This is a genomic window from Roseomonas sp. GC11 (genome assembly GCF_024437745.1).
Lineage (GTDB): Bacteria > Pseudomonadota > Alphaproteobacteria > Acetobacterales > Acetobacteraceae > Pseudoroseomonas.
The window spans coordinates 1-41,924 of sequence record NZ_JANFNY010000043.1; the positions used below are offsets into that span (position 1 = coordinate 1).

Annotated in this window: 37 protein-coding genes; 17 read left to right on the forward strand and 20 right to left on the reverse strand. The window is 72.4% G+C overall.

What is annotated here, in order from left to right; all coding sequences use genetic code 11:
• From NON00_RS14270 to NON00_RS14290, 5 genes are all read left to right on the forward strand, one after another.
• Positions 1–1,349: RsmB/NOP family class I SAM-dependent RNA methyltransferase (locus NON00_RS14270; RefSeq protein ID WP_370688721.1), on the forward strand; the 1,349-nt coding region annotated here is incomplete at its 5' end.
• 284 nt (positions 1,350–1,633) lie between these two features.
• Positions 1,634–2,296, forward strand: coding sequence for a ribulose-phosphate 3-epimerase (gene rpe / locus NON00_RS14275; RefSeq protein ID WP_256022280.1), 663 nt, complete (start codon positions 1,634–1,636; stop codon positions 2,294–2,296).
• Positions 2,296–3,939, forward strand: a complete 1,644-nt coding sequence (locus tag NON00_RS14280; RefSeq protein WP_256022281.1) for a heparinase II/III family protein — start codon at positions 2,296–2,298, stop codon at positions 3,937–3,939. Before rpe ends, NON00_RS14280 begins: the two co-directional genes overlap by 1 nt.
• Before the next feature lie 201 nt (positions 3,940–4,140).
• The gene (locus tag NON00_RS14285; protein WP_256022282.1) at positions 4,141–5,250 is read left to right on the forward strand and encodes a glycosyltransferase family 4 protein; all 1,110 of its coding nucleotides are present in this window, start codon (positions 4,141–4,143) and stop codon (positions 5,248–5,250) included.
• Between the two features lie 226 nt (positions 5,251–5,476).
• Positions 5,477–5,707, forward strand: coding sequence for a hypothetical protein (locus tag NON00_RS14290; RefSeq protein ID WP_256022283.1), 231 nt, complete (start codon positions 5,477–5,479; stop codon positions 5,705–5,707).
• 15 nt (positions 5,708–5,722) lie between these two features.
• On the opposite strand, the gene NON00_RS14295 is transcribed toward NON00_RS14290, so the two are convergent.
• On the reverse strand, positions 5,723–7,216 hold the full coding sequence (locus NON00_RS14295) for a PLP-dependent aminotransferase family protein (protein WP_256022284.1): 1,494 nt from the start codon (positions 7,214–7,216) through the stop codon (positions 5,723–5,725).
• A 91-nt stretch (positions 7,217–7,307) separates the two neighbouring features.
• On the opposite strand from NON00_RS14295, the gene NON00_RS14300 reads away from it, so the two are divergent.
• Together NON00_RS14300 and NON00_RS14305 are read left to right on the forward strand one after the other, a co-directional pair.
• A complete protein-coding gene (locus tag NON00_RS14300; RefSeq protein ID WP_256022285.1) occupies positions 7,308–7,514 on the forward strand; it encodes a DUF1127 domain-containing protein in 207 nt (68 codons plus the stop codon).
• Positions 7,515–7,526: 12 nt separating this feature from the next.
• Positions 7,527–8,393 carry a PhzF family phenazine biosynthesis protein gene (locus NON00_RS14305; RefSeq protein WP_256022287.1) on the forward strand — a complete coding sequence of 289 codons (867 nt, stop codon included), beginning with the start codon at positions 7,527–7,529 and terminating at the stop codon, positions 8,391–8,393.
• 42 nt (positions 8,394–8,435) lie between these two features.
• On the opposite strand, the gene NON00_RS14310 is transcribed toward NON00_RS14305, so the two are convergent.
• Positions 8,436–9,770: an aspartate aminotransferase family protein gene (locus NON00_RS14310; protein ID WP_256022288.1), complete on the reverse strand. Its 1,335-nt coding sequence runs from the start codon at positions 9,768–9,770 to the stop codon at positions 8,436–8,438.
• 136 nt (positions 9,771–9,906) lie between these two features.
• A complete protein-coding gene (locus tag NON00_RS14315; protein ID WP_256022290.1) occupies positions 9,907–10,542 on the reverse strand; it encodes a DUF4189 domain-containing protein in 636 nt (211 codons plus the stop codon).
• Positions 10,543–10,644: 102 nt separating this feature from the next.
• Here NON00_RS14315 and NON00_RS14320 point away from each other — a divergent pair, with 102 nt between their 5' ends.
• On the forward strand, positions 10,645–12,525 hold the full coding sequence (locus tag NON00_RS14320) for a transglycosylase domain-containing protein (RefSeq protein WP_256022291.1): 1,881 nt from the start codon (positions 10,645–10,647) through the stop codon (positions 12,523–12,525).
• Positions 12,522–13,085, forward strand: coding sequence for a hypothetical protein (locus tag NON00_RS14325; RefSeq protein WP_256022292.1), 564 nt, complete (start codon positions 12,522–12,524; stop codon positions 13,083–13,085). The genes NON00_RS14320 and NON00_RS14325 overlap by 4 nt, the downstream gene beginning before the upstream one ends.
• Before the next feature lie 199 nt (positions 13,086–13,284).
• Here NON00_RS14325 and NON00_RS14330 read toward each other — a convergent pair whose 3' ends face one another.
• From NON00_RS14330 to NON00_RS14385, 12 genes are all read right to left on the reverse strand, one after another.
• Positions 13,285–13,986: a class I SAM-dependent methyltransferase gene (locus NON00_RS14330; RefSeq protein WP_256022294.1), complete on the reverse strand. Its 702-nt coding sequence runs from the start codon at positions 13,984–13,986 to the stop codon at positions 13,285–13,287.
• 56 nt (positions 13,987–14,042) lie between these two features.
• Positions 14,043–14,924, reverse strand: a complete 882-nt coding sequence (locus NON00_RS14335) for an alpha/beta hydrolase (RefSeq protein WP_256022296.1) — start codon at positions 14,922–14,924, stop codon at positions 14,043–14,045.
• A 201-nt stretch (positions 14,925–15,125) separates the two neighbouring features.
• The gene (locus NON00_RS14340) at positions 15,126–15,827 is read right to left on the reverse strand and encodes an ABC transporter ATP-binding protein (RefSeq protein WP_256022297.1); all 702 of its coding nucleotides are present in this window, start codon (positions 15,825–15,827) and stop codon (positions 15,126–15,128) included.
• Positions 15,827–16,582 (reverse strand): ABC transporter ATP-binding protein, encoded by a 756-nt coding sequence (locus NON00_RS14345; RefSeq protein ID WP_256022298.1) that lies wholly within the window; start codon positions 16,580–16,582, stop codon positions 15,827–15,829. Before NON00_RS14345 ends, NON00_RS14340 begins: the two co-directional genes overlap by 1 nt.
• A complete protein-coding gene (locus NON00_RS14350; RefSeq protein ID WP_256022299.1) occupies positions 16,579–17,574 on the reverse strand; it encodes a branched-chain amino acid ABC transporter permease in 996 nt (331 codons plus the stop codon). The genes NON00_RS14345 and NON00_RS14350 overlap by 4 nt, the downstream gene beginning before the upstream one ends.
• Positions 17,567–18,481, reverse strand: coding sequence for a branched-chain amino acid ABC transporter permease (locus NON00_RS14355; RefSeq protein ID WP_256022300.1), 915 nt, complete (start codon positions 18,479–18,481; stop codon positions 17,567–17,569). Before NON00_RS14355 ends, NON00_RS14350 begins: the two co-directional genes overlap by 8 nt.
• Positions 18,482–18,606: 125 nt before the next feature.
• On the reverse strand, positions 18,607–19,791 hold the full coding sequence (locus tag NON00_RS14360) for an ABC transporter substrate-binding protein (RefSeq protein ID WP_256022301.1): 1,185 nt from the start codon (positions 19,789–19,791) through the stop codon (positions 18,607–18,609).
• Positions 19,792–20,174: 383 nt separating this feature from the next.
• Positions 20,175–21,125 (reverse strand): glycosyltransferase family A protein, encoded by a 951-nt coding sequence (locus NON00_RS14365; RefSeq protein WP_256022302.1) that lies wholly within the window; start codon positions 21,123–21,125, stop codon positions 20,175–20,177.
• Positions 21,122–22,390, reverse strand: coding sequence for a lipopolysaccharide biosynthesis protein (locus NON00_RS14370; protein ID WP_256022303.1), 1,269 nt, complete (start codon positions 22,388–22,390; stop codon positions 21,122–21,124). Before NON00_RS14370 ends, NON00_RS14365 begins: the two co-directional genes overlap by 4 nt.
• A 175-nt stretch (positions 22,391–22,565) precedes the next feature.
• On the reverse strand, positions 22,566–24,083 hold the full coding sequence (gene gpmI, locus NON00_RS14375; protein WP_256022304.1) for a 2,3-bisphosphoglycerate-independent phosphoglycerate mutase: 1,518 nt from the start codon (positions 24,081–24,083) through the stop codon (positions 22,566–22,568).
• Between the two features lie 169 nt (positions 24,084–24,252).
• Positions 24,253–25,278: an ABC transporter substrate-binding protein gene (locus tag NON00_RS14380; protein ID WP_256022305.1), complete on the reverse strand. Its 1,026-nt coding sequence runs from the start codon at positions 25,276–25,278 to the stop codon at positions 24,253–24,255.
• A 232-nt stretch (positions 25,279–25,510) separates the two neighbouring features.
• A complete protein-coding gene (locus tag NON00_RS14385; RefSeq protein WP_256022306.1) occupies positions 25,511–26,452 on the reverse strand; it encodes a TIM44-like domain-containing protein in 942 nt (313 codons plus the stop codon).
• A 159-nt stretch (positions 26,453–26,611) separates the two neighbouring features.
• Here NON00_RS14385 and NON00_RS14390 point away from each other — a divergent pair, with 159 nt between their 5' ends.
• A complete protein-coding gene (locus NON00_RS14390; protein WP_256022307.1) occupies positions 26,612–27,526 on the forward strand; it encodes a lauroyl acyltransferase in 915 nt (304 codons plus the stop codon).
• 146 nt (positions 27,527–27,672) lie between these two features.
• On the opposite strand, the gene NON00_RS14395 is transcribed toward NON00_RS14390, so the two are convergent.
• From NON00_RS14395 to xseA, 3 genes are all read right to left on the reverse strand, one after another.
• The gene (locus NON00_RS14395; protein WP_256022308.1) at positions 27,673–27,912 is read right to left on the reverse strand and encodes a hypothetical protein; all 240 of its coding nucleotides are present in this window, start codon (positions 27,910–27,912) and stop codon (positions 27,673–27,675) included.
• Positions 27,913–27,996: 84 nt separating this feature from the next.
• The gene (locus NON00_RS14400) at positions 27,997–28,857 is read right to left on the reverse strand and encodes a M23 family metallopeptidase (RefSeq protein ID WP_256022309.1); all 861 of its coding nucleotides are present in this window, start codon (positions 28,855–28,857) and stop codon (positions 27,997–27,999) included.
• Entirely contained in the window at positions 28,854–30,356 is a 1,503-nt protein-coding gene (gene xseA / locus NON00_RS14405) for an exodeoxyribonuclease VII large subunit (RefSeq protein WP_256022310.1), read from the reverse strand. The genes NON00_RS14400 and xseA overlap by 4 nt, the downstream gene beginning before the upstream one ends.
• Before the next feature lie 264 nt (positions 30,357–30,620).
• Here xseA and purD point away from each other — a divergent pair, with 264 nt between their 5' ends.
• Both purD and NON00_RS14415 read left to right on the forward strand, forming a co-directional pair.
• The gene (gene purD / locus NON00_RS14410; protein WP_256022312.1) at positions 30,621–31,895 is read left to right on the forward strand and encodes a phosphoribosylamine--glycine ligase; all 1,275 of its coding nucleotides are present in this window, start codon (positions 30,621–30,623) and stop codon (positions 31,893–31,895) included.
• 185 nt (positions 31,896–32,080) lie between these two features.
• Positions 32,081–33,613, forward strand: a complete 1,533-nt coding sequence (locus NON00_RS14415; protein ID WP_256022313.1) for an EAL domain-containing protein — start codon at positions 32,081–32,083, stop codon at positions 33,611–33,613.
• Between the two features lie 209 nt (positions 33,614–33,822).
• On the opposite strand, the gene NON00_RS14420 is transcribed toward NON00_RS14415, so the two are convergent.
• A complete protein-coding gene (locus NON00_RS14420) occupies positions 33,823–36,417 on the reverse strand; it encodes an HWE histidine kinase domain-containing protein (protein ID WP_256022314.1) in 2,595 nt (864 codons plus the stop codon).
• Positions 36,410–37,063, reverse strand: coding sequence for a biliverdin-producing heme oxygenase (locus NON00_RS14425; protein WP_256022315.1), 654 nt, complete (start codon positions 37,061–37,063; stop codon positions 36,410–36,412). The genes NON00_RS14420 and NON00_RS14425 overlap by 8 nt, the downstream gene beginning before the upstream one ends.
• A gap of 225 nt (positions 37,064–37,288) precedes the next feature.
• On the opposite strand from NON00_RS14425, the gene NON00_RS14430 reads away from it, so the two are divergent.
• The 5 genes from NON00_RS14430 to NON00_RS14450 form a co-directional block, all read left to right on the forward strand.
• Entirely contained in the window at positions 37,289–38,272 is a 984-nt protein-coding gene (locus NON00_RS14430) for a tripartite tricarboxylate transporter substrate binding protein (protein WP_256022316.1), read from the forward strand.
• Between the two features lie 264 nt (positions 38,273–38,536).
• Positions 38,537–39,688 carry a patatin-like phospholipase family protein gene (locus NON00_RS14435; protein ID WP_256022317.1) on the forward strand — a complete coding sequence of 384 codons (1,152 nt, stop codon included), beginning with the start codon at positions 38,537–38,539 and terminating at the stop codon, positions 39,686–39,688.
• Positions 39,689–39,870: 182 nt separating this feature from the next.
• The gene (locus NON00_RS14440; protein ID WP_256022325.1) at positions 39,871–40,332 is read left to right on the forward strand and encodes a YccF domain-containing protein; all 462 of its coding nucleotides are present in this window, start codon (positions 39,871–39,873) and stop codon (positions 40,330–40,332) included.
• Positions 40,325–41,614 (forward strand): FAD-dependent oxidoreductase, encoded by a 1,290-nt coding sequence (locus tag NON00_RS14445; protein ID WP_256022327.1) that lies wholly within the window; start codon positions 40,325–40,327, stop codon positions 41,612–41,614. Before NON00_RS14440 ends, NON00_RS14445 begins: the two co-directional genes overlap by 8 nt.
• Positions 41,615–41,653: 39 nt before the next feature.
• A partial coding sequence (locus NON00_RS14450; RefSeq protein ID WP_256022328.1) for an STAS domain-containing protein occupies positions 41,654–41,924 on the forward strand: 271 nt, incomplete at its 3' end.

Consider the following 41,924-nt stretch of genomic DNA (forward strand, 5'->3'; position numbering starts at 1 on the left):
GCCCGCGGGGCGGTGGCGGCCGGGGCGGCCCCGCGGGCCATGGCGGATCGGGCCGGGGCGGTGGCCGTGGCCCCGGTGGGGGGAATCCCGGCGGGGGAGGGGCTGGCGGCCGCCCGCCGCGCAACCCGACGCGCGCCGCCGCCCTCGCCCTGCTGACCGCCGTGCTGGAGCGCCACCGCGGGCTGGAGGAGGCGCTGGACGCCCTGCCCCCCGCCGAGGCGCGCGACCGTGCCGCCGCCCACCGCATCGCCGCCGCCGTGCTGCGCCGCCTGGGCAGCCTCGATGCCGTGCTGGAACCCTCCCTGCGCCGCGAGCCGCCGCCGGAGGTGACCCAGGCCCTGCGCATCGGCGCCGCCGAGCTGCTGCTGCTCGACACGCCCCCCCACGCGGCGGTGGCGAGCTGCGTGGACCTCGTGCCGCGCCCCTTCGCCGGGCTGGTCAACGCCGTGCTGCGCAAGGTCGCCGCCGCCGGCCCCGCCGCGCTGGAGGAGCTGGATGGCGAGCGGCTGGACACCCCCGGCTGGCTCTGGTCCGCCTGGCATGGCGCCTATGGCCCGGCGGTGCGCGCCATCGCCCGCGCCCACCGCCTGCCGGCGCCGCTCGACCTCTCGCTGAAGCCCGGCACCCCCGCGCCCGAGGGCGCGCTGATGCTGCCCACCGGCACCGCCCGCTTCCCCGCCGGCACCCGCATCACCGAACTGCCCTGCTTCATCGAAGGCGCGGCCTGGGCGCAGGATGCCGCCGCCGCCCTGCCGGCCCGGCTGCTCGGCGTGGCACCGGGGATGCGCGTGGCCGATCTCTGCGCCGCGCCCGGTGGCAAGACGGCGCAGCTCGCCGCCGCCGGCGCCCGCGTCACGGCGGTGGAACGCGACGCCACCCGCCTCGCCCGCCTGCGCGAGAACATGGCCCGCCTCGGGCTGGAGGTCGAAGCCGTCCAGGCCGATATCGCCGAATGGGAGCCGGGCACGCGCTTCGACGCCATCCTGCTCGACGCGCCATGCAGCGCCACCGGGACCATGCGGCGCCACCCGGACGTGCCGCATCTGAAGCGGCCGGGGGATATCGCCACCCTGGCCGGACTCCAGCGCCAGCTTTTCGCCGCCGCCGCGCGGCTGCTGGCACCGGGCGGGCGCCTCGTCTTCGCCACCTGCTCGCTCCAGCCGGAAGAAGGCGAGGCCCAGGCCGCGCAGCCGCCCGCCGGGCTGCTGCCAGACCCCATCCGGCCGGAGGAAGTGCCTGGGCTGGAACACGCGCTGTCGCCGCAGGGATGGCTGCGCACACGCCCCGATCTCTGGGGCGAGCAGGGCGGGATGGACGGCTTCTTCGTCGCCCGCTTCCGCGCCGGATAACACCCTCTTGGGGAGGCTCCGCCTCCCCAAACCCCTCCGCCGGGGGGACAGGGTCCCCCCGGACCCCGCCGCCCGGGGGGAACCAAACATGGGGGAAAAACCGAAATGGCGAGTTCTGCACGGCCTCGCGCGTCTCGAATTGATGCATTCGCCTCTGTGGCGAACCGCAGGAAGGAAATTTCATTTCCTGCGCGCGAGGCGCCCGGCTAAATCCTTACCATTTCTGACTCTCCCCCTCCTGGCGCAGCTTGTCCCGCTTCTGGCCAAAAGGCATAACGATACTCGTGACACGCCCGGTCAAAATCGCTCCGTCCCTGCTGGCCGCCGATTTCGCGCGGCTGGGCGAGGAAGTCGCCGCCATCGACGCCGCCGGTGCCGACTGGCTCCACCTGGACATCATGGATGGGCACTTCGTGCCCAACATCAGCTTCGGCCCCGCCGTGGTGAAGGCCCTGCGCCGCCACAGCCGGATGTGCTTCGATGTCCACCTGATGATCGCCCCCGTCGATCCCTACCTCGCCGCCTTCGCGGAAGCGGGGGCGGAGCGCATCAGCCTGCATGGGGAGGCGGGCCCGCATCTGCACCGCTCGCTCCAGGCCATCCGCGCCCTTGGCGTCTCGCCCGGCGTGGTGCTGAACCCGGGCACCCCCGCCGCCGCCATCGAGCCGGTGCTGGACCTCGTGGACCTCATCCTGGTGATGACGGTGAACCCGGGCTTCGGCGGGCAGAGCTTCATCGAGAGCCAGTTGCCCAAGATCGCCACCCTGCGCCGCATGATCGACGCCACCGGCCGCGACATCGCCCTCCAGGTCGATGGCGGGGTGACGGCGAAGACCGCCCCCGCCTGCATCGCCGCCGGCGCCGATGTGCTGGTGGCCGGCACGGCGGTCTTCGGCGCGCCCGATTATGCCCAGGCCATCAAGACCCTGCGCGGAGGCGCCGGCTGATGTCGGAATGGCTGCGCGGCGCCCGCAAGGTCATCGCCGGTCTGCGGCCGGTCAAGGTGCCGGAAGCCCCGGCCCGTGCCTTCCGCGACCTCTGGCCCGGCGACGCGACGCGCGGCCACCGCCTGCTGCGCGGGGAATGCGAGGTCTGCGGCACCACCCGCCCGCTCTCCCCCGCCGAGGAAGGCGGCCAGGGCTGGGGGGAGGGCAGCGGCTCCGCCGTCTGGCGCGCCGCCGTCCATGGCTTTTCCTGGCTGCGCGACCTGCGCGCCCTCGGCACCGATGGCGCCCGCCTGCGCGCCCGCGACCTGACGGCCGACTGGCTGGCCCAGGGCTGTGAGCAGCCCATCGCCGCCGCGCCGGAGGTGGCGGGCGCCCGCCTCTCCGCCTGGCTCGGCCACTGGGACTTCCTGGCCGCCACCGCCGAGGATGGCTTCCGCCGCGCCCTCATGGTGCGGCTGGCGCAGGATGCGCGGCTGCTCGTCGCCACCCTGCCGGCCGAGGCGCGGCACCGCGGCGGCCTCGCCGCGCTGAAGGGGGCCCTCGCCGCTTCCGTGGCACTCGGGGAGGAATCCTGGGTCGCCCGCTGCCTGCGCGTCCTGCCGCAGGAGATCGAGCGCCAGATCCTGCCCGATGGCGCCCATGTCGAGCGCAGCCCGGGCCAGCTCCTGCTTGCCGTGCAGGACCTGATCGAGATCCGCAACCTGCTGCACGGCGCCGGGCTGGAGGCGCCGCCGCACCTCGCCCTGGCGCTGGACCGCGCCGCCCCGGCGCTGCGCCTCTTCCGCCATGGCGATGGTGGCCTCGCCCTGTTCAACGGCACGCGCGACGAGGGCGCCGCCCTGGTGGACCTCGTGCTGACCCAGGGCCAGGCGCGCGGCCGCGCCCCCCTGATCCTGCCCGAGGCCGGGTTCCAGCGCCTCCAGGCCGGGCGCACCCTGGTCATCGTCGATTGCGGCCCGCCGCCCGAGGGCCGCGCCACCGCCGGCAGCGGCGGGCTGCCGCGCCAGCCGGACCGTTTCCACCATGCCGGCACCCTCGCCTTCGAGATGTCGGTGGGGCGGGACCGGCTGATCGTCAATTGCGGCGCCGCCCCGGCCGCCGAAGGCGCGTGGCGCGACGCGCTGCGCGCCACCGCCGCGCATTCCACCCTCATCCTCGACGAGACGAACAGCAGCGAGCTGCGCGAGGAAGGCCTCGGCCGCCGCCCCGAATCGGTGGAGGCCGAGCGCCAGGAAGCCAATGGCGCGCAATGGCTCGACTCCAGCCATGACGGCTACAAGCGCGGCTTCGGCGCGCTGCACCGCCGCCGCCTCTACCTCTCCGAATCGGGCGACGACCTGCGCGGTGAGGATTCCGTCGAGGCGGAGGAGATCCCCGCCTATGTCGTGCGCTTCCACCTCCACCCCGGCGTGGTGGCCAGCCCGCAGCAGGAGGACAATGCCGTCCTGCTCCGCCTGCCCTCCGGCGCCTCCTGGCGCCTGCGCGCCAGCCGCGCCCGCCTCGCGGTGGAGGAAAGCGTCTTCATGGCCGGCGAACCCCGCCGCACCTCCCAGGTCGTCCTCACCGCCGAGCCGGGAACCCCCTCCGTCCAGTGGGCCCTGAGCCGCGTCAACCTCCCCAACCCCTCCAACCCCGACGATTGATTTTTTTCGGGCTGCCGCTCCCGGGTTGGGAGGTGGGGCGCGGGAAGGCGGGCGTGGCGCCGGTGGTACCCGTTGCACCGCGGGCGCCAGCCCTCCCTGCTCCCGCCGGTCTGCTCCCTGGGGCCCGAGCGCCCCGGTGCGGGAGAGCACCCGTCGTCTTGGCCCTGAGCGGCAGCTGAAAGAAACGGCAGCTGGAAAAAAATGAAGGTGGCGCAGGTTTGCAATGTGGATTTCGCCATGCGGCACTTCGTGCTGCCGGTCATGCGCGGGGCGCGGGACCGGGGGCATGAGGTGGTCGGGCTTTGTGCCGAGGGGCCTTTGCTCGACGTGCCGCGGGCGGAGGGGTTCCGCATCATTCCGGTGCCGATGGCGCGCAGCCTGAACCCGCTGGCGCAGGCGCGGGCCTTTGCCGCGCTGCTGCGGGTGTTCCGGGAGGAGGGGTTCGACCTCGTCCACGCGCATATGCCGATTTCCGGCCTGCTGGCGCGGGCGGCGGCGAAGGCGGCGGGGGTGCCGCGCATCGCCTATACCGGCCATGGCTTCCTGTTCAACCAGCCGGGGCCGGGGTGGCGGCGGGGCCTGTCGCTCGGGCTGGAATGGCTGGGCGGGCGGGCCACCGATGTCTTCCTGACGGTCAGCGAGGAGGAGGCGGCGGATGCCCGGCGCCTTGGCATCGCGCGCGGGGCGGTGGGCATTGGCAATGGGCGGGACCCGGCGCGCTTCCGCCCCGATCCGGCGGCGCGCGCCGCGCTGCGGGCGGAGCTGGGCGCGGCGGAGGGGGAATGCGTCGTCGTCATCGTCTCGCGCCTGGTGCGGCACAAGGGGCACCCGGAGCTGCTGCGGGCGATGGAGGCGGTGCCGGATGCCACGCTCTGGGTGGTGGGGGAGCGCCTGCCCACCGACCACGGCCCCGACATGGCGGAGGATTTCGCCCGCGCCCGGCGGGAACTTGGCCCGCGCCTGAGGCTGCTGGGCTACCGCACCGATGTGGCGCGGCTGCTGGCGGCGGCGGATGTCTTCTGCCTGCCCAGCCATTTCGAGGGCCTGCCGATGTCCGTCATCGAGGCGATGCTGACCGGGCTGCCGGTGGTGGCGACCGACATCCGTGGCCCGCGTGAGCAGGTGGTGCCGGGCGAGACGGGTTTCCTGGTCCCCCCCCTGACGGTGGACCCCCTGGCCGAGTCCCTGCGCGCCCTGTCCGGTGATGCCGCGCTGCGCGCCCGCATGGGCGCGGCGGGCCGCGCCCGCGCCGTGGAGCGCTTCGACGAGGCGCGCATCATCGGCCGCACCCTGGACCTGCTGGGCCTCTGATTTTTTTCTTTCAGGCTGCCGCTGTCTCCCGGCGAGGCGGGACGCTGTTTCGGGTTGCTGCGGTTTCCCGGCGAGGCGGGACGCTGACTGAAAAAAGTTTTTTGGTTCTTTTTTTCAAAAAAGAACATTCTTTACAAAATTCACTAAAAACAAAGCCCTTGTGTTTTTCTGTTCTCATGCCGCAACCATGGTGTAGCCTTCCCGGCGTGGCAGGGAGGCATGTGCCATGCGCGAGAAGATGCTGTTCGAACGCCGGGGGGTGATCACCTATGCCCCGGCCAACCGCTCGGCCCAGGCGTTTCTCTGGGGCCACCGGGCGTTGCTGGTGGTGCTGGTCGGGCTGGTTTCCTACGGCCATGGCGCGCAGGACCAGGGGATCTACCTGGGGGCCATGGGCGCCATCATCCTGTCCTTCTTCCTCTATGTGCTGATCGCCCGGCGCTTCCTGCTGCATTGAGGCCGGGCGGCGGCGTCACTCCACCCCGCCGGCTTCCGGCCCGGCCAGGGCGAGGTCGCGCAGCGTCTCCAGCGCGTCCCGCAGGGCGGCGTCCTCCGGCGCGGCGAGGGCGAGGCGCACGGCATCCGGCGCGTGCCCTGGCCCCACGGCGAATTCCGCCGCGGGCGAGACGGCGATGCGCCGGCGCGCCGCCGCCGCCACGAAGGTTTCCGCCCGCCAGGGCCGGGGCAGTTCCAGCCAGAGATGGTAGGCATTGGGCCCGCCGCGCAGGCTCAGCCCGCCCTCGCCGGCTAGGATGCGCCGCGCCAGGGCGTTGCGGGCGCGGGCATGGGCGCGCTTGCGGGTGACCAGCTCCGCCACCTGCCCGCCCTGCATCCAGAGGGTGCTGCAGGCCAGGGCGATGCCGGAGGCCATCCACCCGCCCAGGCGGAGCGCCGGGGCCAGCCGGTGCCGCAGCGCCGGCGGCACCACCAGGAAGCCCAGCGTCACCCCGGGTGCGACGCGCTTGGACAGGCTGTCCACCATCACCACCCGCTCTGGCGCCAGGGCGGCCAGGGGCGGGCTCTCCTCCTCCTCCAGGAAGGCATAGACGGCATCTTCCACCGCGATGAGGTCCAGCTCCCGCAGCATGGCGGCGAGTTCGGCGCGGCGCGCGGCGGGCATGGTCATGCCCAGCGGGTTGTGCAGCGCCGTCTGCACATAGACCAGCTTCAGCGGGTGCGCGCGGTGGGCGGCCCGCAGCGCATCCGGCCGCATCCCGTGCTCGTCCATCGCCACCGGCACGGTTTGCAGGCCGAGGCGCGGCGCCATGCTGCGGGCCATGCTGTAGGTCACCGCCTCGAAGCCGATGCGCTCCCCCGGCGCCACCAGCCCGGTGAAGACGGTGGCCAGTGCCTGGTGCCCGCGCCCGGCGAAGAGGATGCGTTCCGGCTCCGGCTGCCAGCCGCCGCGCGCCAGCAGGAGGGCGGCGGCGGCGCGGGCCTCGGGCGTGCCGCGCGTGTCGGCGCGCTGCAGGGCTTCGGTCAGTGCCTGAGGCTCGGCCAGCTGGCGCAGGGCGGGGGTGAGCAGCGGCGCCTGGTCGGGCAGCACGCAGAAATTCACCTCCAGGTCCACCACGCTGCTGCCGGCCACCTCGCGGGCCGGCAGGGCGGGCAGGGGCGCGGCCCCGAGGGGGCTGCCAAAGGCCACCCCCAGCGTGGAGGTGGCGCCAGGGGCGGCGCCGTGGGCAGCGCTGCCGGGAGTGCCCTCGGTGGTGCCCTGGGTGGTGCCCTGGGCGGTGCCGGTGAGGGCCGTGGAGCGCAGGAAGGTGCCGCGCCCGACCTCCCCCACCGCCACGCCGCGCCGCACCAGCTCGGCATAGACGCGGCTGGCGGTGGAGGGGGCGATGCCCTGGCGGTGGGCGTAGTCGCGGCTGGGCGGCAGCCGCTCCCCCGGGCGGCGGCGGCCGGCGGCGAGATCCGCCGCCAGATCGGCGGCATAGCGGTCGGCGAGGAGGCGGAAATCCGTCATGCGGAGAATTGTACCGAGTGCAATTCTCCGGTTGAAGCATTTTTTGCGCCGCGCCATGAATTGCTCCGACAGGAACGCTGGAAGTACGACCATGTATGTCGGAGCAATTTACGTTGGACCTCAGAGCAATCGCCGCCCCCGCACGGTCTGGGAACGGTGGCTGGCCCGGCTGGAACTCTGGGCCCGCAACCGCGCCACGCGCGCGGCGCTGCGCGACCTGACGCCCGAGCAGCTGCGCGACATCGGCGTGACCGGGGTGCAAGCCCGCTTCGAATCCTGCCGCCACTTCTGGGACTGAGAGAAAACCGCCATGGTCGCGCGCCGCTACGTCACCCTCGACGTCTTCACCGACACCCGCTTCGGCGGCAACCCGCTGGCCGTGGTGCTGGAGGCGGAAGGCCTCTCCGATGCCGCGATGCAGGCCATCGCGCGGGAGTTCAACTACTCCGAGACCACCTTCGTCCTGCCGCCGGAGAACCCGGCCCATACGGCGCGGGTGCGCATCTTCACGCCTGAGGAGGAGATTCCCTTCGCCGGGCATCCGAATGTCGGCACCGCCGTGGCGCTTGCCCGGCGCCCCGGCGCGGCGCAGGCGGAGAGCTATACCTTTGAGGAGAAGGCGGGCCTCGTGCCCGTGCGGCTGCTGCGCCAGGGCGGCGCCGTGGTGGGGGCGGAACTCGCGGCGCCCGAGCCCTTCAGCCTGGAGCCGGTGCCCGATGCGGCGCTGATCGCCCGCTGCCTCTCCCTGGCGCCGGAGGAGATCGCGGCGCCGCCGGCCCTGCCCTCGGTGGGGCTGCCCTTCTGCGTGGTGGAGTTGTGCGATACCGGTGCCCTCGGCCGCGCCCAGGCCGACCCGGCGGCCTTCGCCGCGCTGCGCCTGCCCGCCGGGCGCCGCGCCATCTATGCCTGCGTGCCGGAAGGGCCGGAGGGGCTGCACGCCCGCTGCTTCATCCGCGGCGCCTATGAGGACCCGGCCACCGGCAGCGCCACCGCCGCCGCCACGGCGTGGTGGCTGCACCGGCGGGGGGGCGATTCCCTCACGCTCCGGGTGCGCCAGGGGGAGGCGATGGGGCGGCCCAGCCTGCTGCTCGCCCGGGCGGAGCGGGTCAGTGGGGAAATTCGGGCCTGGGTGGGGGGAAGCTGCGTGTCCGTGATGGAAGGGGTGATAGAAAACTGAAAAAACTTCTTTTTCTGAAGAAAAAGAAGCAAAAAGACTTTGTCAGTTTGTCAGGGTGACCGCGCGGCGCACGGCGCGGCCAAACCGGGCGGCGATCTCGGCGATCTCCTCCTCCGTCGCGATGTAGGGGGGCGCCAGGATCGCGTGGTCACCCAGCCGGCCATCCAGCGTGCCATTCATCGGGTAGCAGGCGAGGCCCTCCTCCAGGGCCGCGTCGCGCACCCGCTCATGGATCGCCAGGGCAGGGGGGAAGGGCGTCTTATCGGCGCGGCTGGCCACCAGCTCCACCGCCCAGAACAGGCCGCGCCCACGGATCTCGCCCACATGCGGGTGGTTGCCGAGGGTATGGGTCAGGGCGTCTTCCAGCTGGGCGCCGCGCTGCGCCACGCGCGCCACCAGCCCTTCCTCCGCGATCACCTGCTGCACGGCCAGGGCGGCGGCGCAGGCCACGGGGTGCGCCTGGTAGGTGTGGCCGTGCCTGAACACGCCCGAGCCGTCGCGCAGCGCCGCCACCACCCGGCCCGAGACCAGGATGCCGCCGATCGGCTGGTAGCCGCCGCCCAGCCCCTTGGCGATCACCTGGATGTCGGGCGTGATGCCCTCCTGCTCCCAGGCGTGCAGCGTGCCGGTGCGGCCCATGCCGCACATCACCTCGTCGAGGATCAGCAGCGCGCCGTGGCGGTCGCACACCGCGCGCATCGCCCGGAAATAGCCCGGCAGCGCGGCGACGCAGCCCAGCGTGGCCCCCACCACCGTCTCCGCGATGAAGGCCATCACCGTGCCGGGGCCGAGGCGCTGAAACGTCTCTTCCAGTTCGGCGGCGAGGCGGGCGACATAGGCGGCATCATCCTCCCCCTCCGCCCGCCCGCGATAGGGGTAGCAGGCCGAGACATGGCTGAAGGCACCGGCCAGCAGCGGGTCATAGGGCGCGCGGCGCATGGCGTTGCCGCCCGCCGCCAGCGCGCCCAGTGTGTTGCCGTGGTAGCTCTGCCGCCGGGCGATGACGCGGTGGCGCTCCGGCTGGCCGATCTCCAGGACATACTGCCGCGCCATTTTCAGCGCCGCTTCCGTGCCCTCGCTGCCCGAGGAGACGAAATAGGCATGGGTCAAGCCCCCTGGCGCCTGCCCGACGAGATGGTCCGCCAGCGCCTCCGCGCTCTCGCAGCTATAGAGGCTGGTATGGGCGTAGCAGAGCCGTTCCATCTGCGCGCGCATGGCCTCGACCACGCGCGGGTGGCCGTGCCCCAGGCAGGCGACCGCGGCCCCGCCTGACCCGTCGATCACGTCGCGCCCGAGCGAATCCCTGAGCCAGATGCCCTGCCCCGAAACCGCCAGGGGCGGGTCCTGCCGCAGGCTGCGATGGACGAGGTGGCTCATGGATCACGCCTTTGCCGGATCTGCCGCGCAGCCTGCGGCAGGACCCGCCCGCGAACAAGCCGTGCTTCCCCACCCCCCTGCTGTCTGAAAAAGTTTTTTGGTTCTTTTTTCCAAAAAAGAACTCTTTTCCTTGCCCTCACGGCTGGCAGCGCGTGGCGACGACGCGGCAGATGGCGTTGCGGTGGCGGAGGCGGCAATCGGCCAGGGCCTCGCGGTCGGCATCGGCGGGGGTTGGCCCGCTGCCGGTGGTGGAGAGCACGACGAGGTAGGTGCTGGGGTCGTCGGTCAGCATGATGCCGCGCGGTGTCACCCCTTGCGCGACGGCGCCGCAGCGGTCCTGGAATTCCAGCCCCAGGCGGCAGGGCGTGCCATCGGTGCCCTTGCACTGGCTTTCGGCGAGGCGGTGGGCGGTGATGCGGTCCATCCCGGCGACCAGCCCGTAGCGGGGCGATGGCGGCGCGGCGAGGTAGATGGCGCCGACGCGGCTCGTCGTGGCGGCGCCGGGGAGTGGCGTGCCGGGGGGGGGCACGCCCCGGCTGGCATTGGCGCGGGGCGGCGGGGGTGGGCGCAGCGAGGGCAGGTTGCGCCGCCCTTCCAGCGCCTGGCAGCGCATCAGGCAGGTCTGCACGCTTTGCGGGTTGTCGGCGCGGCGGGGCAGGGTGGCGCCGCACTGCCCCCGGCAGGCCTGGCTGTCCGGCGGTGGCTCCGCGGCGGTGCCCGGGCCCGCGGCCAGGGTCAAGGGCAGCAAAGCCAGCAAAAACCATCGCCGCATGCCGTTTTCTTCTCTTGGCGTCTCACAGGGGAGCGCAGCTTGCATGGCGTGGGCCTGGCCGTCCACCGGGTATGGCGTGGCCGGGCGTGCTATAGGCCCGGCATGGCCCGCCCCACCGCGCGCGCGGCGCAGCCGGCCCCGCCCGCCTCCGCCGCCCGCCCCACCACCCGCCCCGCCACCCGCTCTGCCTCCCGCTGGGCGGATCGCCGCCCCGAGGCCGCGCCGCCGCCGCGCCGGCGCGGGCTGTTCGGCCGCGTGCTGCGGGCCCTGCCGGTGCTGCTGGTCTGGGGCGTCTTCGCGCTGGGCGGCGCGCTGGCCTTCTTCGCCTGGGACCTGCCGCGCCCGGAGGCCGCCCTGGCCACCACCCGCCGCCCCTCCGTCACGCTGGAGGCGGCGGATGGCCGGCTGCTCTCCACCAGCGGCGACCTCTATGGCGAGACGGTGCGGCTGTCCGACCTGCCACCCTCTCTCCCCGCCGCGCTGATGGCGGTGGAGGACCGGCGCTTCCGCAGCCATTTCGGGCTGGACCCGCAGGGGCTGGCGCGCGCGGCGGTGGCGAACTGGCGCGCCGGGCGGGTGGTGCAGGGCGGTTCCACCCTGACGCAGCAGCTGGCCAAGAACCTCTTCCTGACGCCGGAGCGCAACCTGCGGCGCAAGGTGCAGGAGGCGCTGCTGGCGCTCTGGCTGGAGTGGCGCTTCACCAAGGACCAGCTGCTGGAGATCTACCTGAACCGCGTCTATCTCGGCGCCGGGGCCTATGGGGTGGATGCGGCAGCGCGGCTTTATTTCGGCGTGCCGGCGGCGCGGCTGGCGCTGTGGCAGGCGGCGATCCTGGCCGGGCTGCCCAAGGCGCCCTCCCGCCTCAACCCGCGCGCCGCGCCGGATGCGGCGATGCGCCGGGGGGCCGATGTGCTGGACGCCATGGCCGATGCCGGCCTGCTCACCCCGCGCCGCGCCGCCGAGGAGAAGGAGCGCATGCGCCTGCCGCCGCGCCCCTCCGGCGATGCCGGGTGGTTCGCCGACTGGGTGCAGGATGATCTGGCGGAGGATTATCCCGGCACGGGGGATCTCGTGCTGCGCACCACGCTGGACCTGCGGGCGCAGGCGGTGGTGGAGTCGCGGCTGGAGGCGCTGCTGGCCGGGCCGGGGCAGGCGGCGCATGCGGGGCAGGGGGCGGTGGTGGTGCTCGCCGCCGAGGATGGCGCGGTGCGCGCCATGGCTGGCGGGCGCGGCTACCGGCAGAGCCCCTTCAACCGCGCCACCACGGCGCGGCGGCAGCCCGGTTCCGCCTTCAAGCCCTTCGCCTATCTGGCGGCGCTGGAGCATGGCGCGGCGCCGGGGGACATGGTGGCGGACACGCCGCTGACGCTTGGCCGCTGGTCCCCCGGCAATGGCCACTGGCGGGCGCGCGGCGAGATCACGCTGGAGGAGGCGCTGGCCCACAGCGTCAACACCGCCGCCGTGCGGGTGATGATGCTGGGCGGCGGCCCGCGCGCCATGGCGGAGGTGGCGCGGCGCCTCGGCGTTTCCGGAAGCTTCCCGGAGAATGCCTCGCTGGCGCTGGGCACGGCGGAGGTGACGCTGCTCGACATGACGGCGGCCTATGCCGCCTTCGCCAATGGCGGCTGGCGCGTCACCCCCTATGGCGTGGCGCGGGCGGAGGCGGAGGGGCGCGTGCTGGCCGTGCCGCGCACCGCGCCGCAGCGCGTGCTGGCGCCGGAGCAGGTGGTGGCGATGCGCCGCATGCTGGGCGCCGTGGTGCGCCAGGGCACCGGCCGCGCCGCCGCCGTGCCGGGGCAGGCGGTGGCCGGCAAGACCGGCACGACGCAGGATTTCCGCGATGCCTGGTTCATCGGCTTCACGGACACCCTGGTCATCGGCATCTGGCTGGGCAATGACGATGGCAGCCCGATGGACAGCGTGAGCGGCGGCAACCTGCCGGCCCGGCTGTTCCATGACATCCTGGAGGAGCTTCGCCCATGACCGATGCCCCCGCCGCCGGCAATGCCCCGGATAGCAAGGCCGCCGGGCATCTCTTCGCCCTGGCGCGGCCGATGCAGCATGCGCTGAACAACCTGTTCATGGTGTTGCAGGCCAATCTGGATTCGGTGCTCGCCAGCCTGCCGCCGGAGGACAGGGCGGCGGTGCGGCTGCAGCGCGCCAGCCAGGGGGCGAAGGATATGGAGGCGCTGCTGCGTGCCTATCTGCGCATCGGCCGGCCGGCGGAGCAGTCACCGCTGGATTCGGGGAAGTTCCTCGATGCGGTGCGGCCGGTGCTGGCCCAGGCGGCGGGCAAGCCCCTGCCGGTGGAGAAGCGCGCCACCGCCACCATCGTCCCGCCGCGCCCGGCGGTGGATGTGGCGCTGATCGACCTCGCCTTCTGCGCCCGTGCCCTGCCCACCGGGGTGAAGCCCGCCCTGGTGCTCGATGGCGCCACCCTCATCGCCAACTGGGCGGCGAGCGAGGCCGTGGTGGAAAGCCTGGAGGCGCTCGGCCTCAGCGTCGCGCGCGGGGAAGAGGAAACCCGGGTGACGCTGGTGTGAGGCGTGTTCCGGGGGCTCCGCCCCCGTACCCCCGCCGGGGGGACAGGGTCCCCCCGGACCCCGCCATCAGTTGTGTACCAACGGAACGCGGGGTCCGGGGTGGCCGTGCCACCCCGGCGGAGGGGTCTGGGGAGGCAGCGCCTCCCCAGAGAGTCTTCTTTTCGTTTGGGGAGGCGGAGCCTCCCCAGGAGAGGGCTGCTCAGTCCTTCTCCCAGGCCATGACATGGAACCAGGGGGCGCCGCGGTAGCGCGCGGCGCGCTCCGGGTCGCCGCCCCAGGGGGCGGGCTCGGCGAAGTGGCGCAGGCGCAGGCCCTGCTCCAGCAGCGCGGCCATGTAGTCCTGCATCGGGCGGTGCCAGTTGCGGATGCGGATGCCGCGCCAGCCCACCCATTCCGCCCGTGCCTCCAGGTAGCGATCGACGCGCAGATGCTCCGCCCCGCTGGCGTCGCGGATGCGGTGTTCCGGCGCGGCGGCGGTCAGGAAGGGATTCAGGTTGGCGATCACCAACTGCCCGCCCGGTGCCAGCACCCGGGCCATTTCGGCCACGGCGCCGCGCAGGTCGGGGATGTCGATCAGCGTCAGGTAGCTGATGACGCGGTCGAAGCTGGCATCGGGGAAATCCAGCGCCTCGGCGCGGCCGGTGCGGTAATCGCCTTCCGGGTCGCGGGCGCGGGCGGTGGCGAGGAGCGCCGCCGTCGGGTCGATGCCGGTGGCGGCGGTGCCGCGGGCGCGCAGCAGGCGGCAGAAGCGCCCCTCGCCGCAGCCGACATCCAGCGCGCGGCGCGCCCCGGCGCAGAGCGCCAGCATGGGCCGGTCCAGCACCCATTCGCGGGCATAGTCCCCGGCCTCGCCCATATCGGCGATCCAGGCCGCCGCCGATTCGTCCCAGCCATCCGTCATGCCTCGCCCCTTCCCCGCCGCGGAAGGGCGGCAGGGAGCACCGGCGCGGCGCCGTGTCAAAGCGTCTGTGGTGACACTTCCATGGCGGCGAGGGTGGCGCGGGAGAGGGGCGTGTCGTCGCAGAGCTGGAAGACGATGTCGAAGTGGTTGGAGCCGGGCGGCGCCACCACGGTGTGGGTGGGGCAGCCGGCCAGGGCGCAGAAAGCCGCGTGGTCATGCGTCTGGCGCTTGAATTCGGCGGTCTCGGTATCGGCCACGCTGTGCACCACGGGGATGGGGGCGGGGGGCGGCAGCAGCAGGGGGGAGTTGCGCTGCGCGGCGGCCTCGTCCAGCGCCATCCAGTCATTGACGTGGCAGAGGCGGATGGGCTCCAGGTCGAAGAGGCCGGAGAGCAGGGTGGCGCCGGCCACCGGGCGCGGCGGCAGGCCGAAGGCGGCGGGCCAGTCCCCCCCCGCGATCAGCATCCCCGCCAGGTGCCCGCCCGCCGAGCTGCCCGAGACGTGGATGCGCGCCGGGTCGCCGCCATGCCGGGCGATGTTGGCATGGATCCAGGCGAGGGCGGCGCGGCACTGGCGGGTGATCTCGTCGAGCGTCACGCCGGGGGCGAGGGCGTAGTTCACCGCGACGACGCAGACGCCGCGCGCCGTCATGTAGGGCGCCATGAAGCCGGAATCGGCGGCATCGAGCAGCCGCCAGTAACCGCCATGGATGAAGACGAAAACCGGCGCCGGCCCCGGCGTGGCCGCTGGATAGACATCGAGCCGCTCGGCTCCGGTCGGCCCGTAGGGGATATCGAGGTGGCAGGCCAGGGTGGCGCGGGCGTGGTCGGTGCGGCCGCGGTATTCGGCGATGATGGGGCCGATATCGGGCACGGTGGCGCGCGCATTGTATTCGCGGTCGAGCGTGGCGCGGTCCATGCCGCGATAGAGGGTGGTCATCGGGGGGGGCCTCTTTCTGGTGGCTGGAAAGCTTGAGGGGGCTTTGCCCCCTCAAACACCCCCATTCTTTCCCTTGAGCAGGGGGCGGGGTCCCCTGCACCCGCCATCAGGGGGGATTCACGGATGGGTTTCCAAAGGCCTCAGGCCTTTGGTGGGGAGAGTTTGAGAGGGGCGAAGCCCCTCTCAAGACCGCGCGCTGCCTCAGACGCCGATCCAGCGCCGCACGGCCTCGGCATTCTCCTGGAGCTGCGCGCTGGTGCCGCTCCAGACGGTGCGGCCTTTTTCCAGCACGTGGTGCCGGTCCGCCAGCCGCGTCAGCGCCGCCAGATTCTTGTCGATGACCAGGATGGCCTGCCCTGCCTGCTTCAGCGTGGCGAGGGTGTTCCAGATTTCCGCGCGGATGACGGGGGCCAGCCCCTCGGTGGCCTCGTCGAGGATGAGCAGATGCGGGTTGGTCATCAGCGCGCGGCCGATGGCGAGCATCTGCTGCTCCCCGCCCGAGAGGGTGCGGGCGGATTGCGCCGCGCGCTCCTCCAGCCGGGGGAAGAGGGCGTAGAGGCGCGGCAGGGTCCAGGGCGTGGCGTGTGCCGCGCGGTTGGCGGCGGTGGCCACGAGGTTCTCGCGCACGGAGAGGGTGGGGAAGACCTGCCGCCCCTCCGGTACCAGGCCGATGCCGCGGCGGGCGATGGCCTCGGGCGGCTGCCCCACCAGGGCGGCGCCGCGAAAGCCGACATGGCCGCCGCGCGGCGGGTTCAGCCCCATGATGGCGCGCACCGTCGTGGTCTTGCCCATGCCGTTGCGGCCGAGCAGTGTGACGACCTCGCCCTCCCGCACGGTGAGATCGACGCCGAAGAGCACTTCGCTCGCGCCGTAGCCGGCGCGCAGGCCGGAGACCTCCAGCATCAGACGGCATCCTCCTCGCTCAGATAGGCGGCGCGCACCTCGGGGTTGGCGCGGATCTCCGCCGCCGTGCCGGTGGCGATGCAGCGGCCATAGACGAGGACCGAGATGCGGTCGGCCAGGGCGAAGACTGCCTCCATGTCGTGCTCGACGAGGAGGATGGCGACCTGCCCCTTCAGGCGTTGCAGCGTCTCGGTCATGGCGCGGGATTCGCTGGGGCCGAGGCCGGCCATCGGCTCGTCCAGCACCAGCAGGCGGGGCTGGGCGGCGAGGGCCACGGCCAGCTCGATCTGCTTGCGCTCGCCGGCGGAGAGATCGGCCACCGGCAGGTCCCAGCGCGCCGGGGGCAGGCCCGCCTCCACCAGCAGCAGCCGCGCCGGGTGGCGCAGGCTCTCATCGCGCGTGGCATCGGCCCAGAAGCGGAAGGAATGGCCCTGACGCGCCTGCACGGCCAGGGCCACATTGTCCTCCGCCGTGGCGGCGTCGAGCAGCTGCACGATCTGGAAGCTGCGCGAGAGGCCGAGGCGCACGCGGCGGGCGGCGGGGGTGCGGGTGATGTCGCGCCCCTCGAAGAGGATGCGGCCGGAATCGGGGGCGATCTCGCCGGTGATCTGGCCGATGGCGGTGGTCTTGCCGGCGCCGTTGGGGCCGATCAGCGCGTGCAGCTCGCCGGGCAGGACGGTGAGGGAGAGGCCATCGGTGGCGCGCAGCCCGCCGAAGCTCTTGCGGAGATCGTCGAGGGTGAGGAGCGGTGTCATGCCGGCAGCACCCGGCGCAGCAGCGCCATCAGCCCGCCGCGCCCGAAGAGGACGACGAGGAGGAGGATGGGGCCGAGGATGATCTGCCAGTTCTCCGTCCAGGCGGAGAGGATGGATTCCAGCCCGACCAGCGCGGCGGCGCCGAAGACGGGGCCGAGCAGCGTGCCGACGCCGCCGAGGATGACCATGATCATCAGCTCGCCCGACTTGGTCCAGTGCAGCATGTCGGGGCTGACGAAGCGGGCCTGGTTGACCATCAGCGCCCCGGCCAGGGCGGTGCCCATGCCGGAGAGGATGAAGCCCGCCAGCTTGTAGGGGTAGGGCGTGAGGCCGAGGGCGCGCAGCCGCCGCTCATTCTGCCGGGCGCCGGCCAGCACCTGGCCGAAGCGGGAGCGGGTGACGCGGCGCAGCAGGGCGAGCCAGCCCACCAGCAGCCCGAGGCAGAGCCAGTAGAGCTGCGCCGGGTCGCGCAGCGAGAGGCCGGGGAATTCGCCCTGGCGGCGCACGCTCAGCCCGTCATCCCCGCCATAGGCCTTCAGCGAGACGAAGAGGAAGAAGAGCATCTGCGCGAAGGCGAGGGTGATCATGATGAACTGCACGCCGCTGGTGCGCAGGCTGAGCGCGCCGATGGCCGCCGCGGCGAGGCCGCCCAGCCCCACCGCCGCCAGCAGGGTGAGGGGCAGCGAGACGGTGCCGGGCAGGATGCCGAGGAGCGGCTCCTGCCACGACCAGTGGGCGTAGAGGATGCCGACGGCATAGCCGCCGAGGCCGAAGAAGGCGGCGTGGCCGAAGCTGACCATGCCGCCCTGGCCGAGCGCGAGGTTCAGCGCGCTGGCGGCGAGGGCGTAGATGGCGATGCGGGTGGCCAGGGCGATGCCGGCCGGGTTGCCCGCCGCCTCGGCCAGCCAGGGCAGGGCGATGGCGAGGGCGAGCAGCAGGGTGAGGGCCACCGCGTCCCGTGAGGGCAGGCGGGAACGCAGGCGGTTACGCATGGGCGGGGAAGAGCCCGCGCGGGCGCAGCAGCAGCACCACGGCCATCAGCAGATAGACTCCCATCGAGGCGAGGCCGGCGGCGAGGGCATCGGCATCCGGCCCCTGCATCACGCCGCGCAGCGCGGCGGGGAGATAGGCCCGCAGCAGCGTATCCACCAGCCCGACCAGCACGGCCCCGGCCAGGGCGCCGCGCACCGAGCCGATGCCGCCGATGACGACGACGACAAAGGTCATGATGAGGATCTGTTCCCCCATGCCGACCTGCACGGAGAAGATCGGCCCGGCCATCAGCCCGGCGAGGCCGGCGAGCAGCGCGCCGAGGCCGAAGACCAGGGTATAGAGCAGGCGGATATCGACGCCGAGGGCGCGCACCATCTCGCGGTGGGTGGCGCCGGCGCGCACCAGCATGCCGGTGCGGGTGCGCTGGATGAGCAGGTAGAGCCCCGCCGCCACCAGCAGCCCGACGGCGATGATGGCGAGGCGGTAGGCGGGGTAGGGCAGGCCCGGCGCCAGCTCGACCGCGCCGCGCAGGGCAGCGGGTATTTCGACGAAGAGCGGCTGGCGGCCGAAGAGCAGGACCATGCCCTGGTTGAAGAAGAGGATGAGCCCGAAGGTGGCCAGCACCTGGTCCAGGTGGTCGCGCGCGTAGAGGCGGCGCAGGACGAGGAGTTCCACCGCCATGCCGGTGAGGGCGGCGGCGGCCAGCCCCGCCGCCAGCGCCGCCAGGGCCGAGCCTGTTTTGGTGGCGACCCAGGCCGAGGCGAAGGCGCCCACCATGTAGAGCGAGCCGTGGGCGAGGTTGATGACGCCCATGATGCCGAAGACCAGCGTCAGCCCCGCCGCGAGCAGGAACAACATGACGCCGAGCTGCAGGCCGTTGAGGAGCTGCTCCAGCAGCAGGCCCATGCGGTTCTCCGAAGCCTGCCGGCGGACAGCGTCCGCCGGCCCTGACAGACAGGAAGGGGGTGCGGGGGAATACTTTCCCCCGCCGCTTTTCTTATTTTTCTCTGCTGGCTCCTGCCAGGGCGGCCTTACAGCCGGCACTGCCCCGCATAGGCGTCGCCGTGGTTTTCCAGCACGCGGCCCTTGGTGACGAGGGCGGGCTTGCCATCGGCGCCGCGCTCGACGCGCACGAGGTACCAGTCCTGCACCGGGTGCTGGTTGGGGCCGAAGGCGAACTTGCCGCGCGTGCTCTCGAACTTCGCCGGCAGCATGGCGCGGCGGAAGGCCTCGGTGTCGTCCACCTTGCCCCCCGTCCCGGCGAGGGCGGCGCCGATGGCGAGGGCCGTGTCATAGCCGTGCTGGGCGTAGTAGGTGGGCACCCGGTTGTATTTGGCCATGAAGGCGCTGACGAAGCGCTTGTTGGCCTCGTTCGGGAAATCCGTGTTCCAGTGGGCGGTGACGTGGATGCCGAGCGCGGCCTCGCCCACGGCGCCGAGGGTGGTGGCGTCCATGGAGGGCTCGGCCAGCACCATCGGGATGCTCTGCGAGAGCCCCGCCTGCACATATTGCTTCAGGAAGGCGATGCCGAGGCCGCCCGGATGGAACTGGTAGACGGCATCCGGCTGGGCGGCGCGGATCTGCGCCATTTCGGCGGCGTAGTCCGTCTGGTCGAGGCGGGTATAGACCTCGCCGACGATCTCGCCCTTGTAGAGGCGCTTGAAGCCGGTGATGGCATCCTTGCCCGCCTGGTAGTTGGGGGCGAGGATGAACATCTTCTTATAGCCGAGATTGACGGCGGCCTGGCCGGCGCTCTCGTGCAGGCTGTCATTCTGCCAGGCGATGGACCAGAAATTGCGGTGGCACTCGCGCCCGGCGAAGGTGGAGGGCGAGGCGTTGGGGCTGACATAGATGCCGCCCGCATCGAGCACATCCGGCGCGACGGCGCCGAGGACGTTGGAGAAGACCACGCCGGTGAGCAGCTTGATCTTCTCGTTCTTCATGAAGCGCTCGGCGATCTGCTTGCCCTGGCCGGGCTTGAGCGCGTCATCCTCGACGAGGAGCTGAACCGGTGTATTACCCAGCCGGCCGCCCTGCATCTCCAGGGCGAGGGCGAAGGCATCGCGGATGTCCTGCCCGAGATAGCCGCCGGGGCCGGACAGGGTGGTGATCATGCCGATCTTCAGGGCCGTCCCTTGGGCCCGGGCCGGCCGCGCCAGGAAGGGGGCAGCCGCCAGCGCGCCGGCGGCTCCCAGGAAGCCACGCCTCTCGATCATCTCCCGAACTCCCCTGTTTGTTTAAGCTTAAACTGTTTTCTTTCCGTCTTGGAAGCGGGAATCTCTGGCCTGCACAGGGGTAACAGGCAACCGCGATTTCACGTGGAACAGGGCCGGGCCGGGGAACAGAGGAAAGCGGGGATCAGTCCGCCTTGCGGCCGCGCATATAGTGCCTCTCGGGCTTGTAGCCACGTGGCGAGAGCCAGCTGATCAGAGCCTTGAGCGGTTTTTTCAAACGAGCCTCCATCTTCTGCGATGAGTCTCGTTTTGCTGCACTGCACCTTAAGATCAGGTGAAGAGAAGCGCGTTGAGAGGGGCCTTGCCCCTCTCAAACTCTCCCCACCAGGAAACCGAGTTTCCTGGACCTTCCGATAGAAAGGCCGCTACGGCGACAGGATCGCACCATAGACCAGCGCCTGCCGCAGCTTGGCCACATGCAGGCGAAAGGCGGGGGGCAAAGCCGGGCAGAGCGCCAGGCGCCAGAGCAGCGCCCGCGGCCAGAGCCAGCCCGAAACCGGGCGCAGCGCCTGGATCAGCGGGAAGATGCGGTGGCGCCGCACCGCCTCCGGGTGGGTGGTGTAGAGCAGGCGGTAATTCTCCACCGAGCGGTCCAGCCGCCCCAGCCAGTCGGCATCGCGGTGGAATTCCATGTGGCTGACGCTGTTGTCGATGTGCAGCAGCGGCGCGCGCGGGGCGATGCGCAGCGCCCATTCCGTGTCCTCCCAGCCCCAGCCGCGGAAGCGGTCGTCGAAGGGGGTGGCGAGGAACAGCGCGCGGTCGATCTGGAAATTGGCGGAGAGGAAATGCCCCGCCGGGTCCTGGTTGCGCCGGGTGGCGGGCAGCCATTCGCGCTTCTGGCTGTGGGTGTGGAACAGCCGCGCATCGGCCGGCGGCGGCGGCAGGCGCAGCCCGGTGCGGCCGCCGCAGACCACGGCGCCCGGGTGCTCCGCCGCCGCCGCCAGGGCACGGGCGACGAAATCCGGCGCGTCCGGCAGGCTGTCGGCATCGAGGAACAGCACCACCTGGCCGCGCGCCAGCCGCGCCAGGGCATTGCGTGCCCCCGCCCGGCCCAGATTGCCCGGCGCCACCGCCAGCCCCGCCGCCACGCCGCGCGCGGCGGCCTCGGCCAGGATCGCCTCCTGCCCGGTCAGGCCAGGATTGCCGTCGATCAGCACCAGCAATTCCACCGCCCCCGGCTCCGGCAGGGCGGCGATGCCGGCCATCAGCTCCCCGGCCAGGGGGCGGATGTCACGGTCATAGGTTGGCACCAGCAGGGAGAGGCGCGGGGTGGCGCCGCTCCAGGCGGGGCTGGTGGCGGGGCTGGGGTCGCTCATGCGGCGGGGCTTCCGGTGGGAGCGGGGGCGGGGGGCAGGCGGCGCAGCGCGAAGGCCCAGACGGCCAGCGCCGCCAGCCCCTGCACGCCGAGCCGCGCCAGCGAGGCGCCCTCGATGCCCGCCAGCGGCACGGCCAGCCAGCACAGCGCCAGGGTCAGCGCCAGCGAGAGGGTGACGATGCCGAGCCGCAGCGGCTGGCGCCGCGTCGCGCTCAGCACATCGGCGCCGAGGTAGAAGGCGCCATAGGCGGCCGGCATCAGGCAGACCAGCCGCAGCAGCGGCGGCAGCGCGGCATAGGCGGGGCCGAAGATCAGCGGCAGCAGGTCGGCGCAGAGCAGCACGCCGAGCGCCGCCGCCAGCCCGATGCCCAGCCCGGCCGGCAGCATGCGCAGCCCATAGGCCGGGCGCTCCGCCTCCGGCCGGCGGAAGAGCCGGCCATAGAAGGCATAGCCCAGCGCGCGCAGCGGCAGGTAGAGCGTGCCGATGATGCGGAAGGTGGCGGCGTAGAGCCCCGCCTCGGTCGGCCCGGCGAGCTGGAGCACGATGGGCTTGTCGAGATCGGCCACGGAGGCCTGGAGCGCGGCCTCGGCGGCGAAGGCCGTGCCCTCGCGCCAGTGGCCGTTGATCCAGGTGGGGATGGGCCAGCCATGGTCGCGCACCACCAGCGCCAGGCAGCCCAGCGCCGCCAGGGTGGAGGCGCCGAGATACCACCAGGCCCAGGCGGCGATGCTGAGCCCGCCCGGCAGCAGCCCGGCCAGGGCGATGGCCGCCAGCCGCAGCGCCCCCACCAGCACCGTGGCCTGGGATTGCCGCCCCGCCTGCCCGGTGGCGATGGCCACCACGGTGCAGAGATTGGCGTAGCGGCCGCAGAGCAGGTCCGCCAGCAGCACGGCCAGCAGCGGCCCGGTGCCGATGCGCCCGATTTCGGCCAGCGGCAGCAGCAGGAGCAGCAGCAGCGCCAGCGGCAGGCCGGTGGCGGTGGTGGCCAGCAGCCCATGCCCGAGCCAGCGCCGCAGCGCCGCCGGCTCGGCCGCGACATGGCGGATCAGCAGCTGGTCGCTGCCCAGGCCCACGAGGAAGGAGAGCGCCACCGTCACCGCCGTGAGGCTGGCGAAGAGGCCATAGCCATCCGGCCCCAGCACGCGCAGCGCCAGCACCAGCCAGCCCACCTGCGTCAGCAGTTGCAGGGTGAAGCCGCTGAACAGCACGCCGATATCGAGCGCCAGGGCGCGTTCCGGCAACAGGGCACGCAGGCGCTTCAGCATGGGCGGGTGCTCCTGAGAGGGGCTTTGCCCCTCTCAGACTCTCCCCACCAAAGGCCTGAGGCCTTTGGAAACCCTTTCTGAAGGCGGGTGCAGGGGATCCTATCCCCTGCTGGGGGAGTTTGAGGGGGCAAAGCCCCCTCAAGGCCAGCAGCGCTCCGAATGTTCCAACCGGCTCTCAGGCGAGCAGGCTCCGCCCGGTCATCGCCGCCGGCTGCGGCAGGCCGAGCAGCGCCAGCAGCGTCGGCGCCACATCGGCCAGCCGCCCCTCGCGCAGCGCCGCCCCGGCCGGGCCGCCGGCCAGCAGCACCGGCACCACATTGGTGGTGTGCGCCGTGTAGGGGCCGCCCGTCGCCGGGTCCTTCATCAGCTCGGCATTGCCGTGATCGGCTGTCACCAGCAGTGCCCCGCCGCGCGACAGCACCGCCTCCGCGAGGCGCGACAGCCCGGCATCCACCGCCTCGCAGGCGCGGGTGGCAGCGTCCAGGCTGCCGGTATGGCCTACCATGTCGGCATTGGCGAAGTTCAGCACGATCAGGTCGAACTTTTCCGAGGCGATCGCCGCCACCGCCTTCTCCGTCAGCTCGGGGGCCGACATCTCGGGCTGGAGGTCATAGGTCGCCACCTTGGGGGAGGGGACCATGATCCGCTCCTCGCCCGGGAAGGGCACTTCCTCGCCGCCATTCAGGAAGTAGGTGACGTGCGGATATTTCTCCGTCTCCGCCATGCGCAGCTGCGTGAGGCCCGCCCGCGACACCACGGCGCCCAGGATGTCCTGCATGGATTGCGGGGCGAAGAGCGTGGCCAGATGCGGGTTCAACGCGCTGGAATATTCCGTCATGCCGGCGCAGCCGGCGAAGGCGGGGCGGCGCGCGGTGAAGCCGTCAAAGCCCGGCAGCAGCAGCGCCGCCAGGATCTGCCGCACCCGGTCGGCACGGAAGTTGAAGCACAGCAGCCCGTCGCCATCCTTCATCCCGGCATAGCCGCCGATCACGCTGGCGGGGATGAACTCATCCGTCTTGCCGGCGGCATGGGCGGCGGCGATGGCGGCCGCGGCGCTCTCCGCCCGCTGGCCCTGGCCCTCCACCATGGCGTCATAGGCGCTGCGCACGCGCTCCCACCGCTTGTCGCGGTCCATGGCGAAATAGCGGCCGGTGACGGTGGCGATGCGCGCCCCCGCCGGCAGATGCGGCTCGAAATGGGCCAGATAGCCGGGGCTGGAGTCGGGCGGGGTGTCGCGGCCATCCGTCCAGGCATGCACGGCCACCGGGATGCCGGCGGCGGCGAAGGCCTTCGCCAGCGCCAGGCCATGGCCCTGGTGGCTGTGCACCCCGCCCGGCGAGAGCAGGCCCATCAGGTGCAGCGTGCCGCCGCTGGCCTTCAGCCGGGCGATCAGGTCGGTCACGGCGGGCAGGGTGGCGATGGAGCCATCCGCCACCGCCCTGTCGATGCGCGGCAGGTCCTGCATCACCACCCGGCCGGCGCCCAGATTCAGGTGCCCGACCTCGGAATTGCCCATCTGGCCATCCGGCAGGCCCACATCATGGCCGCTGGTGTGCAGGAAATTGCGCGGGCTCTCGGCCCAGAGGCGGTCAAAGCAGGGAGTCTTCGCCTGCCGCACCGCATTGTCGGCCGCCTCCTCCCGCCAGCCCCAGCCATCCAGGATGACAAGCATCACAGGCTTGGGACGGGTCATGGCGCTTCTCCAGGCTGTTGCGGACAGGGGGAGGGATAGACCCGGGGGGAAGGAGACAAAAGAGAGGAAAGAAAAAAGGCGTGGACAGAAAAAGGCTGGGGGAATGAATTCCCCCAGGCCCCCTTCTTCTTTCTGTCAGGGCCGGCCGCCGATGGCGGCCGGCAGGCGGTCAGGACAGCTTCAGGTCGGCGGCGGGGGGGAGGAAGTCGGCCACATAGAGGTCGGCGGCGGACAGGGGCGTGGTGATGGCGAAGGCGTCGCGCACCGTGTCGATGGCGGCCTGCACGCGCGGCAGGGGCAGGTTGCCATAGCCGCCGGCCAGCGCCTCCGGCGTGCGGATGAAGGCGAAATTGGCCAGCATCCGCGCCTTCTCCAGCGCCTTGGGGGCGGTCGCGTCGCGCTTGACCAGGGCCTCCATGGCGGCGTCCGGGTCCTTCCACGCCGCCTCATGGCCGCGCGCCAGGGCGCGGATCATGCCCGTCACCAGCTTCGGGTTGGCCTCGGCATAGGCGCGCTTGGCCAGCAGCGCGGTGGAGAGCAGCGTCACCCCGGCATCGGAATAGCGCATCGAGACGATGTCGCCCTCCGCCACGTTCAGGTTGCGCAGGCTGAACACACCGGAAATCTCGAAGCCGGTGATGGCATCCGCCTCGCCGCGCACCAGCATCGGCTCGCGCAGCTGCGGCGTGACGGTGACCCAGGAGATCTTGCCCATGTCGATCCCCGCCGCCTTGGCGAAGGCGGGGAAGAGCTGCCGCCCGGCATCCGTCTCCGGCGCGGCCAGCCTGCGGCCCTCCAGCTGCTTCGGGCTGGTGATGCCGGATTTCTTCAGCGCCATCACCGCGAGCGGGCTGCCCTGCTGGATGACCATGGGCGCGATCAGGTCCGGCGCCTGCCCCGAGAGCCGCAGCCGGATGGCGGGCGAGAGATCGGCGATGCCGAATTCATAGGCGCCGCTTGCCACCTTCACGGGCGTGTCGCCCGAGCCGAAGCCGCGGTCGATGGTGATGGCGATGCCTTCATCGCGGAAGAAGCCGCGCTCGGCCGCCAGCAGATAGGGTGCCTGCGGCCCCTGGAAGGCCCAGTCCAGGCAGAACTTCACCGGCGTCAACCCGCCCTGGGCCTTGGCGATATGCGGAAGGGCGAGCAGGCCGCCGGCGGTGCCGGCCATCAGGCCACGGCGTGTGATGAGCATGAAAACCTCCCGGTCTCTCTGATGTGTCTCTCTGGCATCTCTCTCTGGCATGGCTGTGCCAGCCTGCATGCCGGGAAGCAACGCCCGTGCCGCAAAGCGGCACCAGAAGACGTGTGCCGCAAAGCGGCACCAGAGGTTGTGTGCCGCTTTGCGGCACCAGAAGGCGGGGTTTGGGGGGACCCTGTCCCCCCAACGGGGTCCGGGGCAGCGCCCCGGACTTTTTTTCAGTCTTTCACCCGGCCTGTTGAATGGCCGAGAGCAGCCACGGCCCGCCGCGCCGCCGCGTGAAGGTCCACAGTTCCGTGGCCTTGGTGCGCTGCGTGGGGTCGCCTTCGACGACGCGCCCCTGCGTGTCATAGGTGACATCGACGAGGCTGAAGCGCATGGCGACGGTGGCGTATTCCACCTCTCCCTCGCGCCACGCCTCGGAGAGGTCGCCCTGCTCCAGCTGCACGTCGCGCGTTTCGTTGCGCCAGCCACGGGCATCGAGGTCGCGCAGGTCCTGGGCGAAGTAGCTGGCCATTTCCGGCGTCGCCAGCCGGGCGAGCCCGGCCTGGTCCCGGCGCGACCAGGCGGCGTTGATCTCGCGCAGCTGGGTCTCGAAGGCGTGGAAGTCCGCCGGGGTCACCTGCACGGGCGTGGTGCCGGCGCCGCCGCCCATGGGCGCGCGGGGCGCCTCGGCCGGCTGCCCCTCGCGTGCCATGCCCCGGTTCATCCCTTGCGGCCCGCCCGCCATGGCCGGCTGCCGGCTGCGGAAGAAGCGCAGGGCGAAGCGCACCAGCAGCACGACCAGTGCCACCTGGATCAGCAGGCCGAGAATGCCGCCCAGGCCGCTGATGCCGCCGAACAGCCCATGCCCGAAGAGCAGCCCGCCGAGGCCGACGCCGATCAGCCCGCCCAGCAGGGCGCCGCCAAAGCCGCCGAACAGGCCGCCGCGCTGCGGCGCAGGGGTGGCCATGCCGGGACGCGGGGCCTGGGTCTGCGGCTGCTGGGCCGTGCGGTCCCAGCTGCGCGGGGCCTCGGGCGCCGTGCGGGTGACGGGCGGCGGGGAGAAGGTGCGGCTGCCACGGCTGCCCGAGCTGGCGCCGCCGCCGGGGCGGGCCTCCGCCAGGGCCGGGCCCAGCACCAGGGCAAGCGCCGCGAGACCGGCCAGCAGCCGGGCGGGTGCGCGCATGGAAGACATCCTCCGGGATATGCTCATCGTCCCCCCAATATAGTCATGAACGTCCTGTAATCCATGCCGTGCCGCATGAAACTCGCGCCAGAGCCGTGTCATGTGCGCGGGCGGTGGCGGCGCTGGCCAAACGCGGCGCGATGCCGCAGAAGGCGCCTCATGCGAGGACGATGGACATCACGGCTGCGGCGGGTGCGGTGGCGGATCGAGGCGGCGCTGGCGCGGGTCGCGCTGGCGCTGGCGCGGGCACTGGGGCCGGTGGGGGCCTCGGGCCTCGGCGGCGCGGTGCTGCGTGGGGTGGGGCCGTGGCTGCCTGTCTCCCATGTCGGGCGGCGCAACCTCGCCCTGGCCTTCCCGGAGCGCGATGCCGCCTGGCGCGAATCGGTGCTGCGCGATGCCTGGGAGAATCTCGGCCGCACGGTGATGGAATTGCCGCATCTGACGCGGCTGCGCCGCCTCGCCCCCGGCGAGCCCGGCCCCGGCTGGGAACTGGCGGGGGAGGAGAACCTGCCGCCCGGCCCCGCCCGGCTGATTTTCGTCTCCGCCCATCTGGCCAATTGGGAGACGCTGCCGCTGGCGGCGCATGCGGTGGGGCTGAACATGGCCAGCCTCTACCGCGCCCCGGATAACCCGCTGGTGGACGACGTGTTGCACGAGATGCGGCGCGGCGGGGTGGCGCTCCAGCTTTTCCCCAAGGGCTCACGCGGGGCGCGGCAGGTGCTCCGGCACCTGTCGGACGGGCATGCGCTGGGGCTGCTCGTGGACCAGAAGCTGAATGAGGGGGCGGAACTGACCCTGCTCGGCCAGCCGGCGATGACGGCGACCGGCGCGGCGGACCTCGCCCTGCGCTTCGCCTGCCCGCTGGTGCCGGCGCGGGTGCAGCGCCTCGGGCCCTGCCATTTCCGTGTGGCGCTGGAGCCGCCGCTGGTGCCGCCGGAGAGCGGCGACCGAATCGCCGATGGCCGCGAACTCAGCCAGCAGATCAATGACCGGATGACGGCCTGGATTCGCGAGCGGCCCGGTGAATGGCTGTGGCTGCACCGGCGCTTTCCGCGCAGCGTTTATCAGCAATAAGCGGCAATCTTCTTTTTCTGAAGAAAAAGAAGCAAAAAGACTTTCTTTCAGGCTGCCGCCGTCTCCCGGAACGGCGGGACGCTGCACTGAAAAAGTTTTTTGGTTCTTTTTTTCAAAAAAGAACCGCTTCTCGCATATCCGGGATCCTAGCCGACCACCAGCATGGCCCCGGCGGCATAGAGCCTTTCGCGCAGGCCCGGGCGCGGCGCCAGGATGACGACGCCCGGCGCATATTGCCGCAGCGGCGTGGCGCCGGCGGCGCGTATCCCCTCATCCGCCGCCAGCGGCGTGTCGAAGAGCGCGACCAGCGGGGCTTCGATGCTGCCGGCGTCGCGCAGGGTCTCCGGGGAGATGGTGGGGCGGGGGTGGAAGGCGAGGAGCGTCATGCGATTCCAATGCCGTCCCAATGCTTACGCGAAGATGAAAGAGACGCGTTTTTTTGATGGCAGGTTGAAAGATTCTTGCCGCCATCAACCCGGCAACAGCGGTTGCGGATCGAGCGCGGTGGCAAACCAGTTCAAACCGAGATGCAGATGGGGCCCGGTGACCCGCCCGGTGGCCCCGGTGGCCCCCAGGCGCTCGCCGCGGGGCAGCATCTGCCCCACCCGCACATCGATGGCGGAGAGATGGGCATAGAGGCTGACCACGCCATGCCCATGGTCGATCAGCACGGTGTGACCGGTGAAATAGAGGTCCTCCGCCAGCACGACGCGGCCCGGGCCCATGGTGTGGCAGGGGGTGCCGGTGGGCACGGCCACGTCCAGCCCCAGATGCGGCGCGCGCGGCTCGCCATTGAGGATGCGCTGGCTGCCATAGACGCCGCTGATGCGCCCGCGTGCCGGCCAGTCGAAGCCCTCGGCGAAGAAGGTCAGCGGGCTGTCCAGCTTGCGGATCTCGGCCAGCTTCGCGCGCTCGGCATTGATGCGGGCCAGTTGCTTCGCATCCGGGCTGACCATCGCCGGGGGCAGGCCGTTCAGGCGCTGGATGTCCCAGTCGCGCTTCGCCACGCTGAGGCGGCGGGTTTCCGTGCGGCCATCGGGCGCGGTGGCGGTGAGCGCGGCCTCCGGCCCGGCCTCGCGCCCGAAGCCGAAGGCGAATCGCCCATCCGGCGCCACCGAGACGGCGCGGCCATCGAGGCTGACGCGGCTGCCCGGCCGGGTGCGGCCGATGACCAGCGCGCCCTGCGCCGGCGGCTGGGCCGGCAGGTCGAGCAGCGGGGCGGAGGCGTTCTGTGACGGATTCTGCGTCTGATTCTGGGCCTCGGCGCAGGCGGCGGGCAGCAGCCCGGCCAGGGCGAGCAGGGCGTGGCGGCGGTGCAGCAGGCGGTTCACAGCAGGGACCCCTGGGAAGGCGCGGCGCGGCGTGGCCGGCGGGATGGCGGCGCGGCGGGGGGCGTTTCGCCCCCGCCGGCGGGCGGTGCCCCGGCGGTGACCTGCCGGGTGCCGTCCTGGAAGGTGAGGGTGAGGCGGGCGCCCTCGGCGATGGCCACGGCGCTGGTCACGGCCTCCCCCGATTCGGCGCGCACCAGGGCGAAGCCGCGCGCCAGCACGCCCTGGTAGGAGGCGCCTTCCAGCCGGGCGGAGAGCCCTTCCAGCCGGGTGCGCGCCTCGCGCAGGCGGGATTCGAGGCCGCCGCGCGGGTCCTGCCGCTGGGCGAGGGCGGCGTGGCGGCGGTCCAGCAGGCGGCGCAGCGCCGCCCCGGCGCGGGCCTCGAGCAGGGACAGGGTGTGGCCATGCCCGGCCAGCGTCTCGCGCGGGTGGGGCAGGCGGGGGGCGATGGCGTCCAGCGCCGCGCGCTTGCGGGCGAGCAGGGCGCGCGGCGCCAGGGCCAGGCGCTCCGCCCTGTCATCCAGCCGCTGGCGGGCGGCGCCGACCAGGGCGGGCAGGTCCGGCATCCGCGCCTCGACGCGGGAGAGGCGCAGGCGGCCGCGGTCCAGCACGGCCAGCCCGCTCTGCGCCAGCCGGGCCGCGCTCTGGGCCAGGGCGGCCATCAGCTCCGCCCGCGCCGGCACGGCCATTTCGGCGGCGGCGGTCGGCGTCGGCGCGCGGCGGTCGGAGACGAAGTCGATCAGCGTCGTGTCCGTCTCGTGCCCGACGGCCGAGATCAGCGGGATGGGGCAGGCGGCGGCGGCGCGGAGGACGATTTCCTCGTTGAAGGCCATCAGGTCCTCCAGGCTGCCGCCGCCGCGCGCGACGATCAGCACATCCGGCCGGGGGAAGCCGGCGGGGAGGCGGGAGAAGCCCTCGATGGCGGCGGCGATCTGCTCGGCCGCGCCCTGGCCCTGCACCGGCACCGGCCAGAGCAGCAGGTGGCGCGGGAAGCGCCGGGCGATGGTGGTGCGGATATCCTGGATGACCGCGCCCTTCTCGCTGGTCACCACGGCGATGGTGCGCGGCAGGGCGGGCAGGGGCTTCTTGCGCCCCGGCTCGAACAGCCCTTCCGCCGCCAGCTTTTTTTTCAGTTGCTCGATGCGGGCGAGCAGGGCGCCCTCGCCGGCGAATTCCAGGCGGTCGATGATCAGCTGGTAGTCGCTGCGCTCGCCATAGGCGGAGACCTTGCCGGTGGCGATGACCTCCATGCCGTTCTCGGGCTTCAGCGACAGGCGCGGCACGGCGAAGCGCCAGATGATGCCGCGGATCTTCGCGCCCTCATCCTTCAGCGCGAGATAGATATGGCCGGAGGGATAGGCCTTCAGCTCGGTGATCTCGCCACGGACGCGGACGCGGCCGAACTCCCCCTCCAGCGTGCGCTTGATGGCGCCGCTGATCTCGGAAACCGTGAATTCCGGCGTGTTGCTCGGGCGCGGGGGGGCTTCGGCGTCGGTGTCCATGGGCGGGAGATTAGCCGGGTGGACCAGGGGGGCCAAGGCAGGGAAGGAAAGTGTTCTTTTTTGAAAAAAAGAACCAAAAAACTTTTTTCATTGTAGCGTCCCGCTGTGCCGGGAGATGGCGGCAGCCTGAAAGAAAGTCTTTTTGCTTCTTTTTCTTCAGAAAAAGAAGAATATCCTATTGATTTAAAATATAATCTTTCCTCTTTCGTCCCTGTCCTGTCCATGCTAGCGGCGCCGCCGCGTGTGCCGAGAGAGGGTTGCGGGATGAAGGTTCTTCTGGTGGGCGGCGGTGGCCGCGAACATGCCCTGGCCTGGGCGCTCTCCGGCTCTGGCCTGCTGACGAAGCTCTGGGTGGCGCCGGGCAATGCCGGCATCGCCGAGGTTGCGGAATGCGTGGCGATCGGGGCGGAGGATGTCCCGGCGCTGGTGGCCTTCGCGCGGGAGCGGGCGGTGGACCTCGTGGTCTGCGGCCCCGAGGCGCCGCTGACGCTGGGCCTGGCCGATGCCTGCGCCGCCGCCGGGCTGAAGTGCTTCGGCCCTTCCGCCGCCGCCGCGAAGCTGGAGGGCAGCAAGGCCTTCACCCGTGAGGTGGCGACCGCCGCCGGCGTGCCGGGCGCCGAATGGGCGCAGTTCACCGAGGCCGAGGCCGCCCGCGCCTATGTCCGCGCCAAGGGCGCGCCGATCGTGGTGAAGGCGGACGGGCTGGCCGCCGGCAAGGGCGTCGTCGTCGCCGCCACGGTCGCGGAGGCGGAGCAGGCCATCACCGAGATCATGGAGGACAAGGTGCACGGCGCCGCCGGCAGCACCCTCCTGATCGAGGAGTGCCTGATGGGGCAGGAGGTTTCCTTCTTCGCGCTGTGCGACGGGGAGACGGCGCTGCCCATGGCCGCCGCGCAGGACCACAAGCGCGTGGGCGATGGCGATACCGGCCCGAACACCGGCGGCATGGGCGCCTATTCCCCGCCCCCCGCCTTCACCCCCGCGATCGAGGCCGAGGTGATGGACCGCATCATCCGCCCGACGCTGGCGGAAATGGCGCGGCGCGGCACGCCCTTCCGTGGCGTGCTCTTCGCCGGGCTGATGCTGACCGAGGCCGGGCCGAAGCTGATCGAGTTCAATGTCCGCTTCGGCGACCCGGAATGCCAGGTGCTGATGCTGCGCCTGCAGTCGGACCTGCTGGCGGCGCTGCTGGCGGCCTGTGACGGGGAGCTGGACCGCTTCGCCCTGCGCTGGTCGGCCGAGGCGGCGATGGTGGTGGTGATGGCGGCGCGGGGCTACCCCGGCGCCTATGCCCGGGGCAGCGTGATCGAGGGGCTGGAGCAGGCGGCGCAGGTGCCGGGCGCGCAGGTTTTTCATGCGGGCACGGCGCGGGACGAGCAGGGCCATCTGGTGGCCACGGGCGGGCGCGTGCTGGGCGTCTCCGCCACCGGCGCGACGCTGCGCGTGGCGCGCGATGCGGCCTATACGGCGGTGGATGCGGTGCGCTGGCCGGGTGGCTTCTGCCGGCGCGATATTGGCTGGCGCGCGCTGGAGATGTGAGCGCGATATGTAAGCGCGATATGTAAGCCTGGGTGGGGCGTTTGGCGCGGGGGCGCAGGAAAGCGGTGCGCCCCAGCGTTTAGTGCGCCCCAGCGTTTAACCCTCTTTTCATGCTGGGTGCAGAGAATGGCATGATCGCCCCAGCCGCTTCGCAGCGGGGCGGGCAGCGATAAGGAGACTGCGCGGTGAGATGGTGGCGGCACCGGGCGGCGACGGATGCGGTATGGCTGCTGGGCGTCGCCCTGGCCTCCACGGCGCTGGCCGTGCGCTTCGATGCCTTCGATCATTTCGCGGCCTTCATTGCCGAGCATGAGGACTGGGAGCTCGATGAGCTGTTCACCGGCCTGTTCTGCACCGGCTGTTGCGGCTTCGTTTATGCCATCCGCCGCGTCACCGACATGGTGCGGGAGTGCCGGGCGCGAGAGCGGGCGCAGGAAGACGCGCTATGGCTCTCCCTGCACGACCCGCTGACGCGCCTGCCCAACCGGGCCGGGCTGGAGGAGCATCTCAAGCTGCCGAGCCCGATCGTCGGCGGCGTGATGCATATCGACCTCGATGGCTTCCGCGCCGTCAACGACCTGCACGGCTCCGCCGCCGGCGATGCCCTGCTGACCGAGGCGGCGCAGCGCCTGCGCGAGATCTTCCCCAATGCCTGGATCGGCCGCCCGGGCGGGGATGAGTTCGTCATCCTGCTGCAGGATATCAGCCTGCCGGTGCTGCAGCAGCAGGCCGGCCGGGTGATCCGCAACCTCTCCCGCCCGGTGCGGCTGCAGGGGCGGCGGGTGGAGGTCGGCGCCAGCATCGGCATCGCCGCCGTGCCGCAGCACGGCGCCACCCTGCGCGAGGCCCTGCAATGCGCCGAGGCCGCGCTGCTCGCCGCCCGGCAGGAAGAGCGCAACGGCCTCTGCGTCTATCAGACGGAAATGCGGGAGAAGCAGACCGCCCGCGCCCGGCTGGAGCAATCCCTGCGCGAGGCGGTGCAGGCCGAGGTCATCCGCCCCCATTACCAGCCGCAGATCGACCTGGAGACGGGCCACGTCATCGGCTTCGAGGCGCTGGCGCGCTGGTGGCAGGAGGATGGCACCCGCGTCTCGCCCGAGGTCTTCATCATCGCCGCCGAGCGCACCGGGCTCATCCACCGCCTGACCGACCAGCTTCTCCAGCGCGCCTGCCGCGACGCCATGCGCTGGCCGCCGACGGTGCGGCTGGCCTTCAACCTCTCCGCCATGCAGTTGGGCGACCCGCGGCTGGCGCAGCGCGTCTTCCGCGCCATCGAGGCCGCCGGCCTGCCGCCGGAACGGCTGGAGGTGGAAATCACCGAAAGCGCCCTGGTGCGGGAGGCCGATGTCGCCCAGGCCACCATCACCGCCCTGCGCGAGCGCGGCATCCGCGTCGCGCTGGATGATTTCGGCACCGGCTATGCCAGCCTCAGCCAGCTGGTGATGTTCAGCTTCGACGTCATCAAGATCGACCGCAGCTTCATCCGCAACTGCCTGGAGGACGACCGGCAGATGAAGATCGTCAAGTCGATCCTCGGCCTGGGCCAGGGCCTCGGCATCGAAATCACCGCCGAGGGCGTGGAAAAAACCGGGCAGGCGGATTTGCTGCGCAGCCTCGGCTGCCATATCGGCCAGGGCTACCTCTTCGGCGCCGCCATGCCCGCCGAGGAAACGGAACGCCTCTTCGGCCAGGATGGGCAGAAGGCCGCCGTGGCCTGAAGGAAAAAGGAAAGAGGTTCTTTTTTGAAAAAAAGAACCAAAAAACTTTTTATCCGTATCGCGTACCACCGTGACGGGAGACGGCGGCAGCCTGGAAAATGGATCCGTATCGCGTCCCGCCGTGACGGGAGACGGCGGCAGCCTGGAAAATGGATCCGTATCGTGTCCCGCCGTGACGGGAGACGGCGGCAGCCTGAAAAAAAGACGGTTTAGGGGGCGGAATTTAAGCGCCTGAGCAAGGCCGCCTGCATATCCGCCGGCGTGTAAGGCTTGCTGACCACCCCCACATCGCGGAAGCGCTCCGGGAAGATGGCCGCCTCGCCATAGCCTGTGGCGAAGAGGAAGGGCACGCCGCGCGCGCGCAGGGCATCGGCCACGGGAAAACTGTTCTCCCGCCCGAGATGGACATCCAGCAGGGCGATATCCGGCCGGAGCTGTTCGAGGCTGCGCAGCGCCGCCTGCACGCTGGCGGCGACCTCCACGGCCTCCGCCCCCAGGCGGCGGAGCTGCTCCTCGGCATCCATGGCGATCAGCAGATTGTCCTCCACCAGCAGCACGCGGCCCGAGAGGGTGACGGGCGGCGGGGCGGGCAGGGGGTGGGCGGCGGCCAGGGCGGCGGGGGCGGACGCTGCCTCCCGGCCGGGATAGGCATGGCCGGGTGGCAGCCGGAAGCGCGCGCGCAGCCCCTCCGGCGCGTAGCGCAGTTCCGCCTCCCCCTTCAGGTCGTGCGGCAGGGCGCGCTCGATGATGGTGGTGCCGAAGCCCTGGCGCCGGGGCGGGCGCACGGGCGGGCCGCCCTCCTCCTCCCAGTGCAGGTCCAGCGCGCCATCCGGCGCCAGGGACCAGCGCAGCCGCACCTGGCCATGCCGGCCGCACAGCGCGCCGTATTTGGCGGCATTGGTCATCAGCTCGTGGATCACCAGCGCCAGGGTGGTGTAGGCGCCCGGCTCCAGCAGCACGGGCGGGCCGCAGAGCTGCACGCGCTCCTGCCAGCCGGCCGCATCGGCGGAGGCACCGGCATAGGCGGCGGCCTCCGCCTGGACGAGGTCTTTCAGCGGCGCGGGCCGCCCGTGGTCGGTGGTGATCTGGTCATGCGCGCGGGCCAGGGCCTGCACCCGGCCGCCCACCATGGCGGCGAATTCCTCCACCGTGGTGGCCTGGGCCTGGCTCTGCGTCACCAGCCCGCGGATCAGGCCCAGGATGTTGCGCACCCGGTGGTTCAGCTCGGCGATGAGGACTTCCTGCCGCGCCTGCGCCGCGCGGCGTTCGCGCTCGGCCATGTCGGTCAGCTGCAGGACGACCTCCAGCAGGGTGAGGCGCAGCCGCTCGGCCAGGGCGAGGTCATTCTCATCCCAGGGGCGGCTCTGGCCGTCCACCATCTCCCGCCAGGCGGCGAAGCTGGCGCGCGGGCCGATGCGCCCGCCCTCCGGCACCGCCGGCTTGGCCGGGTCCCCCGCCCAGGTGACGGCGTGGATCATGGGCCGGCGGAAGAACACCAGATAGTCGCGCGGGACGCGGGAGAGCGGGATGGCGAGCAGCCCGGCCACCTCCGGCCCCGCCGCCGGCGGATAGGCCTCCCCCAGGCAGTGGGTGGCGTAGAGGGTGCCGGAGGCGGCGCGGTTGAGGAAGGCGGCGAGGCCGGTGAAGGCCTCCGCCCCCGGCGCGTGGCCGCGCAGCGCCGTGCTGCCCCGGCTCCACAGCCCGATGCCGTCGCAGGGGATGAGCTCCGCCAGGGTCTCCAGGATATCGGCGAGGGACTGGCTGCCCGGCCCCAGGGCGCCAAGGGCGGCCATCAGCCGGTGGTGGACGCGGCCGGCCTCGGCATCGCGCGCCTGCTCCGTCTCGCGCTCGCGGCTTTCCAGGGCGAGGGCGAAGACCTGGGCGAACAGCTCGGCCGCCGTGCGGCGCTCGAAGGGCACGCGCAGCGGCTCGGCATGGTGGCAGGCGATGAGGCCCCAGAGCCGCCCCCGGCGCAGCACGGAAATGGACATGGAGGCCCGCACCCCCATGTTGCGCAGGTATTCGACATGCACCGGCGAGACGGCCCGCAGCACGCTGAGGGAGAGGTCCAGCGGCTGGCCGTGCGCGTCGAGCAGCGGCAGCACCGGCACGGGCGGCGCCTCGGTGTCGGCGATCAGCCGCAGCAGGTTCTTCTCATAGAGCCGCCGCGCCTGGCGCGGGATGTCGGAGGCGGGGAAGCGCAGCCCCATGAAGGAGGGCATGAAGCTGGCGAGGGACTCCGCCACCACCTCCCCCGCGCCATCGGCGGCGAAGCGGTAGAGCATGACGCGGCCAAAGCCGGTGAGGGCGCGGATCTGCCGCACCGCCTCGCGGCAGAGGCCGTCCAGCCCCTCGGCCTGGTTCAGCCGGGCGATCATGCCGCGCACGGTGGTGCCGGCCTCCAGCGCGTCGTCGAGGTCGGAAGGCTCGGCCTCCAGCACCATCTCGCCGCCCTCGCCGGAATGCAGGGCGAGGTCATAGGCGATGCCACCCGGCTGGAGCACGATGCCGAAGAGCCGCTCCACCGCCGCCGCGCCGCGCAGCAGGTGGAGGCGGCCGCCGATCTGGTGCAGCGCCTCGCGCGCCAGCAGCCCGCGCAGGCCCGCGCCCAGCAGCGGGGTCTCGGGCGGCAGGCGGAGATGTTGCCCGGCATTGGCCGAGGCGCGGCGCACCACCCAGTCCGGCCCCGCCACCAGCAGGAAGCCGATGGGCTGGATGCCGCCCAGGAGGTGGATCGGCTCCCGGTCGCACTGGCTGAGGTCGATCGCGTCGGGGTGGGTGAACTGGCGGAAGGGGTCAGACATGGGCCGCCGCCGCCCGGGGTGGGGCGCCAGCGGGGTGCGTCTCGGGATGCGTCTCGGGATGCGTCTCGGGGTTGGGGGCGGGGGGGAGGCGCAGCGCCGCCAGCATATGGGCGAAGGCATGGCGGGCGCCTTCCGCCGCCGCCGCCCAGCCCTCGGGGCCGGGCAGGGCGCGCTCCAGCCGGGTGACGAATCCCGGCCAGGTATCGCCCTGCGGGCGGTGGGCGAGGTAGGCGGTGGCGCGGTGCAGCACGGGGTCCGCCGCGGCCTGCACCTGGCGCAGCATCAGCGCGCCGCCGAGGCGGGAGCCCTCCAGCACATAGGCGGCGCCCAGGGCGGCCTCCCGCCCGAGGGCCGGGGGGGGAAGCGGCGCCGGGGCGGGGTGGCCGAGGGTGGCGAGGTCGGCCTTCAGGGCGCCGGTGCGGGCGCGGGCCGGCCAGTCGGGCCATTCGGCGCCCAGCGCCGCCGCACAGGCGGCCTCCAGCCCTGGTATGGCCAGGGCATGGGCACGCAGGAAGGCGGCATAGCCGTCGCGGGCGTCCAGGGCGAAGCGACCGGCCAGGCGGTCTGCCTCGGCATGCAGGTCCTGGGTCGCTTCCCGCAGATGCCAGCGCAGGCCCTTCGGAGGGGGCGGGCTGGAATTGGTCATTGCGGTGCAGGATACCGCCCACCCTGGCGGCGGCGATAGGCTGGCCCGCCGGGGTGGCATCACGCCTTCGGCATCAGCTTGAGCCTGGGTTTCCTGCCGGAAAGCCCCAGGGAAGCGAGAAGTGGGAAGCGGGGCGCCGGGGGATGCGGGAGGTTGCGGCGGGGTGGCCTTTTCGCGCTAAGCTGGCGGCCGATGCGGCCGCCCTGAGCGGCCGCCGGAGGAAACATGACGACCAAGATGAACCGCCGGGGCCTGCTCGCCCTGGGGGGCGCCGCCGCGATGGCGGGCCTGCCCGCGCTGTCCCGTCCTGCCCTGGCCCAGAATTTCCCCGCCCGCCCCGTGCGGCTGATCGTGCCCTGGGGCGCGGGCGGCACCACCGATGTGCAGCTGCGTGCCTTCGCCGAGGCCGCCGGGCGCCGCCTCGGCCAGCCGGTGATCGTCGAGAACCGCGCCGGCGCCGGCGGGATCCTGGGCGCCCAGGCGCTGCTCAATGAGCGGCCGGATGGCTACACCGTCTCGCAGATGCCGATCAGCATCTTCCGCTACCCGCACATGGCCAGCCGGGCGCCCTTCGACCCGATGAAGGACTTCACCTGGGTCAGCCATATCAGCGGTTATCTCTTCGGTGTGGTGGTGCGGGCGGACGCGCCGTGGAAGACCTTCGGCGAGTTCCTTGCCGCCGCCAAGGCCGCGCCGGGCAAGATCACCTATGGCACGCCGGGCGCCGGCACCTCGCTGCACATCACCATGGAGCAGATCGCCGGGCGGCAGGGCATCGACTGGGTGCATGTGCCCTTCCGCGGCTTCGCCGAGAATGTCACCTCCCTGCTCGGCGGGCAGACCGACGCACTGGCCGATACCTCGGGCTGGTCGGAGATGGTGCTGGACGGGCGGCTGCGCCTGCTCGTCACCTGGGGGCCGACGCGCGCCAAGCGCTTCCCGCAGGTGCCGACGCTGCAGGAAAGCGGCATCGATATCGTCTCGACCTCGCCCTATGGCATCGCCGGGCCGAAGGGGATGGACCCGGCGGTGGTGCGGGTGCTCGACACCGCCTTCCGCGAGGCGCTGACGGACCCCTCCCATGTCGCGGTGCTGGACCGCTACGACATGCCGCCGCTCTACATGAACTCTGAGGACTATGCCGCCTTCGCCCGCAAGACCAATGCGGAGGAGAAGGTGATGATCGAGAGGCTGGGGCTGAAGCTCTGAGGCGCAGGCCAGGGGCTCCGCCCCTGGACCCCGCCGGGGGGACAGGGTCCCCCCGGACCCCGCCATCCGTTGGGTGCTTTCTGATGGCGGGGTCCGGGGTGGCCCTGCCACCCCGGCGGAGGGGTCTGGGGAGGCGGAGCCTCCCCAGGGAACAGACAGTTTTGTCGGGCGAGGCTGCGTGTATCCCCGAAGTTTCCGGCATGGGCTTTTTCATGCTCCCTGGCGCATCATCTCTCCCCGCAGTGCAGCGCCAGGAGAGGCCTGATGGATGGCTCCGTTACCAACCCGCATCACCCCGGCGGCAGTTCCTGGCGGCCGGAGGGTTGCCGGCGCGTGGCGCTGGTGTTGCAGGGCGGTGGGGCGCTCGGCGCCTACCAGGCCGGGGTCTATGAGGCGCTGCACGAGGCCGGGGTGGCGCTGGACTGGATCGCGGGGGTTTCGATCGGCGCCATCAATGGCGCGCTGATCGCCGGTAACCCGCCGGAGCGGCGCATCGCCGCGCTGCGCAGCTTCTGGGAGAGGATCACCGACAACCGCATCTGGGGCCCGCTGCCGCAGGGGGATGTGTTCCGCCAGTGGCGGCACGAGGCTTCGGCGGCGCTGACCATGCTGCATGGCCAGCCCGGTTTCTTCACCCCCAACTGGCCGAGCCCCTGGGCCTCGCCGGTGGGGGCGCCCACCGCCACGGCCTTCTACGATTCCTCGCCGCTGCGGCAGACGCTGGAATCCCTGGTGGATTTCGACCGGCTGAATGACGGGCGCATCCGCTTCTCGGTGGGCGCGGTGAAGGTGAGCAGTGGCAATTTCGCCTATTTCGACACGGCGAGGATGCGGCTGACGGCGGCGCATGTCATGGCCTCCGGCGCGCTGCCGCCGGCGCTGCCGATGGTGCGCGTCGGCACGGATGACTACTGGGATGGCGGCCTCGTCTCCAACACGCCGCTGGCGCATCTGCTGGACAATCTGGACGGGCGCAACACCCTGGCCTTCCAGGTGGATCTGTTCAGCGCGCGCGGGCCGGTGCCGCGCTCCATGCCCGGCGTGCTCGCGCGGGAGAAGGACATCCGCTACAGCAGCCGCACCCGGGCCGTGACCGACTACCACCGCCGCCTGCGCAGCCTGGAGATGGAGCTGAAGCGCGCGCTGGAGCTGATCCCGCCCGAGCGGCTGGATGAGCGCCAGCAGGCCCTGCGGCAGAAGCTGGAGCAGCTGCCCGAGGTGGTGATCCTGCACCTGATCTATCGCCAGCAGGTCTATGAGGGGCAGGCGAAGGATTACGAGTTCTCCGCCCAGACGATGCGCGAGCACTGGCAGGCCGGGCTGGCCGATACGCGGGCGACGCTGGAGCATGGCCAGTGGCTGGCCATGCCGCCACCGGGCAGCGGCATCCAGGTGCACGACATCCACCGGCTTTAAAACGCCCCCTCCATGCCCTGGCCCAAGGGCTATGAAAGGGTTTCCAAAGGCCTCAGGCCTTTGGTGGCTGCGCGGCACTGCCGCGCAGGTGCAGAGAGGGGCGGAGCCCCTCTCAAGCCCGTGCTTGGCAAGTGGGGCCGCGCCGGCGCATTGCTGCGCCCGGGCCGAGGAGAGAACCCCCCATGGCGCTGCTGCTGAACATCCTGTGGAACATTCCCGGCCTGGGCTTCATCCCGGCGCTGCTCTGGCTGCTGGCGGCGCTGGTGATGGCGCTGACGGTGGTGGGCCTGCCCTGGGCGCGGGCCTGCCTGATGCTGGCCAGCTACAGCCTGTGGCCCTTCGGCCGCAGCCTTGTCACGGTGGAGGAGCTGACGGGCCGCCCCTCGCTCGGCACCGGGCCGCTCGGGCTGCTGGCCAACCTGCTGTGGTTCCTGCTGGCCGGGCTGTGGCTCTGCCTGTCGCATCTTTCCCTCGCCCTGGCCTCGGCGGTGACGATCATCGGCCTGCCCTTCGCCTGGGCGCATCTGAAGCTGGCGGCGGCCTCGCTCTTCCCGGTGGGGCGGCGGGTGGTGCCGGCGGAGCTGGCCGAGGCCGCGGCGCTGCGCCGGGGCGAGGCGGCGCTGCAGCGCCACCGCCGTGGCTGAGACCGACATCCTGGTGGTGGGCGCCGGTGCCGCCGGGATCGCGGCGGCGCGGGCGGTGCGCGCCGCCGGGCGCGCCTGCCAGGTGCTGGAGGCGCGCGGCCGCATCGGCGGCCGGGCCTGGACGGAGCGCGCCACCCTGGCCGCGCCTTTCGACCTTGGCGCCACCTGGCTGCACCAGGCGGGGGACAACCCGCTGGCGCCGCTGGCCGAGGCCGCCGGGGCGCGGCCCTTCGACCATGACGCCGTGCGCAGCCATGCCTGCTTCGTGGCGGGCCGCCCCGCCACCCCGGCGGAGATGGCGGCCTATGACGCCGCCTATGCCGCCTTCCACCCCGCCCTGCGCGCGGCGCGCGGGCGGCTTGGCCCGGCGGCCTCGGCCGGGGAGGCGGCGCCGCGCGGCGGCCCGTGGGACGCCACCGTGGCGCATTGGGAAGGCCCGGTGATCTGCGCCGCGCCGCTCGTCGCCATGGATCTGGGGGATTTCCTCGACACCCAGCTGGACCCGCCCAACCTGCTGCTGCCCGAGGGGGTGGGCACGCTGCTGGAGGGGCTGGCCGCCGGGCTGCCCATCGCCTGTGGCGCGGTGGTGGAGCGCATCGCCTGGGGCGGGCGGCGTGTGGTGGCGGAGGGCGGCTTCGGCCGCATCGCCGCGCGTGCCGCCATCGTGACGGTGCCCACCGCCGTGCTCGCCGCCGGCGCGCTGCGCTTCGACCCCGCCTTGCCGCCGGCGGTGGAGCAGGCGGCGCATGACCTGCCGCTCGGCCTGCTGAGCAAGATCGGCCTGCGCGCCAGCGGGGCGGACCGTCTCGGCCTCGCCCCCTTCGCCGGGCTGGAGCGGCAGGTGGCGCGCGAGGACGAGGCGGCGATGACCTTCATCGCCTGGCCCTTCGGCCAGGACCACCTGATGGGCTTCCTGGGCGGGGAGGCGGCCTGGGCGCTCTCGGCCGAGGGGCCGGCGGCGCTGGCGGCCCATGCGCGGGCGGAGCTGCGCCGCGCCTATGGCGCCCGCGCCGACCGCGCCCTGCTCCCCGCGGATGAGGAAGGCGCCTGGCTGGCGAGCGACTGGGGGCGGGACCCCTTCGCGCGCGGCGCCTATTCGCATGCCCGGCCGGGGCGGGCCTCCGCGCGCGGGGTGCTGGGCGCGCCGCTGGCGGGGGGGCGGCTCTGCTTCGCCGGGGAGGCCTGCCATCCACGCCTCGCCGCCACCCTGGCCGGGGCCTGGGAGAGCGGCGCGGCGGCGGCGCGGGCGGCGCTGGGGCATCTCCTCACGGAAACGGCATGAGGGGCGGGGGGCAGCCATGATGAAGCGGGGCTTAATGTTGTGGCGCCGCTGCCCTATCTGCTGCACCGCATGATCGATCAGGCGGAACCGGCGGGCTTCGACCGTCAGGGCGAGGTGCTGCGCCTGCGCGGCGCCTTCACCACCCGTGGCATTGGCGCGCTGTGGCCCGGGCTGCTGCGCGCGGCGGAAGGCGCGCGCCGGCTCGACCTCTCGGGCGTCACGCTGCTCGACACCACGGGGGCGGCGCTGGTGCTGCGCGGCGCCGCGGTGGCGGGCGGCGCCACGCCGGAGGGCGCCACCGCCCCGGTGG

Bases quoted from the DNA above. Each gene is read 5' to 3' on its own strand.
- NON00_RS14290 (WP_256022283.1), top strand. From the start codon at position 5,477: ATGCGCGAGAAGATGCTGTTCGAACGCCGGGGGGTGATCACCTATGCC.
- NON00_RS14385 (WP_256022306.1), bottom strand. From the start codon at position 26,452: ATGCGCGCACCCGCCCGGCTGCTGGCCGGTCTCGCGGCGCTTGCCCTG.
- NON00_RS14340 (WP_256022297.1), bottom strand. From the start codon at position 15,827: ATGCTGGAGGTCTCCGGCCTGCGCGCCGGCTACGGCGCGAGCGAAGTG.
- NON00_RS14395 (WP_256022308.1), bottom strand. From the start codon at position 27,912: ATGACGCTCCTCGCCTTCCACCCCCGCCCCACCATCTCCCCGGAGACC.
- NON00_RS14300 (WP_256022285.1), top strand. From the start codon at position 7,308: ATGTATGTCGGAGCAATTTACGTTGGACCTCAGAGCAATCGCCGCCCC.
- NON00_RS14310 (WP_256022288.1), bottom strand. From the start codon at position 9,770: ATGAGCCACCTCGTCCATCGCAGCCTGCGGCAGGACCCGCCCCTGGCG.
- NON00_RS14420 (WP_256022314.1), bottom strand. From the start codon at position 36,417: ATGTCTGACCCCTTCCGCCAGTTCACCCACCCCGACGCGATCGACCTC.
- NON00_RS14440 (WP_256022325.1), top strand. From the start codon at position 39,871: ATGGCGCTGCTGCTGAACATCCTGTGGAACATTCCCGGCCTGGGCTTC.
- xseA (WP_256022310.1), bottom strand. From the start codon at position 30,356: ATGGACACCGACGCCGAAGCCCCCCCGCGCCCGAGCAACACGCCGGAA.
- NON00_RS14435 (WP_256022317.1), top strand. From the start codon at position 38,537: ATGGATGGCTCCGTTACCAACCCGCATCACCCCGGCGGCAGTTCCTGG.
- NON00_RS14305 (WP_256022287.1), top strand. From the start codon at position 7,527: ATGGTCGCGCGCCGCTACGTCACCCTCGACGTCTTCACCGACACCCGC.
- NON00_RS14365 (WP_256022302.1), bottom strand. From the start codon at position 21,125: ATGAGCGACCCCAGCCCCGCCACCAGCCCCGCCTGGAGCGGCGCCACC.
- NON00_RS14350 (WP_256022299.1), bottom strand. From the start codon at position 17,574: ATGCGTAACCGCCTGCGTTCCCGCCTGCCCTCACGGGACGCGGTGGCC.
- NON00_RS14425 (WP_256022315.1), bottom strand. From the start codon at position 37,063: ATGACCAATTCCAGCCCGCCCCCTCCGAAGGGCCTGCGCTGGCATCTG.
- NON00_RS14295 (WP_256022284.1), bottom strand. From the start codon at position 7,216: ATGACGGATTTCCGCCTCCTCGCCGACCGCTATGCCGCCGATCTGGCG.
- NON00_RS14380 (WP_256022305.1), bottom strand. From the start codon at position 25,278: ATGCTCATCACACGCCGTGGCCTGATGGCCGGCACCGCCGGCGGCCTG.
- gpmI (WP_256022304.1), bottom strand. From the start codon at position 24,083: ATGACCCGTCCCAAGCCTGTGATGCTTGTCATCCTGGATGGCTGGGGC.
- NON00_RS14285 (WP_256022282.1), top strand. From the start codon at position 4,141: ATGAAGGTGGCGCAGGTTTGCAATGTGGATTTCGCCATGCGGCACTTC.
- NON00_RS14320 (WP_256022291.1), top strand. From the start codon at position 10,645: ATGGCCCGCCCCACCGCGCGCGCGGCGCAGCCGGCCCCGCCCGCCTCC.
- NON00_RS14355 (WP_256022300.1), bottom strand. From the start codon at position 18,481: ATGGGCCTGCTGCTGGAGCAGCTCCTCAACGGCCTGCAGCTCGGCGTC.
- NON00_RS14390 (WP_256022307.1), top strand. From the start codon at position 26,612: ATGCGAGGACGATGGACATCACGGCTGCGGCGGGTGCGGTGGCGGATC.
- NON00_RS14335 (WP_256022296.1), bottom strand. From the start codon at position 14,924: ATGACCACCCTCTATCGCGGCATGGACCGCGCCACGCTCGACCGCGAA.
- NON00_RS14315 (WP_256022290.1), bottom strand. From the start codon at position 10,542: ATGCGGCGATGGTTTTTGCTGGCTTTGCTGCCCTTGACCCTGGCCGCG.
- NON00_RS14280 (WP_256022281.1), top strand. From the start codon at position 2,296: ATGTCGGAATGGCTGCGCGGCGCCCGCAAGGTCATCGCCGGTCTGCGG.
- NON00_RS14330 (WP_256022294.1), bottom strand. From the start codon at position 13,986: ATGACGGATGGCTGGGACGAATCGGCGGCGGCCTGGATCGCCGATATG.
- NON00_RS14430 (WP_256022316.1), top strand. From the start codon at position 37,289: ATGACGACCAAGATGAACCGCCGGGGCCTGCTCGCCCTGGGGGGCGCC.
- NON00_RS14345 (WP_256022298.1), bottom strand. From the start codon at position 16,582: ATGACACCGCTCCTCACCCTCGACGATCTCCGCAAGAGCTTCGGCGGG.
- NON00_RS14325 (WP_256022292.1), top strand. From the start codon at position 12,522: ATGACCGATGCCCCCGCCGCCGGCAATGCCCCGGATAGCAAGGCCGCC.
- NON00_RS14370 (WP_256022303.1), bottom strand. From the start codon at position 22,390: ATGCTGAAGCGCCTGCGTGCCCTGTTGCCGGAACGCGCCCTGGCGCTC.
- NON00_RS14360 (WP_256022301.1), bottom strand. From the start codon at position 19,791: ATGATCGAGAGGCGTGGCTTCCTGGGAGCCGCCGGCGCGCTGGCGGCT.
- purD (WP_256022312.1), top strand. From the start codon at position 30,621: ATGAAGGTTCTTCTGGTGGGCGGCGGTGGCCGCGAACATGCCCTGGCC.